At 33.7% G+C, this 57671-nt stretch carries 46 protein-coding genes (2 of these 46 running past the window's edge); 21 read left to right on the top strand and 25 right to left on the bottom strand.

What is annotated here, in order from left to right; genetic code table 11:
• The 6 genes from ABD940_RS19915 to ABD940_RS19890 all read right to left on the bottom strand — a co-directional run.
• Nucleotides 1-272, bottom strand: partial view of a BT4734/BF3469 family protein gene (locus ABD940_RS19915; RefSeq protein WP_345207798.1) — the 5' portion only. The gene continues 1042 nt to the left of window position 1, outside the view; 272 of the gene's 1314 nt are visible here — the first part of the coding sequence; its start codon is at nucleotides 270-272; its stop codon lies off the left edge, out of view.
• A gap of 214 nt (nucleotides 273-486) precedes the next feature.
• Entirely contained in the window at nucleotides 487-1173 is a 687-nt protein-coding gene (locus tag ABD940_RS19910) for a hypothetical protein (protein ID WP_345207796.1), read from the bottom strand.
• 120 nt (nucleotides 1174-1293) lie between these two features.
• Complete coding sequence (locus tag ABD940_RS19905; RefSeq protein ID WP_345207794.1) at nucleotides 1294-1563, bottom strand: helix-turn-helix domain-containing protein; 270 nt, start codon at nucleotides 1561-1563, stop codon at nucleotides 1294-1296.
• 80 nt (nucleotides 1564-1643) lie between these two features.
• Nucleotides 1644-2648: a hypothetical protein gene (locus tag ABD940_RS19900; protein WP_345207792.1), complete on the bottom strand. Its 1005-nt coding sequence runs from the start codon at nucleotides 2646-2648 to the stop codon at nucleotides 1644-1646.
• Nucleotides 2649-2659: 11 nt separating this feature from the next.
• Nucleotides 2660-3952, bottom strand: a complete 1293-nt coding sequence (locus ABD940_RS19895; RefSeq protein WP_345207790.1) for a phage integrase SAM-like domain-containing protein — start codon at nucleotides 3950-3952, stop codon at nucleotides 2660-2662.
• Nucleotides 3953-4100: 148 nt separating this feature from the next.
• Nucleotides 4101-4646, bottom strand: coding sequence for a thermonuclease family protein (locus tag ABD940_RS19890; protein ID WP_345207788.1), 546 nt, complete (start codon nucleotides 4644-4646; stop codon nucleotides 4101-4103).
• Between the two features lie 380 nt (nucleotides 4647-5026).
• Between ABD940_RS19890 and ABD940_RS19885 the strand changes: the two genes are divergently transcribed.
• Genes ABD940_RS19885 through pyk form a run of 5 tightly spaced genes read left to right on the top strand, consistent with a single transcriptional unit; the run spans nucleotide 5027 to nucleotide 9204 of the window.
• A complete protein-coding gene (locus ABD940_RS19885; protein WP_002976354.1) occupies nucleotides 5027-5266 on the top strand; it encodes an acyl carrier protein in 240 nt (79 codons plus the stop codon).
• A gap of 33 nt (nucleotides 5267-5299) precedes the next feature.
• Nucleotides 5300-6544, top strand: a complete 1245-nt coding sequence (gene fabF, locus ABD940_RS19880) for a beta-ketoacyl-ACP synthase II (RefSeq protein ID WP_345207787.1) — start codon at nucleotides 5300-5302, stop codon at nucleotides 6542-6544.
• A 9-nt stretch (nucleotides 6545-6553) separates the two neighbouring features.
• Complete coding sequence (gene rnc / locus ABD940_RS19875) at nucleotides 6554-7315, top strand: ribonuclease III (RefSeq protein WP_345207786.1); 762 nt, start codon at nucleotides 6554-6556, stop codon at nucleotides 7313-7315.
• The gene (locus ABD940_RS19870; protein ID WP_345207785.1) at nucleotides 7293-7766 is read left to right on the top strand and encodes an IPExxxVDY family protein; all 474 of its coding nucleotides are present in this window, start codon (nucleotides 7293-7295) and stop codon (nucleotides 7764-7766) included. The genes rnc and ABD940_RS19870 overlap by 23 nt, the downstream gene beginning before the upstream one ends.
• Complete coding sequence (gene pyk, locus ABD940_RS19865; protein ID WP_345207783.1) at nucleotides 7759-9204, top strand: pyruvate kinase; 1446 nt, start codon at nucleotides 7759-7761, stop codon at nucleotides 9202-9204. The genes ABD940_RS19870 and pyk overlap by 8 nt, the downstream gene beginning before the upstream one ends.
• Nucleotides 9205-9285: 81 nt before the next feature.
• On the opposite strand, the gene ABD940_RS19860 is transcribed toward pyk, so the two are convergent.
• The 4 genes from ABD940_RS19860 to hutI form a co-directional block, all read right to left on the bottom strand.
• Nucleotides 9286-10578: an aldehyde dehydrogenase family protein gene (locus tag ABD940_RS19860; RefSeq protein ID WP_345207781.1), complete on the bottom strand. Its 1293-nt coding sequence runs from the start codon at nucleotides 10576-10578 to the stop codon at nucleotides 9286-9288.
• Between the two features lie 152 nt (nucleotides 10579-10730).
• Nucleotides 10731-12002, bottom strand: coding sequence for a tetratricopeptide repeat protein (locus ABD940_RS19855; protein WP_345207779.1), 1272 nt, complete (start codon nucleotides 12000-12002; stop codon nucleotides 10731-10733).
• A 34-nt stretch (nucleotides 12003-12036) separates the two neighbouring features.
• Nucleotides 12037-12957: a formimidoylglutamase gene (hutG, locus tag ABD940_RS19850; RefSeq protein ID WP_345207894.1), complete on the bottom strand. Its 921-nt coding sequence runs from the start codon at nucleotides 12955-12957 to the stop codon at nucleotides 12037-12039.
• Nucleotides 12958-13029: 72 nt separating this feature from the next.
• Nucleotides 13030-14253, bottom strand: a complete 1224-nt coding sequence (gene hutI / locus ABD940_RS19845; RefSeq protein ID WP_345207777.1) for an imidazolonepropionase — start codon at nucleotides 14251-14253, stop codon at nucleotides 13030-13032.
• A 157-nt stretch (nucleotides 14254-14410) separates the two neighbouring features.
• On the opposite strand from hutI, the gene ruvB reads away from it, so the two are divergent.
• The 4 genes from ruvB to coaE are packed head-to-tail and all read left to right on the top strand — an operon-like array spanning nucleotide 14411 to nucleotide 17586.
• Complete coding sequence (gene ruvB / locus ABD940_RS19840; protein WP_345207775.1) at nucleotides 14411-15433, top strand: Holliday junction branch migration DNA helicase RuvB; 1023 nt, start codon at nucleotides 14411-14413, stop codon at nucleotides 15431-15433.
• 2 nt (nucleotides 15434-15435) lie between these two features.
• Nucleotides 15436-16047, top strand: coding sequence for an FMN-binding negative transcriptional regulator (locus ABD940_RS19835; RefSeq protein WP_345207773.1), 612 nt, complete (start codon nucleotides 15436-15438; stop codon nucleotides 16045-16047).
• 25 nt (nucleotides 16048-16072) lie between these two features.
• A complete protein-coding gene (locus ABD940_RS19830; protein WP_345207771.1) occupies nucleotides 16073-16939 on the top strand; it encodes an MBL fold metallo-hydrolase in 867 nt (288 codons plus the stop codon).
• Nucleotides 16940-16947: 8 nt separating this feature from the next.
• Complete coding sequence (coaE, locus tag ABD940_RS19825) at nucleotides 16948-17586, top strand: dephospho-CoA kinase (protein ID WP_345207769.1); 639 nt, start codon at nucleotides 16948-16950, stop codon at nucleotides 17584-17586.
• Between the two features lie 157 nt (nucleotides 17587-17743).
• On the opposite strand, the gene ABD940_RS19820 is transcribed toward coaE, so the two are convergent.
• The 4 genes from ABD940_RS19820 to ABD940_RS19805 all read right to left on the bottom strand — a co-directional run bounded on the left by ABD940_RS19820 (nucleotide 17744) and on the right by ABD940_RS19805 (nucleotide 31912).
• Nucleotides 17744-24190 (bottom strand): GEVED domain-containing protein, encoded by a 6447-nt coding sequence (locus tag ABD940_RS19820; protein ID WP_345207767.1) that lies wholly within the window; start codon nucleotides 24188-24190, stop codon nucleotides 17744-17746.
• A 313-nt stretch (nucleotides 24191-24503) separates the two neighbouring features.
• The gene (locus tag ABD940_RS19815) at nucleotides 24504-27491 is read right to left on the bottom strand and encodes a reprolysin-like metallopeptidase (protein WP_345207765.1); all 2988 of its coding nucleotides are present in this window, start codon (nucleotides 27489-27491) and stop codon (nucleotides 24504-24506) included.
• Between the two features lie 173 nt (nucleotides 27492-27664).
• Nucleotides 27665-29695: a M43 family zinc metalloprotease gene (locus ABD940_RS19810; protein ID WP_345207763.1), complete on the bottom strand. Its 2031-nt coding sequence runs from the start codon at nucleotides 29693-29695 to the stop codon at nucleotides 27665-27667.
• A gap of 210 nt (nucleotides 29696-29905) precedes the next feature.
• The gene (locus ABD940_RS19805; RefSeq protein ID WP_345207761.1) at nucleotides 29906-31912 is read right to left on the bottom strand and encodes a M43 family zinc metalloprotease; all 2007 of its coding nucleotides are present in this window, start codon (nucleotides 31910-31912) and stop codon (nucleotides 29906-29908) included.
• Between the two features lie 99 nt (nucleotides 31913-32011).
• Here ABD940_RS19805 and ABD940_RS19800 point away from each other — a divergent pair, with 99 nt between their 5' ends.
• A complete protein-coding gene (locus tag ABD940_RS19800; protein ID WP_345207759.1) occupies nucleotides 32012-32497 on the top strand; it encodes a hypothetical protein in 486 nt (161 codons plus the stop codon).
• Here the strand turns inward: ABD940_RS19800 and ABD940_RS19795 are convergent.
• The 9 genes from ABD940_RS19795 to lpxB all read right to left on the bottom strand — a co-directional run bounded on the left by ABD940_RS19795 (nucleotide 32494) and on the right by lpxB (nucleotide 43507).
• Nucleotides 32494-33159: a DUF6048 family protein gene (locus ABD940_RS19795; protein WP_345207757.1), complete on the bottom strand. Its 666-nt coding sequence runs from the start codon at nucleotides 33157-33159 to the stop codon at nucleotides 32494-32496. The two genes, ABD940_RS19800 and ABD940_RS19795, sit on opposite strands and share 4 nt — an antisense overlap.
• Complete coding sequence (locus tag ABD940_RS19790) at nucleotides 33125-33607, bottom strand: DUF6452 family protein (protein ID WP_345207755.1); 483 nt, start codon at nucleotides 33605-33607, stop codon at nucleotides 33125-33127. The genes ABD940_RS19795 and ABD940_RS19790 overlap by 35 nt, the downstream gene beginning before the upstream one ends.
• A gap of 33 nt (nucleotides 33608-33640) precedes the next feature.
• Nucleotides 33641-35053 (bottom strand): 23S rRNA (uracil(1939)-C(5))-methyltransferase RlmD, encoded by a 1413-nt coding sequence (rlmD, locus tag ABD940_RS19785; protein ID WP_345207753.1) that lies wholly within the window; start codon nucleotides 35051-35053, stop codon nucleotides 33641-33643.
• 108 nt (nucleotides 35054-35161) lie between these two features.
• Nucleotides 35162-36724, bottom strand: a complete 1563-nt coding sequence (locus tag ABD940_RS19780) for a TlpA family protein disulfide reductase (RefSeq protein ID WP_345207751.1) — start codon at nucleotides 36722-36724, stop codon at nucleotides 35162-35164.
• A 135-nt stretch (nucleotides 36725-36859) separates the two neighbouring features.
• Nucleotides 36860-37627 carry a succinate dehydrogenase/fumarate reductase iron-sulfur subunit gene (locus ABD940_RS19775; protein WP_039365171.1) on the bottom strand — a complete coding sequence of 256 codons (768 nt, stop codon included), beginning with the start codon at nucleotides 37625-37627 and terminating at the stop codon, nucleotides 36860-36862.
• A 24-nt stretch (nucleotides 37628-37651) separates the two neighbouring features.
• Nucleotides 37652-39664 (bottom strand): fumarate reductase/succinate dehydrogenase flavoprotein subunit, encoded by a 2013-nt coding sequence (locus ABD940_RS19770; RefSeq protein WP_345207748.1) that lies wholly within the window; start codon nucleotides 39662-39664, stop codon nucleotides 37652-37654.
• 15 nt (nucleotides 39665-39679) lie between these two features.
• Nucleotides 39680-40342, bottom strand: coding sequence for a succinate dehydrogenase cytochrome b subunit (locus ABD940_RS19765; RefSeq protein ID WP_345207745.1), 663 nt, complete (start codon nucleotides 40340-40342; stop codon nucleotides 39680-39682).
• A 143-nt stretch (nucleotides 40343-40485) separates the two neighbouring features.
• Nucleotides 40486-42255 (bottom strand): ComEC/Rec2 family competence protein, encoded by a 1770-nt coding sequence (locus ABD940_RS19760; RefSeq protein WP_345207743.1) that lies wholly within the window; start codon nucleotides 42253-42255, stop codon nucleotides 40486-40488.
• Nucleotides 42256-42403: 148 nt separating this feature from the next.
• Complete coding sequence (gene lpxB, locus ABD940_RS19755; RefSeq protein ID WP_345207742.1) at nucleotides 42404-43507, bottom strand: lipid-A-disaccharide synthase; 1104 nt, start codon at nucleotides 43505-43507, stop codon at nucleotides 42404-42406.
• Between the two features lie 78 nt (nucleotides 43508-43585).
• Here lpxB and ABD940_RS19750 point away from each other — a divergent pair, with 78 nt between their 5' ends.
• Together ABD940_RS19750 and ABD940_RS19745 are read left to right on the top strand one after the other, a co-directional pair.
• Nucleotides 43586-44095: a DUF2480 family protein gene (locus ABD940_RS19750; RefSeq protein ID WP_345207740.1), complete on the top strand. Its 510-nt coding sequence runs from the start codon at nucleotides 43586-43588 to the stop codon at nucleotides 44093-44095.
• A gap of 126 nt (nucleotides 44096-44221) precedes the next feature.
• Nucleotides 44222-44878 carry a DUF937 domain-containing protein gene (locus ABD940_RS19745; RefSeq protein ID WP_345207738.1) on the top strand — a complete coding sequence of 219 codons (657 nt, stop codon included), beginning with the start codon at nucleotides 44222-44224 and terminating at the stop codon, nucleotides 44876-44878.
• 63 nt (nucleotides 44879-44941) lie between these two features.
• Here the strand turns inward: ABD940_RS19745 and ABD940_RS19740 are convergent, their stop codons facing one another.
• Nucleotides 44942-45061 carry a 30S ribosomal protein THX gene (locus ABD940_RS19740; RefSeq protein ID WP_345207736.1) on the bottom strand — a complete coding sequence of 40 codons (120 nt, stop codon included), beginning with the start codon at nucleotides 45059-45061 and terminating at the stop codon, nucleotides 44942-44944.
• An 84-nt stretch (nucleotides 45062-45145) separates the two neighbouring features.
• Nucleotides 45146-46540: an MATE family efflux transporter gene (locus ABD940_RS19735; RefSeq protein WP_345207732.1), complete on the bottom strand. Its 1395-nt coding sequence runs from the start codon at nucleotides 46538-46540 to the stop codon at nucleotides 45146-45148.
• A 207-nt stretch (nucleotides 46541-46747) separates the two neighbouring features.
• On the opposite strand from ABD940_RS19735, the gene ABD940_RS19730 reads away from it, so the two are divergent.
• The 9 genes from ABD940_RS19730 to ABD940_RS19690 all read left to right on the top strand — a co-directional run.
• A complete protein-coding gene (locus ABD940_RS19730) occupies nucleotides 46748-47344 on the top strand; it encodes a DUF2975 domain-containing protein (protein WP_345207730.1) in 597 nt (198 codons plus the stop codon).
• Between the two features lie 3 nt (nucleotides 47345-47347).
• Nucleotides 47348-47554 carry a helix-turn-helix domain-containing protein gene (locus ABD940_RS19725; RefSeq protein ID WP_039365153.1) on the top strand — a complete coding sequence of 69 codons (207 nt, stop codon included), beginning with the start codon at nucleotides 47348-47350 and terminating at the stop codon, nucleotides 47552-47554.
• 132 nt (nucleotides 47555-47686) lie between these two features.
• A complete protein-coding gene (locus ABD940_RS19720; protein ID WP_345207728.1) occupies nucleotides 47687-49864 on the top strand; it encodes a S41 family peptidase in 2178 nt (725 codons plus the stop codon).
• Nucleotides 49865-50069: 205 nt separating this feature from the next.
• Nucleotides 50070-51299, top strand: coding sequence for a right-handed parallel beta-helix repeat-containing protein (locus ABD940_RS19715; RefSeq protein ID WP_345207726.1), 1230 nt, complete (start codon nucleotides 50070-50072; stop codon nucleotides 51297-51299).
• A 16-nt stretch (nucleotides 51300-51315) separates the two neighbouring features.
• Entirely contained in the window at nucleotides 51316-52095 is a 780-nt protein-coding gene (locus ABD940_RS19710; protein ID WP_345207724.1) for a T9SS type A sorting domain-containing protein, read from the top strand.
• Between the two features lie 171 nt (nucleotides 52096-52266).
• The gene (gene aspS, locus ABD940_RS19705; protein WP_345207722.1) at nucleotides 52267-54021 is read left to right on the top strand and encodes an aspartate--tRNA ligase; all 1755 of its coding nucleotides are present in this window, start codon (nucleotides 52267-52269) and stop codon (nucleotides 54019-54021) included.
• A 34-nt stretch (nucleotides 54022-54055) separates the two neighbouring features.
• On the top strand, nucleotides 54056-56221 hold the full coding sequence (locus ABD940_RS19700; protein WP_345207720.1) for a hypothetical protein: 2166 nt from the start codon (nucleotides 54056-54058) through the stop codon (nucleotides 56219-56221).
• Nucleotides 56222-56339: 118 nt separating this feature from the next.
• Nucleotides 56340-57125 (top strand): non-homologous end joining protein Ku, encoded by a 786-nt coding sequence (gene ku, locus ABD940_RS19695; RefSeq protein ID WP_345207718.1) that lies wholly within the window; start codon nucleotides 56340-56342, stop codon nucleotides 57123-57125.
• Nucleotides 57125-57671, top strand: the 5' portion of a protein-coding gene (locus tag ABD940_RS19690) for a DNA polymerase ligase N-terminal domain-containing protein (protein ID WP_345207716.1). Its footprint extends 56 nt past the window's final position; 547 of the gene's 603 nt are visible here — the first part of the coding sequence; it begins with the start codon at nucleotides 57125-57127; its stop codon lies beyond the right edge, outside the window. Before ku ends, ABD940_RS19690 begins: the two co-directional genes overlap by 1 nt.

Genomic DNA, 57671 nt, shown 5'->3' with positions numbered 1-57671 from the left:
TTATCAACATCAATATACAAGTATCCTGTTGGTTTATCTAGATTCTTTCCTTTAATATAATTGTTTGAGTACTGGAAATTAATAGCTATTGCAGACAGCTTATACTTTTTTATGTTTTGATATTCTTCACAACCTCTTTTTAAAGATCGGGCATCTCGAACTAATTTTACATGTTCTGAGGGTGGAGTTCGGATAAATTCGATTACTTCTCCGATATTATTAAATGAATCTGTAATGGTTCTGTTAGCACAATGATTTATTTTATTAATCATAATTTTTAGTTTTAAAAAAAGGCATAGCAAAAGCCATAACAGTAGTTTTCACTATGCCTTTGAGGGGGTTTATTGCTGTAAAATGTTTTAGTTGATTTTTCGGGCGTTTATAAGGCTTTTACAGCAGCGCATGTAGTGTTGTGCAGCATTATAAGAAAAAGATCTTTCTTATCCAGCCTTATACCAATGTATAGTGTAGCTTTTAATTATGAGATTAAAATATTATAATAACTTCCTCCTCAGTTTTACCCATATAAGCTATGATCTTACTTTTTTCAATCTCTAGCTCATGAACTAATGTCTTTTGCCCGTAATATTGATTATTTCTTACCTTAAATTGTTCAGCAATATTTTTGTCTAAAGTCCAGCTAAATCTAAATTTGCCACTTTTAAGTTCTTTTTCATTCATACCCCTATAAACTGTAATTTTATCAGGTAAAGCTTCAAAAAAAGTCCAATCTTCTTCATTCATTAAGTATTTTTTTCCATCTCTCTTAGAAGAAAATAACAATAACAAAATTTCATGAGGTAAATTAGGATCATAAGATTGCATAAGATAGGCACAAGCTAAATTATCCCAATATTCCCTATCAGAAAATAGATGTTGAAATTCCGCAAACCAATATATTTTTTGAGATGTCGGAGAAAAGGCTTTTATAAAATTATAGTCTAGCTTACCTGTTAAATGCATTTCCTTGATCTCTCTTAAATATTGAGGTGCTTTAATTTCAAGCAAGATCTTATTAGAAAAAGATGTTCTAATGTCTTTAAACATTTCATCTGTATACTTAGAGAAAGGAAAATCAGTAGTCTTTTTAAGTCTATTCCACTCTTTAAGTAGTTTTGCATATTCATTTTTAACGGATTCTTTAGTTGTTTGATTGATTGAATTTGTTTTCATTTTTCTAAAATTTTAAATTTAGTATAGAAGTAGTACCCCATAGTATTTTACTACGGCAAATGCTGTTGATAATTAATTGTTAAATGGGAGTTTGTAATCAGAAAAACTGATTGATCGAATTTAGTATGTTAGTTGTGCCATGACATCAGATTTCGAGTAATAAACCCGTTTTCCGATTTTTTTAGCTTTAAGCACTCCTTGATTATTCCAATGGAATAAAGTTGTTAGGCTGACATTTAAAAGCTTTGAAGTCTCTTCACGAGTATAAAACTCTTTTTCCTCTGATTGTGCAGGGATTACTTTTTCTAACTCTTCTCTAACTAGTTTTTGAATAAATTGACCAAAAGATTCTATATCTATTTGCATCAATTGAATAGCTGAATTTGTCATAATATTTTTGTTTTATTATTATGATGCAAATTTAGCTTGGCTGATTTTCCGATTTTCGGAACTTTTTTCCGATAAAAAATTTAAAGATTAAAAATATTATTAAAGTTATTTTCCCTCTGTTCAGAAGATGACTTTGAAAGGCTTCTAAATCCTGCATTTTTTACAAACTCTTCATAGTCTTTATCAGTAATAAAATTATTATCTCTTAACCAATCAATATATTTGAAATGGGTATAGTTATGAATAATTTCATGATGCTTCATTTTCTGGAAAATAAAAGAATAATCGATAAACCTATTTATTATATGCTTTATCGCATATTTGATAAATTGTTTATAGGTAGACTTTTCTTTGAATATATCCTTCCATTCGATATTATCTTCGTGTTTTTTCTCTTTGAACTTTTTCTTATTTTTCTTTTCGCTCTTTAGGATAAATTTATGTTCTTCTTTGTACTTTTTATAAAAAGCTGAATTCTTATCTATGTATTTTTTATATTTTTCAATAGTTGAGGCAATAGCTTTATTAAATAATAAAGACATCTTTTTCATATTCTCAATATCAATGAAAAAAGTAACAGGATCTTTAAAAACACTATTAACCATTTCATAAGTTCCATAATTTTGCTTAAAAAGTGTCATAGAATTATAATACTGTGCTAGTATTTTATTATTAATAAGATCTTTTATATTATCAGGATCAGTTTTAGAATTGTCTAGAACATAATCCTCTAAATCCTGTTCAATCAAACTCAATACTTTTTTGAAGTCTGTCAGTAAAATTTCGGAATAGTTATTTTTTTTATCAATAAAATCAACATAATTAATGATCCTTACTTCTTTTGCATCTGCTTTTCCATTAAAAATATTAAACGTAAGGACGTATAAAAAGCCACTTTTTTGAAATGCATCACTTATTTCCTTTGTAATAGGAGCATAATGTTCAATAATCTTAATTTTCTCAATTACATTTTCTTTTTCATCATAAATGATTACATTTTTTCCAAGCATAAATTTCTCTAACGTATGCCTGTTATATATATTGATTATTGCTAGATTATTCTGTATTTGATCTATTTTCTGCATAAGGTTTTTAATTAATATCCCAAACTATTAAATATCTTAGCTGTTGATTTTGCTTTTTCAACCTCCGTCTTATTAATGTACGCCAACAACTGCTTTTCAGTTGTATGTCCTGTAAAATTAAGCAAATAAGTAGTAGGAATTTTCTCATAAAAGTTAGAGGCAAAACTTTTTCTTCCTATATGAGATGTAACGAGTTTATGTTTAGGAAAATCACCAAAAACTTTACGAGTAATATTCTTACCATCTTTTTCTATAGTCTCAGTTCTACCGTTATATACCATCTCATCTATTTCAGTAATCTCACACACTTCTTTGATATAAAGATTTAGTTTTACATCTGATATTTTTCGAGGAAACTCTCCGTTTCGTTTTGCTAAAACATCTTGAACCTTTTTTAATAAAGGAATTTGCATTTTAGCATTAGTCTTTTGTTGTGTAAATTCAATGTATTTCTGTCCTTCAGTATCTTCCACAATCATCGAAGAGGTAAATCTCATATAATCACTTACTCTTTGCCCTGTAAAACAGGAAATTAATAACCAATCTCTCGCATTATCCAAATAATCATGTGGCATTTCTTTTTGTGCAATCTTATCTAGCTCTTCAAAAGTTAGATAAATTGATTTGGGAATATGCTTTGTTGCTTTTTCGACTTCAAATTTCCATAATTCCGCATGTTTGTGAACTTCAATATCAAAAGATCCAGCAACCTTACAAATCATTTTTAAAAATTTAAGATTACGATATGTAGTAGAAATTTTATAATTCTCCTTATTACAATAATCTTCAAAATCAAATCTAAAAGAGTTATCCAAATCTTTAAACTTTAATCCCCTAAATGTTTTCTTTCTTATTTTTCTATCCACTATATATCTTATCATTAATTGCTTAACAACATTAGCTTTCTTAATAGTCGATTCAGTAACACTATCTTTTTTTAAAGATATATAAGTATCAATAAAAGTAACAACATCATCCGAATAGTTATTATCTTCGGCTTTTAAAACTGTAGGTTCTATAATTGATTTCAGCCATTCTTTTAAATCGATTTCTGGATTATCTTCCGTATAACTTGAAATAATATTAGCTTCTAATTGTGAAAGACGAGTGTTTATAGTTTCAGCATCATCTTTATGCATTTTTTTAGACGGCATTTTACCCCTTCCCTCTTTCCATTCTTTTGGTTTACAGCTCAAATACGGAACAGGAACACGTATATCAATATCCTTATCTCTAAACTTTGCCCAAATTGTACTTTCTTTATCTGCTACTTTTCCTCTAATAAAAAAACTTACTGATGCCATAATTAAAATGATTAAAAATTAAAGTTGTACCCAAAGTTGTACCCAAAAAATTCAAATATAGTTTAATTTCAATAAATTCAACTTAATTAAACAATCTTAAAAAGCCTTTGTACAAAGCATTTACAAATTAATCAAGATTTTGATAGATTTAAAAATCTAGTCCCTCCAACTCCACAAAAAAATCACTGAAGTTTTCAGTGATTTTTTTATTTTGATTAATAATATTCTTTTTCCTCCTATTTTTCCTAAAATCCCAAGGTGAAACCGCATTTTTATCAACCCACAAGCCAAGTTTCTTTTCTTTCGCCTTATTTTGAATTTTTTGCAATTCTGTATCTTTCGAAGCTTTGAAATACCACCACCCAAAACCAGCTTTTATTATTTCTTTAGACAAATATTTATCATTACCATAGAAAATTTTCGCTATCGTTCTTCCGTATCTATCTTTATTTACTTTATAAAAAGTCACATTTTTCCCAAAAACCTGTGAACTTGTAAACTTTTTTGCATTTTTTCCGAAAGGCTGACTGTTTTCAGGACAATCAACTTCTGCAAGTCTCAATGTTTCCTGAGTTTTGTCTGATAATAAAACAACAACTGTATCACCATCTTTTATTTTAATGATTTTTCCTTTGACTTGTGAGAAAATTAAAGCGGAAACAAAAAGAAATACGATGTAAATGAGTTTTTTCATTAACTTTTTAAATCAAATTTTGACTAAAATATAAAAATCCTTTTATAATAAGGAGTAAACAATACCCTAAGAATTTTCAAAGATAATTACTCTTGAGATTAAATAAAAACCTAATATGCCATTTTATTTATAGCTTATTTACTATCAATTTATTTCAATTCAGATTCTTATCATATATAATATTAAGGATACTACAGATTTTATTTTAATAAACTGAAACTACAACATGAAATGTTAAAATATAAACACCTGAAAACTAAAACACTAAACAACCATATAACAAAATACGCATCTGTAAGCCACAAAAAAGACTAAAAAAATGTTTTATCGTAAAGAATTTTATATATTTGCACCATCTAACAATTAAAAAAAAATTTACTATGTCAGACATTGCATCAAGAGTAAAAGCTATCATCGCTGATAAGCTTGACGTTGAAGAAACAGAAGTAACTCCAGAGGCTAGCTTCACAAACGATTTAGGAGCAGACTCATTGGATACAGTTGAACTTATTATGGAATTTGAAAAAGAATTCAATATTCAAATCCCTGATGATCAAGCTGAAAAAATTACTACTGTAGGTCACGCTATCGCTTATATCGAAGAAGTAGTAAATAAATAATATTCTTCAACAAAAAGAAATTAAACAAAGTTTATGGAATTAAAAAGAGTAGTTGTAACCGGTTTTGGAGCAATAACACCGATTGGAAATAATGCAAAAGAATACTGGGAAAATCTTGTGAAAGGTGAGAGCGGTGCCGCTCCTATTACTCTTTTTGATGCCACAAACTTTAAAACAAAATTCGCTTGCGAAGTCAAAAATTTCAATCCATTAGACCATTTCGATAAGAAAGAGGCTAAAAAAATGGATAGAAATACGCAACTTGGGCTTGTTGCTGCAAGAGAAGCAGTATCACATTCAAGGATTATTGAAGACGGTGTAGATAAAAACAGAGTCGGAGTAATTTGGGGTTCTGGAATTGGAGGTTTAGAGACTTTCGAAACTGAAGTTTTAGGATGGGCAAACACGGATATTCCGAGATTCAACCCTTTCTTCATTCCCAAAATGATTGCAGATATCACTCCTGGACATATTTCTATAGAATATGGTTTCCACGGACCAAATTATACGACAGTTTCCGCATGTGCGTCTTCAGCAAATGCTTTAATTGATTCCAAAATGCTAATCCAGCTAGGAAAAGCAGATGTTATTGTGTGCGGAGGCTCTGAAGCAGCCGTTACAGCAAGTGGTGTCGGTGGATTCAATGCAATGATGGCACTTTCTACGAGAAATGATGATCCAAAAACAGCTTCAAGACCTTTCGATAAAGACAGAGATGGATTTGTATTAGGTGAAGGAGCAGGATCTATTATTCTTGAAGAATATGAGCACGCTGTAAAACGTGGTGCTACAATTTACGCAGAATTAAAAGGCGGAGGTCTTAGTGCAGATGCACATCATATGACAGCGCCGCATCCTGAAGGTTTAGGAGCCTATCTGGTAATGAAAAATTGTTTGGAAGACGCAGAATTAACTGCTGATGAAGTAGATCACATCAATATGCATGGTACATCTACTCCATTAGGAGATATTGCAGAATCTAATGCAATTTCAAAATTATTAGGAGAGCATGCTTTCGACATTCAGATTAATTCTACAAAATCAATGACTGGTCACCTTCTTGGAGCTGCAGGAGTTATTGAAGCTATTGCTGCGTTAGGAACTATTATTCATGGTATTGTTCCTCCTACCATCAACCATTTTACTGATGACGAAAATATCGACAGCAGACTGAACTTTACGTTCAACGAAGCTGCGAAGAAAGATGTAAAAGTAGCCATGAGTAATACTTTTGGGTTTGGTGGGCATAATGCTTGCGTTCTATTTAAGAAAATCTAAATTTACTGAATGGAGTTAAAGAAATATTTTTCTAAATTCCTTCTCAAAAAAAGAAAAAGAAAATTAACGGAGAGAGATTCTTTTCTCAGTACTGAACTCAACAAGATGCTTGGTGCTGAGGTGCAAAATGTTGCTCTTTACCGTGAGGCTTTTTCTTTAAAAAATTCTTCTAAAAACAAAGACAGTAATTATGAAAGACTTGAGTTTTTAGGAGATTCTGTTTTGGGTACAATTATTTCTTGTCATTTGTTCCATACTTATCCTAAAGCTAATGAAGGATATTTAACACAAATGAAATCTAAGATTGTAAATAGGAAGAATCTTAACAAATTAGGAGAAGACTTAAAACTTACAGACCTTTTGCTAAAGCAGAATTCTGTAGCTTTAGGTGAAAATATCTCCGGAAATTTGTTTGAAGCTTTGATCGGAGCCGTTTATCTGGACTTCCAATATGATACCTGTAAAAGGATTATTTTGGAAAGATTGCTGACGCCAAGCGAAATCAATAAGCTTGAGAATAAAATTGTAAGCTACAAAGGTCTTTTGCTCGAATGGAGCCAAAAGAAAAAACTGAATATAAAGTACGAAACTTGCGAAGAGATTCAAGTGAATAAATCGATTGTTTTCCGCTGTCATGTATGGCTAGGAGAAGAAAAAATCGCGAACGCTACGGAAACTTCCAAGAAAAAAGCAGAAGAAAAAGCTGCACAACGAGCGTTTTATATTTTAAATAAAAAAGAAAATATACTTGGAAATCCAAAAACTTTATGATCTTGATGATATAGAATTTGAAGATATTACCATAGGATTGGTAAGATTAGCAAAAAATGTACCCGATCATGAGTTTTTCTATAAAGTAAATCAAATTAATGACCTTAAGTTTAAACGAATAAGCGACTTTATTCTTCATGGTTCTTATTATGATTATCATTTTCCAAGATTCGAGGCTTACCATAAGTTTACGAAAACTTGCTTTACTTTCATTTCAAACAGATCTTCTGAAAGTAAACAAAAAAAATTACAGACTGAACTCTTCTCAGAAGAAGAATACATTAAATTTTTATTAAATAATCAGGTAGAAGTGCAATATATTTTGCATAGTTCGGAACAGTTTCCTGATTTTTCCGTAATTTTGCTCCCTGAAAATCTTGTGTTTCCAATTCAAGATTACACACTAAGTTCTGAAGAAGAACTTTATCAAATTATCCAGTATTATGAATAAGTATTTAAAGAAGACAAAAATTATCGCAACACTTGGACCGGCTTCATCGTCGAAGGAAGTAATGTTAGGGTTAATGAGAGCAGGTGTTGATGTTTTTAGAATAAATTTCTCACACGCAGATTACGACTTGGTTCGTTCAAATATTGAAATCATCAGAGAGCTTAATAAAGAATATGGCTTTTCTGTTGGTATTTTAGGAGACTTACAAGGTCCGAAACTAAGAGTAGGTGTTGTAAAAGAAGGTTCTTATCTTAATCCTGGAGACATTCTTACTTTCACGAATGAAAAAATGGAAGGAGATTCTACAAAAGTTTTCATGACTTACCAACAGTTTCCACAAGATGTAAAAGTTGGTGAAAGAATCCTTATTGATGATGGTAAATTAGTTTTGGAAGTAACTGAGACTAACTTGATAGACACCGTAAAAGCAAAAACAATTCAAGGGGGGCCTCTTAGCTCTAAAAAGGGAGTAAACCTTCCGAATACTAACGTTTCTCTTCCTGCATTAACGGAAAAAGATATTCAGGATGCCAACTTCATGCTTGATCAGGAAGTTGACTGGATCGCACTTTCGTTCGTTCGTCACGCTCAGGATATTATTGATTTGAAAGAGTTAATTTCAAAACATCCAAACGGAAAAATGAAAACTCCGATTATCGCGAAAATTGAAAAACCTGAAGGCGTAAAAAATATCGAAGAAATTCTATTGGAATGTGACGGTTTGATGGTTGCTCGTGGAGATCTAGGTGTTGAAGTTCCGATGGAAGAAGTTCCTGCGATTCAAAAAACTTTGGTTGAAAAAGCAAGATTTTATTCCAAGCCTGTAATTATCGCTACTCAGATGATGGAAACGATGATCAACAGCTTAACGCCAACAAGAGCTGAAGTAAATGACGTTGCCAACTCTGTATTGGACGGAGCGGATGCAGTAATGCTTTCAGGTGAAACTTCTGTAGGAAGATATCCTATACAAGTGGTTGAAAATATGGCTAAGATTGTGAAAAACATCGAAATGACCAATTTTTATCAACACAAAAACGAGCCGATTGAAAAAGATTTCAACTGTATCGATGAGAGATTCATCACAAACAGAGTTTGTCTTGCTGCTGTAAGAATTGCAAAAACGACAAATGTTACTGCAATCGTTACATTGACAAGTTCAGGATATACAGCGTTCCAATTGGCGGCTCATAGACCTAATTCTCATATTATCGTTTATAGTGGAAACAAGAGAGTTATCACAATGCTAAACCTACTTTGGGGAGTTCACGCATACTATTATGATATGAAGAAATCCACAGATGAAACGATTATTCAGGTAAATATGTTGACGCATAACTATGGTTATATTGAGGCAGGAGATTTTGTAATCAACATCAATGCTACTCCATCTTATGAAGGCGGAAAAACAAATACATTAAGATTGACGAACGTTTAATTAACGAGTCATTTGTATATAAAAACAAAAACTCCCGAAAATGTCGGGAGTTTTTTATGTTTAAACTATTATTTTTTAAAATTAATTTCCAACAATAGTTCTTGCTGTTACAAATTCTTTTAAAGCTAATAAAGAAAGCTCTGTTCCGTAACCTGAAGCCTTTGATCCCCCGAAAGGAAAGCGCGGATCAGAACTTGTCATTCTGTTGATATTTACCGTTCCTGATTCTAAGTTTTCAATAAAAAATAATTGACGTTCTTTATCTACAGTCCAAACAGAATTTGAAAGTCCAAAAGGAATATTATTTGCCATTTGCAAAGCCTCTTCATCATTTTTAGCGATCATCACCATTCCAAGAGGTCCGAAAAGTTCTTCCTGTAAAATAGGATTTCCCTCTTGAACTCGAATTAATCCCGGTTTGAATTCATTATCAGAGATTCTTTCTAAAGGAATGATAATTTCAGCTCCATTTTCCAGAGCTTTTTGAAATTGTTTTTCCAAATCATCCGCTAAATCAGGTCTTGCCATTCCGGCAATTTTGGTTTCCTTATCCATTGGATCTCCAACAACATATTTTTTATATTCTTCAATGAATTTCGGAAGAAAAGCATCTTCTATTTTTTCATCAATGATAAATCTTTTTGCAGCGGTACAGGTTTGTCCACAGTTCTGAAGTCTCGATTTCACTCCAGCTTTTACAGCCTCATCCAAATCTGCATCATCAAAAATAATAAAGGCATCGCTTCCGCCCAATTCCAATAAAGATTTTTTGATATTTAAACCTGCAATTGAAGCCACTTCTCCTCCTGCTTTTCCACTACCTGTTAAACTCACTCCTTTCACTACATTATGCTCAAGAATTTCTTTTACAGCTTGATGTCCAACCTCAAGATTCTGGAAGATACCTTCAGGAAAACCAGCCTCCAGAAGAACTTCTACAATACCATTTCCACTTCCGAAACAGATTGATGCATGTTTTAAAACAACTGTATTTCCAGCTAAAATTGCAGGAACAGCAAATCTTAACACCTGCCAAAAAGGGAAATTCCAAGGCATTACTCCTAAAATCACACCTTTTGGAACATAATGAACTTCGGAGTAAGAAAATTCAGAATCAATTTTTTCAGGTTTTAAAATATTTTCTGCATCTGCATAATAATTCATCATTAAAGCACACTTTTCAACCTCAGCAATCGATTCCGAAATTGGCTTATTCATTTCTGTCGTAATGATCGTTCCAAATTTCTCAGAATTGTTTTTTAAGATTTCAGCTGCTTTAGCAATGAGTTTTTGTCTGTCTTCGAATGGTACTTTTCTCCATTCTGAAAATGCCTTATCTGCTTTGATAAGTTTATTTTCAATTGATTGTTCCATAATGTAATTTCAGTTTTAAATTCAAAAAAATTGAATTTATTAATGCTTTTTTATAAAGCATTTTTAGATCTACAAAATTAGTTCCTTTATATGAAATAAAATAATGATTTTTTCTATTAGAAGAATATAGGTTTATTTAATTCTGCAGTATTTTAATTAAATTTATCCATTGCTATCTTCTCTCGTTTATCAACTGCAATTTTCAAAAATTTATCCGCATTTTCTTCATCTCCTATTTCAGATAGCAACTCGGAAAAATGATATTCTAAAAAATCAATTGGTCTTTTTTGGTGATCAAATGCCTGATCATAGTATTCTTTAGCTTTTAGTAATTCTCCTTTTTTATGAAAATATAATCCTAAATTTCTATAATGATAGCCTTTATCGTTATTAAGAGTCTTTTCAGCCTTTTCTAAATAAACTAAGCCCTCGTCTAATAGATTTCGTAAGATTAAACTATAACCAAGGTTATCGTTTGCGAAACCAAAATCAGGACGATATTCAATTGCTTTTTTAAAATGAACTGAGCTTTCCTCAATAAAGCCAATTTTAAGTTTTAAATAACCTGTATTATTATATGCTGTGGAAATTGTTTGATGATCATTACTTAGCGTAATAACTTTATTCAATAGTTCTATAGCTAAGATAAAATTATCTTTTTTACTTTTTTCAAGAGACTTTTTTAGGAAATATTTTGCTTCGGCTTCGTTTACATCAGCAATCATACTAGAATGTACTAAACTTGCAACTTCATTGATTTTCGATTCAAAATCTTTTGGCAATTCTTTCATCCAACTTATATCTAAGCTCGGAAATATTTTCTGATATAAGGCAAATCCATAAATAATATTTTCGACTAACATAGATGAGGAAAAATTCCATTTTTTTTGCCAAAATGATGTTGAACTTTTTCCCGTATCTATTCTTTTTTGAGTAAGTATAACTCCAAAACCGAAATATATTCCTGCTAAAAAAAGAAAATTCTCCGAATATTTATTTTGATCATGTGGAATTTTAGCATCTGATAATTTAATTCTCAAAAAATCATTAATTAAGCAAAAAATCAAACGATTAGGCATTTCTTTAGTGGAGTTTGAAATATATATGCAATATTCATTATCAGACACTTTATCTAGTTCTGTTTCCTGAAATTTTCCTCGAATTGCTAAAGGGAAACTGTTACTGTCTCTTAGGTCATAAATTATTTCATACTTAATAATCTTATTTCCAAAGTCGAAAATCGTTATTAGATCTTTTATAATATTTTCAATTTCGATTTCTTTTGAGTTAAAAGTATTCGGAAAGAAATGCTGATTCAGCAAAATTTGTTCTCCTTTATTCCAAGGAAATCCACATGCTTTAATAAGAACCAAAAAATTTGCTTCAACCCATTGTTTTTGACTATCGGAAATTTTATATTTCATGTTAAGTAAGTGCTCAATTAATATTTTAAAATAATTAAATCATAAACCATTCATTCATAAGCGTTGCCGCTAATCTTGCGGTTCTATCCTGAATATCATAAGTTGGGTTAACTTCTGCCACATCAAGAGCCAACAATTTTTCACTCTTTAAAATATGTCTGTAAAAATGCATAAATGTAGCATCTGTAAAAATTCCGTTATAAGCTGAAGCCGAAACTCCGGGAGCGATGGAAGCATTAAAAACGTCCATGCAAATCGTCAAATAAATGTAATCAACACTCTCCAACAAATCATTGATTCTCTGATAAATTGATGAAAGATTTTCAAAAAATAATTCATCGGCAAGAATATATTTCATCCCATATTGATGGGCTGTATCAAATAATTTCAATGTATTGGAATTTCTCTGAATTCCGATATGCAAAGAATTAATCTCTCCTTCCTGAGCAATCTGCCAAAACCCGGTTCCGGAGCTGGCTCCTACTCCATTTTCAGGCTGTCTGTTATCGAAATGGGCATCAATATTAATAATTCCAATTTTCTGTTCAGGAAAAGCTGTTTTTACGCCTAAATAATGCGCATAAGTCACTTCATGTCCTCCTCCTAAAACCATAGACTTTCCTCCTTTCAATAAAACTTTGGAAACATTTTTGGCAAGATTATTCTGAGTGTTTTCAAGATTTTCATCATCACAGGTAATGTTTCCAAAATCAAGCAATGAAAAATCTGGAAGAATTACAGGAAAATTAGCCATATTTTTTCGGATAATATCCGGAGCATCTTTTGCGCCTTGTCTCCCTTTATTTCTCTTAACCCCTTCGTCTACAGCAAATCCATGTAAAACGAAATCTTTAGGTGAAATCGAATCATAATTATTCTCTTCTCGCACTCTCTGAAATATTCTATGGTAAAGAAGTTCTTCACCATCTAATCTTCCCTGCCAAATATTGTTCATCATTAATAATTTTAATTTGTGTGTGTATTTTTAATGCTGAAAGCATCTAAAGTTAGTTTGCAATATAAAGCATTAAATCCTAACCCCATCAATATAAACATTCTCTGCTTTCAAGCTTCCCTGATTATAAAGAACATTCTGAAAATTATCAGTTTTATAAGTTACGAAATCTGCCTTTAAGCCTTCTCCTAATTTTCCTCTGTCTTCCAAATTTAGCGCAAAAGCCGAACGGAAAGTCATTCCCGCTAAAACTTCTGCGGTTGTCAGCTTTTCAAATGTAGCTAAAATAGAAGCTTGAGTAATTAAATTTCCCATTGGTGCAGAGCCCGGATTCCAGTCACTTGCAATGGCTACGATTGCTCCTGCGTCTAATAATTTTCTTGCAGGCGTGAACTTTTCTCCCAAACCTAAACTTGCTCCTGGTAAAGCTGTTGCAACGGTATCTGATTTTGCCAAAAATTCAATATCCTCATCGATTGTCGCTTCCAGATGATCCGCAGATTTTGCACCGACTTCTACTGCAATCCTTGAACTTCCCGGCGTAAACTGATCTGCATGAACCGTAATTTCAAAACCTAAATCTTTAGTTTTAAGTAAAAACACTTTACTTTCTTCCGGTTGAAATGCAGATTTTTCAATAAAAATATCAACACGTTTTGCCAAATTCTCTTCTTTTACTTTTGGTAAAATTTCGGTTAAAATATATTGCAAATATTCTTCGTTGCTTCCCTCAAAATCTCTTGGCTTCAAATGTGCGGAAAGACAAGTCGGAACTAAAGTCGCCTTTGTTTGTTCCTGTGCTTTTTTAATGATTCGAAGCATTTTCAATTCGTTTTCCACGTCTAAACCGTAACCGCTTTTTACTTCGATTGTCGTGATTCCAAGAGAGATTAAAAAATCGATTCTTTCTAATAAAGTTCTTAATAATTCTTCTTCAGAAGCATTTCTTGTATGTTGAACGGAACTCCAGATTCCTCCTCCACTTTCGGCAATTTCAAGATAGGTTTTTCCGGCATTCCGCATTGCAAAATCATTCGCACGGTTTCCACCAAAGCAAATATGTGTATGGGAATCTACGAACGCCGGAAGAACGATTTGTTCGCCTTCGATCGTTTCAATTTCTATATTTTCATTTTCAGATTTCAAAGATTCAAAGTTTCCAATTTGTTGGATTTTATTATCACTGATTAAAATTGCTCCGTCAGTAACAATTTCAATTTGTTCATCAGAAATTTTTCCTCTTAACGGAAGATTGGCAAGTGTTACAACCTGCTTGAAAGGTCCTATAAGTTTCATTATGTATCGTAAAGACTGTAAAGCCCGGTTTAATTAAATTTTTCTCTCTCAAAAATACTTAAAATATCTCTTCTGCTCAAATCTTAATTTTTACTCAATCTCTGACTTTAAACCTTAACCTAAATTCCTTATCTTTACAGTAAATGAAATTGAATTAATGCCTGATTTTTTACATCCAGACAAAGACAATTATTCCCATGACGAGCTCATGCAGGAAGAACAGATTCGTCCCCAGAGCTTTAAAGATTTTGCAGGACAGAGGAAAACTTTAGAAAATCTTGAAGTTTTTGTAACTGCTGCCAAAAAACGTGGCGGAGCGCTTGATCATGTTCTGTTGCACGGTCCTCCCGGTTTGGGAAAAACAACTTTAGCGAATATCATTGCGAATGAATTAGGAGTAAACTGTAAAATTACTTCGGGTCCCGTTTTGGATAAACCCGGAAGTTTAGCCGGTTTATTAACAAATCTGGAAGAAAATGATGTACTTTTCATTGATGAAATTCACCGTTTATCGCCTGTTGTTGAAGAATATCTGTATTCTGCAATGGAAGATTATAAAATTGATATCATGCTGGAAACCGGTCCGAATGCGAGAAGTGTTCAGATTGGCTTGAATCCTTTTACATTAGTAGGAGCAACAACAAGAAGCGGAATGTTAACAAAACCTATGTTAGCAAGATTTGGAATCCAAAGCAGACTGGAATATTATACCATTGAACTTTTATCAATGATCATTATTCGAAGTGCTAGAGTTTTAGGCGTGAAAATTTATGAGGATGCAGCGATTGAAATTGCAAGAAGAAGCCGTGGAACTCCAAGAATTGCTAATGCTCTTTTGAGAAGGGTCCGAGATTTTGCAGAGATAAAAGGTAATGGAGAAATTGAAATCAACATTACAAAATATGCCTTGAATTCATTAAATGTTGATGAATTTGGTTTGGATGAAATGGACAACAAAATCATGCGTGTCATGATTGAAAACTTCAAAGGAAAACCTGTCGGAATTTCGGCGTTGGCAACATCTATTGCAGAAAACCCTGAAACATTGGAAGAAGTTTATGAACCATTTTTGATTCAGGAAGGATTTATTATCAGAACTCCGCGAGGTAGAGAGGTTACAGATAAAGCCTACAAACATTTGAATATTGCCATACCTAGAAATCCCGGAGAATTGTTTTAATTATGTTTATTCCTAAATTATATAAAAGTGAGGATTACAATTTGATGAAAGAAATCATCAGAGAAAACTCTTTTGCTTTATTAATTTCTTCTGTGGATAAAATTCGTGCGACACACTCAATGATGATGTTGAATGAAGATGATCCGAAAAACATTTATATTGAAAGTCATATTTCCAAAGCCAATCCACAAGCGAAAATCCTGAAAAATGGAGATGAAGTTCTTTGTGATTTCTTGGGAGCTCACACTTATATTTCGAGTAGTTGGTACGATCACATCAATGTTTCAACGTGGAATTATGAAGCGGTGCAGATTTATGGGAAAATTGAATTGATGAATCAGGAAGAATTGTATAATCATTTAGATAAATTAACTTCCAAATACGAAAAATTTCAGCAATGTCCGATGATGGTGAAAGAGATGGGAAAGAAATTTGTGGAAAAAGAGATGAAAGGAGCTTTTGGATTGAAAATTATTCCTACTGAGATTTTTATTAAACAAAAACTTTCTCAAAACAGAAAAGAAAATGATTTCCAAAATATCATCTCAAATCTCGAAAAAGGCGACGAAAACGGAAAACGGATTGCTGAGAAAATGAAACTATTAAACAAATAATACATTATAAAAAACTTAATATTATATGAAATTATATCCAATACAATGTGGAAAATTTAAACTGGATGGCGGTGCCATGTTTGGAGTCGTCCCAAAGAGTTTGTGGGAAAAAACCAATCCTGCAGACGAAAAAAATCTAATCGAACTGGGAACACGTTCCCTTCTTGTGGAAGACGGAAAAAAATTAATCTTAATTGATTGTGGTCTTGGTAACAAACAGGACAACAAATTCTTCGGGCATTATTCGCTTTGGGGTGATGATAATTTAGACAAAAATTTAAAAAAATATGGTTTTGTAAGAGAAGATATCACCGATGTTTTCCTGACTCACCTTCATTTCGACCACTGCGGAGGAGCTATCGAATGGAATGATGACAAAACAGGCTACAGACCGGCTTTCAAAAACGCACAGTTCTGGACGAACGAAAACCATTGGCAATGGGCAACTGAGCCTAATGCAAGAGAAAAAGCAAGTTTCTTAAAGGAAAACATTATGCCCATTCAGGAAAGCGGACAACTGAATTTTTTACCAATTCCTAAAAACGGAAATTACGGTTTTGCACCGGATCTGAAAATGGATGTCATTTTTGTTGATGGTCATACGGAAAAACAGATGCTTCCTGTTCTTCAATATCAAGATAAAACAATTGTTTTTGCAGCCGATCTGATTCCTACTGCAGGACATATTCCTCATGTATATGTGATGGGTTATGACACTCGTCCGCTTTTAACTTTAGAAGAAAAGGGCAAATTTCTGAAACAGTGTGTGGATAATGAATATTTATTATTCTTTGAACATGATGCTCACAACGAATTAGCAAGTCTTAAAATGACAGAAAAAGGCGTAAGACTGGATGAGACTTTTAGTTTTAATGATGTTTTTGGTTATTAATTTTTAGTATGGAAGAATTATTAAACTCAGAGACTCAGAAAGCAGAACCTGATCCGTTATCTGCACCCAAAATCATTGGTTTAACAGGAGGAATCGGCTCAGGAAAAACCACGGTTGCAAAATTCATTGAAGAGTTCGGTTTTCCTGTTTATTATTCGGATGACAGAGCAAAAGATATTGTGAATGATAACGATGATTTAAAGGCAAAAATTAAACAACTTTTAGGCGATGAAGCTTATGATCAGAACGGGCTTTACAACAGAAAATTTGTAGCTGAAAAAGTTTTTAATGATAAAGATTTACTTCAAAGTTTAAATGAAATTATTCACCCCGCTGTTCGAATTGATTTTGAAGATTGGGTAAAGAAACAAACGAAGTATTTGGTTTTTAAGGAAACAGCTTTATTGTTTGAATTAAAACTGAATAAAGAATGCTACAAATCTCTTCTGGTAACCGCCGAAGATAACATCAGAGCTAAAAGAGTGATGGACAGAGACGGAAAAACCTACCGGGAAGTAGAAGCTGTCATGGAAAAGCAAATGCCCGAAAAAGACAAGATAAAACTGGCAGACTGCATTATCTATAACAATACAAATTTAGAAGATTTAAAGGATCAAACCGAAAAGATAATCTTCGATATAGAATAAAATTTAAACTCGTTGGATTTTCCAGCGAGTTTTTTTGTGGTTTTTATTCTTTTCTTGCTGATTTTATAAATTATGCTGTTGTCTTTTAATTACTTTTAAAACAAAAAATAGACTCTCATTTCTGAGAGCCTATTTGATTTAATTAAATGATTAAATATTATTCTTTGATAAATTTCTTCTGAACAGAAATTGCATCTCCATCCATAATGTCTATTACATAGACTCCGTTTATCAAGGCATGTACATCAATCTTATTATTCAAGATAATTCCGTTTGAAACCAATTGTCCTGCAGAACTGTAGATCTTATAACTAGCTTTTTTGCTGATATTTTTCACATACAATACTGTACTAACCGGGTTAGGATAAATTAAAATATCCGTTTGGTTGATCGGGTTAGGTACAGGAGTTTTAGAAATTCTTACAGTGTAATCTTCAACCTCACCATTCGGGAAGTTAGTACAGTTTACAGGAATAGCATCTTTTGACATTGCAACTCTCATTACTACATATTTGTAATCTGTTAAGCTAACAAAAGCATCTGAAGGTACTGTGAATGTTCCAGTTACAGTCGCATCTGCATTGGATGAAGCAACAAGAATCCTTTCATTGATATCAAAGTATCCGTTTCTGTTGAAATCGATCCAGACAGCAACTCCTGCCTGAGTATTACCTGTAAGTTTTTTATCGATTGTGATCTTATTATTAACAGATCCTTGAATCAATTCTATAAACTTAGCAGGAACACCTGTATAATCTGTATAATTTGAAGCCAAAGATGGATTCGTCATTTCAGGTTTACCATTTGGAGTAACGGTAACTTTTGAAATATATTCAGAAGTTCCTGTAGTAGAATGCATCTGGCAATAAACTACTGTTGGAGTTGTGAAGAAATAAGGTAATGTATACGTACCAGGAACTCCGTTACATACATTTGCTACCTGCATTTCATACTGAGTTAATTCCAACAAGCCTGTTAATGTAATAGTATTCGTATTAGAAGTAACAGTCGTCCAGCTCGGAATACCTACTTTTCTATATCTTAAAATATAAGTTGCTCCCGGGAAAGATGTCCAAACCACTACCGCAGTTGTCGGAGTAAGGTTTGTAATGGTTAATCCCGGAGGAGGTAATTCACAAGTTCTTTCTGTAGTGAATACTTTAGGATTAGACCAAGTATTAACCGTAGTTTCTCCGTTACAAATATTTGCAACCTGCACTTCATATGTAGTATATGGAGTTAAACCTGTAAGTGTATAAGTATTCAATGGAGCAGTTGTAACATTTACAGTAATCCAAGTTGTAGTTCCTACAACTCTATATCTTATTACATATGTTGCACTTGGCACAACCGGAGCCCAAGTTACCACTGCAGAGTTTGTCGTTACAGTACCAATTGTAACATTCGGAGGTGTAGGATCACATCTCGTCGTGAACGTTTGAGTAGGTGTAAATGTTCCAGGAGCAGTTCCACAACTTGCAGCAATTTGTACTTCATAAGTTGTTGCTGGAGTTAATCCTGTTAAAGCCAATGGTGGATTTCCAGTTAATGTTGATGCTGTAACTTGCGTCCATGCTGTAGTACCGGCAACTCTATATCTGATAATAAATGTAAGACCACCTGTAGGTACTGTCCAAGTAATATTAGCAGATGTATGAGTAATTGTATTGAATGCTATGTTAGTCGGTGCCGTTGTAGAACAAGGTCTTAATTTCACCGCATAATCTTCAACTTCTCCGTTTACAGCATTCTGACACATTACAGGAGCACTTGTACGTTTTAGAACAACTCTCATTGTAGTTGTTAAAGGTCCGTTGTATGCTGTCGCAGGTACATTAAACAATGCCGTTACAGGAGTGGTTGTACTTGCTGCAGAAGCCATAATCTGCTCTGAAGTTTCAAATACACCATTTCTATTAAAGTCGATCCAAGCTGACACAGCATCACTCTGTGAACCTGCTTTTGCTACTGAAATCTGGTTGCCTGTAGAACCTATTTCTAAGTTAACCAATGTAGCCGGAGTTGTATAACTAATATAGTTCGTTTGAACTGATGTATTACTCATTGGAGGAATACCCGGATTCACTGAAGTCATAGTAACATTTGAAATGAAATCAGTCGTTCCTGTACCCGTCATCGTACAATAAGTAATAGGCGTAGTCGTAAACGTTGTAGATGTAGACCAAGGTCCTTGAGTTCCACCACAAATTGTTGCAACCTGTACTTCATAAGCTGTTTGCTCTGTAAGACCTGTAATGTTGAATGTATTACCAGTAACAACTGTAGAAGTAATCCATGGTCCAACTGGGTTAGTAGTTCTCCATCTTACTAAATAAGTAGCTCCTGTAGAAGAGATCCAAGATACTGTAGCTGTAGTAGCAGCAACGTTTGACATTGTGATACCTGTAGGAGCAGCAGTAGTACAAGGCTGAATATCTACAAACTTCACTTGATAATCTTCAACTTCTCCATCACTTGTAAGAGGTGAACAAGCATCTGTAGGAGTCAGGAAGTATACAATAACACGCATTTTCACTTTATTCGTACCAGAGTAAGCTCCGGCAGGAACAGGGAAAGTAGCAGTAACCGGCGTTGTAGAAGAATATCCTAAGTTCATGATTCTCTCACCACCTGCAACAGTTGTTGGATTATTATTAAATACTCCATCGCCGTTAAAATCGATCCAAGCATATGTAGAATATGTACTTGATAAGATTGTTCTTCCTACAGAAAGTACGTTGTTAGTAGAATTACGAGCTAATGTGATAATTTTCGTAGCATCATTAGAGTAATCCGTATAAGTACTAGGACCAGAGTTGTTAGACATCATTGGTGTATTAGTACCTGTCACAGTAATATTATTAATGTAACCGTTACTAACACTTGTTGTAGTTGGTGTACAATAAGTAATTGCAGGAGTAGTAAAGTTTACAGAACTAGACCAAGCTCCAGTAACACCACCGCAAATAGTTGCTACCTGCACTTCATAAGTAGTAGATGCATTTAAATTAATAATAGTATAAGGGTTAGTTGCCGGAGCAATAACTGTCCAAGCACCTGTACCTGTTCTATATCTTAATGTATAAGTAGCACCTGTCGCATTGATCCAAGAAACTAAAGCTGTAGAAGCTGTCACGTTCGTAACAACAACTGGAGACGGCGGAGCTGTAGTACAAGGCGCAAGATCAATAATCTTAACCGCATAATCTTCAATCTCACCATTCGCAACTGTAGCACAAGGATCAGTAATTGTATTTGTAGAGAAAATAACTCTCATTCTAAGCGTCAACGGACCATTGTAAGAAGTTGTAGGAACCGTAAACGTTGCAGTGATCGGCGTAGTTGTACTCGCTGTAGTACTTACTACTCTTTCACCTGTTTCAAAAATACCATTTCTGTTAAAGTCGATCCAAGCACCGACTGCCAATGAACTCTGGGTAGTCGTTAACCAAGATTTAGACGTTGAAATAGAGTTATTTGCAGAGCCACGAACTAGTGTAACTAATTTAGCAGGATCTGCAGAATAGTTAGTATAAGAATTAGCTCCCGTATCGTTACTCATAACATATGAGTTTGTAGGAGCAACCGTTACGTTTGAAATATATCCATTTGTATTATTACTTGAAGTAATATTACAATAAGTAACTGCTGGAGTTGTAAATGTATAAGGAGCAGTATATGTTCCTGTAGTTCCAGAACAAACATAAGCTACCTGAACTTGATATTGTGTTTGTTCAATTAAATTAGCAATAGTATAAGCATTGGTTGTTAAAGGAACTGTAGTCCAAGTTGGAGAACCAAGAGGTCTATACTGTAATACATAAGTAGCACCTGTAGCCGGATCCCACGTTACATAAGCAGAAGTTGCTGTAATATTAGTAACAGAAAGATTTAATGGCGCATTACTTGTACAAGGAATAGGCTGAATTAATTTAACAGCATAATCCTCAACTTCGCCGTATGTATAACTTGTACACATTACAGGAGAAGAACTAAATTGCAAAGCAACTCTCATTTTTGTAGTCGCAGGACCATTGTAAGCAGTTGCAGGAACGTTGAAGGTAGCAGTAACAGGAGTTGTAGTACTAGCTGCAGAATTCATTACCTGTTCCGTTGCTTCGAATACTCCGTTTCTGTTAAAATCAATCCAAACACCTACAGCTTCACTGAATACTGTTCCTGTCCAAGCTTTATTAACTGAAACGACATTCCCTGTAGAACCAATTACTAAATTTACTAAAGCACTTGCTGTAGTAGAATAATCAGTATAAGTAGCACCTGCAGAGTTATTACTCATTACAGAAGCTCCTACCGGAGTTACCGTAACATTAGAAATATACTCTTCAGTAGGATTACTAGAAGCCATTGTACAGTAAGTAAGACCTAAAGTCGTAAAGTTCGTAGATGCAGAGAAAGGTCCCTGAACACCTGAACAAACTGTAGATACCTGTACTTCATATTGGATACCGTCATTCAATCCTGAAAGATTAATCGTATTTGCTGTTACAGGAACAGTAATCCAAGTTGTACTTCCTACCGGACGATACTGAACCACATAAGTTGAATTCGCTGTAGCTGTCCAAGTAACTGTAGCAGTACTCTGCGTAATTGCTGAAACAACAATACCAGTTGGAGCAGCACCTGTACATGCAGTTAATGAAGTTATCGTTGCACTACCAATCGCGTAGAATACGTTTCCGATTGAGCTAACTCTGATTTTAACAGTTCCTCCAACAGTAAGTCCTGTTAGATTTAATGCTTCAGTTCCATCATTAGCTGTAGAAGCAGAAGCTACTGTCCAGGTTACACCGTTGTCAATAGTATAATCAATCTTTACGTTTGCAACACTATAAGGAGCAGCTGTAGTATTTACAACATCCCAGGTTACATTGGTAGGACCATTATTATAAGCAGTAGTAGTGGTAACTTTAAAAGGACCATCATTTCCTACTACTATTTGCTGATTTGCAAATTGAGTTTGTTGTTGAGTCGCTACCGAATTATTATCTCTTACTGTTACTCTGAAGTTTGTAGTTCTTGCAATAGTAGAAACAGATTCCCAACCATTATTAGAATTATTTAAAACTCCAGCTAATACTGACGATAATTTAGGGAAATATCTTGTAGGGCTCGTTGTTGGATTAAATGATCTAAACGATGCTCCTGTAGAAGTTGTTCCTAAATTATTTTTATTAATGGTAACACTTGCATTATCTACTTCCTCCCAACAAAATGTCATTGGATCATTTTCAGGATCTGTTGCAGAAGCCGTTAAAACAAATGCTGTACCTTTAGGAATATTAAAGGTTGATAATGCAGCAATTACAGGTGGATTGTTGGTAATCGTAGTCTCAACATCACAAGTTTTACTTGTTAAATTATTTTGAACCTGAGTGATACTTACCGCATGGAAATAAGGATCTGAATGCGCCTGAACATCAGTATTCGCACCAGTGATACCTGCATAACCCATAATTGTTGAACCAGAACCCGGCTCAACGTTTACTCCTGCACTTTCCAAACCATGAGAGAAAGTATGATTTCCTCCTAATTGGTGACCCATTTCGTGAGCAACATAGTCAATATCAAAATTATCTCCTTGCGGAATACCATCGGCAGGAGAAGTGAATCCCGAACCCTTACCTTTTGGTACTGCAGTAGTAGGATCTATACAAACACAGCCAATACAGCCCGCATTACCACCACCACCGGAAGCACCAAACAAGTGACCGATATCGTAGTTAGTATTACCGACGTTTGCTGTAAGCGTTTGTTGTAATTCTGTATTCCAAGCTCCTGCAACACCAGCTGCAGCCGCTGAATAAGGGTCAGTAGCCGGATTTGTATAAATAACACCCGGATAGTTTTGTAAATTTAAGTGTAATGCAAAATCTTTTTCAAATACACCATTTACTCTTGTTAATGAAGCATTGATTGCTGTCAAAGCGTTTGCAACAGTCCCCCCAAAATATTGAGTGTATTCTCCTGTTACAGACATTGCCAATCTCATCGTTCTATACTTTTTGTCAGAAGACTTTGCAAAATTGGTTGTTTGATTAGCAAATGATTTTCCTTCTTTATAAAGATTCGCTATCTCTTGCTTAGATAGCCTATCTTCATTCATAGAACAAAGGAAGCCTTCATTACTTTTATCAGTTTTTGGATGCACACCATAAACTGTTTTGTTTTTGTCAGCTGGTTCTATGAATTCGTACTTGCCATCTTTGATGATCATCGATTGGAAATCATTTGGCGCCAAACTGAATCTCAGATATTTACCGGGATCATCAACCCCGACTCCTACATAAGATCCTAATTGATACTGATCTGCCAGTTCCTTCACTACCACGGGGAAGCTGTAAACGGCAAATTTTTCAATTTTTCCTTCTAAAGTTGGCAAAGAAATCGTGACGGGTTTTGCATTTTTTCCCGTCTCCTGCGCTTTCGCCAATTGAGACTTTAGTAAAGAAATGTCTAGAGAGTAATAGTTCTTAATATCAGAACCCGCTCTGGATTTTTCTCCCCTGAATGTTGTGGGACTCCATTGTGCACTGGTAATCGCAAACAGAAAGAGGAAAAAGAAAGAAGTAAATTTTTTCTTCATAACTTTCTCAATATATTATATTAATTACACAAATCTAATCATTTTTTATTATTAATTTCAAAATATATCTATTTTTTTAATACAAACTTCACAACAATTCAAATTAAGTATTCAAAATCAGGGAATCAAAAATTAATATATATCAACCTTATCATCTGAAGTTTTTTTAACTATTTTAAAGTAAATACATCTATTTTCTACTATCTCCAAAGCTTTATGATTTTTTTTCATTTATATAAATCTTTAATAAAATACAAAAAAATCCTCAGGTAAACCTGAGGATTTTTTTGTATCATTAAAAATATGTTTTTAATTATTTCTTGATGAATTTAGAAGTGAATGACTCTCTTCCTTTATCTTCAATTGTAATTACATAAACACCTTTGATTAGCTCAGAAACATTAATCTGTCCGTTACTAATATTTCCTTGTTTTACCAATTGACCAGTTGCCCCGTAAACTTTGTAAGTAGCTTTCTCAGAAACTTTAGTAATATTTAAAATATCTGATACTGGGTTTGGATATAGTTGGATATCGTTTTTAGGACCAGTCACATCATGAGTTGCCAATGCTGTTGCTGTAACAACAACGTTATAGTCTTCAACTTCACCATCGTTAAAGTTGTTACCGCACACATATGTTACAGGAGCTGATAATCCTGCATTTGAAGATGAGGCATAACCTAGGAAAACTCTCATTCTTAGAGTTTGTCCTTCCACAACTCCTGTAGTTGGAACTGTAAATGTTCCGGAAAATGAAGAAACATTTGCTACAGGGAAATTCAATACTCTCTCAGTTGCATCAAATACACCATCTCTGTTATAATCTATAAATACTGCTGCAAAATCATAAGCTGTAATATTACTATTAATAACCATAGGATAAGCAGTTCCTTTTACAAGGTTTACCTGAAGAGCAGGGTTCGTTGTAAAGTTTGTATAAGTAGCTCCAGTTGAAGTGTTATTGATATTCGCTACTTGTACTTTAGAAATATAAAGATTCGCAGCTGTAGTAGAAGCAGCAGTACAATAAGCAATTGCTGTAGTTGAGAAGTTAGTTGAAGTAGAGTAAGCTCCAGGAGTTCCTGAACAAACAGCAGCTACCTGAACCTCATAATTTGTAGCATCAGTCAGCGTAGACAATGTTACAGTAGGATTCGTAGAAGTTGTTTGTTGCCAAGCTGTTGCTCCTACAACTCTATAACGAATAATATAAGTAGCATTTAGAACAGGTGTCCAGCTTACTGTAGCACTATTAGAAGTAAGGTTACTTGTTGTAACTCCCGTCACAGCAGATCCGTCACAAGGAGCAAAAGCCGCTACATTGATTCTACCAATAGCATAGAATACGTTACCAATAGAAGAAATTCTCAATTTAATAACTTGTCCATTCAATGTTGACGGAAAAGTGAAGTTCTCAGCACCATCATTAGGAGTCGAAGCTGATAATACTGTCCAAGTAGTTCCATTATTCGTAGTGTAATCAATCTTAACGTTTGTAACATTGTAAGGAGCTGCTGTAGTATTAACTACATCCCAATTGATTGCTGTTGGAACACTAATGTTTGCATATTGAGTAGTCACTTTAAAAGGACCATCATTTCCAACAACGATTTGCTGAACATCATAATCTGCCTGCTGTTGAGTCGCATCAGGATTATTATCTCTTACAGTAATAGCAAAATTTGTTGTTCTTGCCACCTGAGAAACAGATTCCCATGTATTATTACTATTATCTAAATATCCGTTTAATACAGATTCTAATTTAGGGAAGTAACGTGTAGGACTTGTAGTAGGATTAAAAGATCTGAAGCTAGCACCGGTAGCTGTTGTTCCAATATTTGTTTTGTTAATAATAACACTTGCATTATCTACCTCTTCCCATGTATAAGTCAGCGGATCATTTTCAGCATCTGTTGCAGAAGCTGTTAAAACAAAAGCTGTTCCTTTAGGAATATTATAAGTAGGTAAAGCAGCTATTACAGGTGGGTTATTATTAATAGTAGTTTCTATATCACATGTTTTAGCAATCAAATTAGAATTTACCTGATCGAGACTTATCACGTGGAAGTAAGGATCAGAATGTGGCTGAACATCCGTAGTTGTACCAGTAATACCGGCATAACCCATAATTGTAGATCCTGAACCTGGCTCCATATTTGTACCTGAACTTTCTAGAGAGTGTGCAAATGTATGATTAGCTCCTAATTGGTGCCCCATTTCGTGAGCAACATAATCAATATCAAAATTATCTCCTGAAGGTGGATTAGCTGCTGTAGGATTAACGCTACCTGTAGCCGGAGAAGTGATACCTGATCCTTTACCATATCCTACAGTTGCATCATAAGTTGTGCCAACCGGGCTCATACAAACGCAACCAATACAACCTGCGTTTCCACCACCACCGGAAGCTCCGAATAAGTGACCGATATCGTAATTAGCCTGACCTACGTTAGCCGCCAATACATCTCTAAGAGAAGTATTCCAAGAAGCTGGAGGTGAAGCAGCATTTGTAACTGTTGCGTAAGGATCAGTTGCAGCATTAGTATAAATAAGTGCCGGATAACTTAATACATTTAAATGTAATGCAAAGTCTTTTTCAAATACTCCATTTACCCTCGTTATAGTTGCATTTATTTGAGTCAATGCTCCTGCTGTTCCTCCAAAGAAGTTAGTATATTCAGCTGTTGTTGACATTGCCAACCTCATTGTTCTATACTTCTTATCGTAGCTTTTGTTGAAGTTTGTCGTCTGATTTGCAAAAGACGAACCTGTTTTCAATAATGCATCGATTTGTTTTACTGCAGCCGGATCTTCTCCTGTAGTACATAAGAATCCATTTTCATTCTTTTGAGACTTAGGATGAACCCCATAAACTGTTTTAGCAGCATTAGCCGGTTCAATAAACTCATACTCTCCTCCTTTAATAATCATTGACTGAAAATCATTTGGAGCAAGTGAGAATCTTAAAAATTTTGAAGGATCATCAATTCCCACCCCTACGTAAGATCCTAGCTGATATTGATCCGCAAGATCCTTCGCAAAAACAGGAAAACTGTATACTGCAAATTTTTCAACTTTACCGTCTAGTGTAGGTAAAGAAATTTCAACTGCTTTCGCACCTTTTCCCGTTTCCTGAGCATTTGCCAGCTGAGATCTTAATGCTGAAATATCCAATGAATAGTAGGCTTTCATGTTAGCCTCTTTTCTCACTTTCTCTCCTTTATATGTTGTTTGTGACCACTGCGCACTTACAGTACCCAACACAAAAAGAGAAAAGAAAGAAGTAAAAAGTTTCTTCATAGCTTTTCAAATTAAATTTACTTGCCAAATATAGCTATTTTAAGCTATTAATATCATATCCACATTATATTTAACTTAAAAAAAGTATTTTTTAATCATATTTTAATAATAAATAAATAATCCTCAGGTAATTCTGAGGATTATTTATTTATTAAAATTAAATTAATTTAGTATTATTTTTTGATGAATTTAGATGTAAATACTTCTTTTCCTTTCTCATCAATGGTAATTACATAGCCTCCTTTAACGAGCTCAGAAACACTAATTTTCCCATTACTAATATTTCCTTGCTTCACTAACTGACCAGTTGCACCGTAGATTTTAAAAGTCGCCTTATCAGAAACTCTAGTAATATTTAAAATATCTGATACTGGGTTTGGATATAACTGAATATTATTTTTTGGGTTATCAACATCATTAGTTGCCAAAACCTGAGCTTTTAAAGTTCTGCTTTGCGTAGAACTAAAATGAGAGCCTGTTAATAATGTAGTCCCTGATTGTGTTTTAATATTATAATATCCTCCATAAGGATAAAAACCATCACCATATGAATCATTAATAGTAAATGTATAACATTCATTTGGATTTAATGACCAGTTTTGAGTGATCAAAGCAGGCAAGTTTGGATCAGCATCAGTATATCCACCACCGCTGTAAACAGTAGTTCCTGTACTATTTGTCAATGCCCATGAAGTCTCACTTCCATATTGATCCAATTGAAGATTGAATACAACATTTAAATCAGCTCTTACTGGAGCTCCCAAATAATTAACAGTAACATTACTATTTGATGTTCTTTGATCAGTTGCTCCATTTACAGAAGTTACATTGATATTCATCTGACCTCCCAATGCTGTTGAGCTCATCGGAAGTGTTACAATAGCATATTTATCCTGAGCTAAACTTCCGCTCCAGTTATATGTCTGTGCGACTCCATTAAGAGTGTAAGTAATCACAGCAGATGTCATTGTGCTCGTTCCTCTATTGTAAAGAGATACTTTCGGAGATTGAGTTGTGCTTGAACAGTTAACAGTCGAACATTCTCTTTCCAATTTCACTTCTGCATCATTTGCAAATAATGGAATTGCAATATCTTTTGTTGATGTTTTAAGCTCTACTCTTCTTGGAGAATTGTTCATAACAGCCGTAATTCTCGCTTTTTGATTAACTGTGAATACATTCATACATGTATCTGTAGTATAATCCATATAATTCTGAATCATGTCATTACCTGGATCTGAAGGACAGGAATCAATAGTTACACAATTATAGTTTGCTGCTGCTGCTGCTGGTGTATCAAGACAATAATCATTATTGCTGTCCGTTGCATTTACAACACAAGAAGAGGTATCCCCCCAAATATGTCTTAAACCTAGGAAGTGACCAACTTCATGAGTCATTGTTCTTCCTTTATCGTAAGGAGCTGAAAGTAAAAATGTATTATTAACGTTATAATCACTGCTTCCAAAAGTAGCATAATTAGCAACCACACCGTCAGAATAAGCCTCACCCCCAATTGTATTCAATCCTCCTAAAGTTGAATTTGATGGAAACTGCGCATATCCTAATAAAGTAGAACTTGTAAATTTCACACTCCACATATTCATGTACTGAGTAGGATCCCAAATTGTTTCCGGTTTTACAAAACTGTTTATTTCCGCTTGAGACCATGAAGCCTGACAAAGATTAATTCTGTCAATTCCATTTGTAGGGTTGCCATTTGGGTCTACTTTTGCCAATGCAAACTGAATTTGAGTATCTGCACCAACAGCATTTGTATTATAACCCGGAGTTCCCATTATTCTACGGAAATCATTATTCATTACCGTTATCTGAGACATTACCTGTTCATCAACAATATTTGGAGCAACTCCCAGATTTTGCCCGTTGTGAATAACGTGTACAACTACCGGAATTGTAATAATATTTCCATTCTGTGATTTGTTTGTTTTTGCCTGCTCTACGAACGGAGCCAACCAAGCTTCAAACTGCTCGACAGTCATTCTGCCAGGAAATGTTCTTTGTAAAAACTCTTCGTATTCAGTTGTTGAACACCTGTCAAAACCATGTGCCTTCGCAAGCTCAATTTGAGGTTTACCAATTACAAACTCAGCTTTCTTTTTAGTCAAATTTTGAGCACTGATTTCAGCAACAAAAAAAGAAGACAGCAAGACAACAGCCTTAAAAGTAGTAGATTTTCGCATGTATAATGTTTTAATACTTACAAATATAAATTATTTAAATAAATCTACCAATTCCGCAAAAATAAAATAAAATTTTCATTAAAAAACAACATAATTGAAAGCAAAAAAACTAACATTAATTAAAAAATCATAATTCGAAAACTGATACTATTTAAATAAAAAAGCTCTGAGTCTAGACTCAGAGCTTCATATATTATAAAAATAAGAAACCTATTTTTTAATAAACTTAATATTCTCAGAAATATTACCGTCTTTAATTGTAATAATATAAGTTCCTTTTACTAACTCAGCAACTCTTACTTGATTATTATCAATATTTCCAGCTTTTACTAATTGACCAACAGCATTATAGATTTCAAATTTAGCTTTACTTGAAACTTTAGTAATATTTAAAATGTCACTTGCTGGATTTGGATAAACAGCAAATGTGTCCTTTTTCACTTCGTTTGTTGCCAAAACTAAAGATGGAATCACTTTAAATACTCTCTGTTGTGTAGTTGTATAATCATTTCCTGAAATGACAACTGTACCTGTTGAGTTCAATATTCTGTAAGATCCTCCTTCTACATAAATACCATCACCATAAGTATCATTAATAGTAAAAGTATAGCAATCGTTTACAGGAAGAGTCCAACTTTGAGAAATTAAAGCAGGCCAAGTTGTAGTTGCATTAGGATATCCACCTCCACTATATAACGTAGAACCTGCACTATTTTTCAAATTCCAAGAAACTTCCGATCCATAAGGATCTAGCTGCAATTGGAAAGTAAAATTAGTACTAGCAACAGGAACAGAGTTCCCAATAATTACTGTAGATGCATTATTGCCAGCTCTTTGATCTGCACCTCCATTTACAGAAGTAACCTGAGCGGTAATACTTCCCTGAGAAGCTCCTGTAGGAATACTGATCATAGCGTATTTATCTTGAGCTAAACTTCCTGTCCAGTTCATCGTCTGAGTAGCTCCTCCATTTGTAGAATAAGAAATTACAGCCGAAGTTAAAGTACTTGTTCCTCTATTATACAACATATATTGAACAGTCACATTTGATACAGTTCCACATGATGTTTGGCTACAACTTCTCTCTCCTTTTAATTCTGCATCGTTTGCGAATAAAGGAATTGCTTGCTCAGCTGTAGAAGTTTTCAACTCCATTCTTCTAGGAGAGTTATTCATGACAGCTGTAATTCGATCTTTTTGATTAATCGTAAAGATATTCATACAAGTATCATTTGTATAATCCATATAGTTCTGAACCATTTCAAAAACTGAAGGGTCATCACAACTTGGTATGCTTGTATCACAAGTATAATTATCCTCATGAGCTGTAGGTGTATCTGCACAATAGTCTGTACCACAAGTAGCATCACCCCAAATATGTCTTAATCCTAAAAAATGACCAACTTCATGAGTCATTGTTCTACCCTTATCATAAGGAGCGTTCAAAAAGAAACCCGTACCATAATCACTGCTTCCGAATGTAGAATAATTAGCTACAACACCATCAGTATTTGCATAACCTCCATTAGCATCTAAACCTGGTAAACCAGAACTTGAAGGAAATTGAGCATAACCTAGTAAACTAGAATCAGCAAAATTCACACTCCACATATTCATATATTTTGTAGGATCCCAAATTGTAAGTGGTTTTACATAATCGTCAATAGCTGTAGTTGCCCAAGAAGTCTGGCAAAGATTTACACGATCTATACCGTCTGTAGGATTTCCATTAGGGTCTACTTTAGCTAATGCAAACTGAATCATAGTATCTGCACCTACAGGATTTGAATTAAATCCTGGAGTTGATGCCATTTTTCTATAATCATTATTCATTACTGTAATTTGGGATTTAACCTGATTATCAGTAATGTTTGGAGCCGAGCCCAATGCTTGTCCACTGTGAATAACGTGAACTACGACAGGAATTGTAATAATACCTCCGTTTTGAGATTTATTATTTTTAGCATCAGCGATTAAAGGAGCTAACCATGCTTCAAACTGAGCATCAGTCATTCTTTTAGGATTATTTTTCTGCAACATTGCTTCATACTCAGTAGAAGCACACCTGATAACCCCATTCATTTTCTTTAGATCCTCAATCGTATACGTTTTGCCAAAAACAACTTTATCCTGTCCGTGTTTTTTTTGAGCAAAGGCGGAACAGCATAATAATACGAAAAATAAAAGAGGTATTCTAAAAGTAATTTTACTACTCATATAAGGTATTTTTTATAATTAATTACAAATATATAATTTTTTGGCACATTTTTTAGTAATTAATGCAGTAAAACAAACATTTTCCAAGAATTAATCAAAATGAAGGCAAACTTACAAATATTATTATTATTTAGTTTAGTTATTATTAACTGTAATTCTCAACAAAAAACAGATATTCATAGAAATATATCAACCGTAAATCAAAAAGTGCAGAAAATCGAAAAAATAGAATTAAAAGAACAAACAAGAGGTACAAACAGAATAATTACCTTTGAACCTACATTTTTTAACATTTTTTTAAACGGAAATGATACAAAAACAGAATTATCGACTGCTGATTGGGAAAATATTTCAAATCAGGCAGGCTTAATTGACCTATCAAAAATTTCATCATACAAATCTCCAACAACAGGACGATTTTCTGATAGAGCATTATCTTCTACTATCATTATTACATCAGCTGGGAAAATTTATGAATCATCATCTTTTGACGCAGGAATCCCCCCAAAAGAATTGGAGGGATTATATCAATTATTAAAAAGTAAGTCTGGAATAATTAAAAGACCAAAACCTAAATTTCTTTAAAACTTATACGCAATATTCCATGCAAAGCCCATATTGAATTTTGAAGAACTTCTTCCGAATCCAGGAACGATCATGGGCTGAATTTCATCTTGTTTTGTTGTGAAAACCAGATATTTTGGCTGAAGATTTACATCAATATAAAAATTAGATTCAAACAATTGAACTCTACCTCCAATTGTGCCTTCAAGCCAATAAGTAGACTGAGTAGATGATGGAAAAGCAATAGAAGAACTGCTTCCACCATAACCACGAACCGGAACAGCCATATATTCCTGTGTATAAAATGACCCTCCGACTTTTCCTCCTGCATAGAATCCATTGAATTGATTTTCAGGATCTTTTGCCAACATATAAAATGCTCCCAGTTTTATAAAAGGTCCGGTTGCTTTTGCATCATAGCTGTTTTTCTGATAAATATTAGACTCAAAACCAGCTTCAACAACACCATGAACATTATTTTTTATTCTTGATGAAATAAATCCCTGATACAATTTTCTATCCGAAAAAAAAGAAACACCTGAATTGAGAACATCAACACCAACCATAAAATTAGGTTCATATTTCCATTTTTCCTTTTTTACTTCCTTATCTTTTTTCTCCTGAGCAAAACTCAAAAGACCGATTAAGCTAAAAAAGAAGGTAAAGATTAGTCTTGTCTTCATTCTCTATAAAATTTTGCCCGGCTTGTAAACTTTTCACCGGAAACGTTGTTGTTAAGTCTAATACTGAGTTCAGATTTTCATAATTCAATTTTATTCCGCATCCCGGCGAAACATACGTTGATCTTGTGGTATAGTTTACTCTTACCTTAGACTCTACTCCTTTGTTTGTTATTCTGAAATAAATATCTGTATAAGGAGAATCATCAACTCTTAAAGGAATTACCCTTGAAGTGATCTTCGCCTGACCTCCCAACTGTACTTTCCCAGAACCATAATCCACTGCAACATACAGAGAATCTACCGTTTTTTCTTTTCCGGTTTCGGCTGTTAAGAAAGAAAATTTCATTCTTGGAGTTCCTTCTCCACTTTCACAAATATCATCATCGCCACCGCATGAAAACAGTAAACTGATAAAACAGACAGCTATTAGGAATTTAAAATATTTCATATTAAGATTTGATCGTGTTCAAATTTAAATAAATTATTTCTTAATCAACAACGCAATATTTTCTACGTGGTGTGTTTGTGGGAACATATCAACCGGTAAGATTTTTACCACTTCATAATGATCTTTCATTAAAGCTAAATCTCTCGCCTGAGTTGCAGAATTACAGCTTACATACACAACTCTCTGCGGAGCCAGTTTTAAGATTTGTTCTACAACTTTCTGATGCATTCCGTCTCTTGGAGGATCGGTGATCAAAACATCAGCTTTTGGATGATTTTCCAAAAATTCATCATTAAAGACATTTTTCATATCTCCACAATAGAACGTCGTATTTGTCAAACCATTCAAAGCAGCATGTTCTACCGCCGCATCTATAGCTTCCTGAACAGATTCGATACCAATAACGTGTTTTGCGTTTCTTGCAACGTATTGAGCAATCGTTCCTGTTCCGGTATATAAATCGTAAACCACTTCATCACCTTTTAAATCGGCAAATTCAAGAGTTTTTCTGTATAATTCTAATGCTTGTTTGTAATTTGTCTGAAAGAATGATTTTGGACCGATCTTAAACTTTAAGCCATCCATTTCTTCCATTAAAAAACCTTCTCCGAAATAAACATTAACATTTAAATCGTAGATTGAATCATTCGGTTTTGGATTAATAGCATAAACCAATGTCTTAATTTGCGGGAATTTTTCCAATAAAAATTCAAAAAGCTTTTCTCTGTTTTCCTTTTCCTCTCTGTAAAGCTGGAAAAGCACCATCCATTCACCTTTAGAATTCTGTCTCATCATTAAAGTTCTTAAAAAACCTTCCTGATTTTTGACATCAAAAAAATCTAATCCATTATCAACCGCATAATTCTTTACTGTTAAACGGATTGCGTTGGAAGGATCTTCCTGAAGAAAACATTCCTTAAGATCAAGAATTTTGCTCCACATTCCCGGAATATGGAAACCTAAAGCATCTTTACTTCCAAAATTTTCTTCTGAACTTATCTCATACTGAGTCAGCCAACGAGCATTCGAGAAAGAAAATTCCATTTTATTTCTATAAAAATATTGTTCCTCAGAACCTAAAATAGGAACTGTTTCAAAGTTTTCAATTCCGCCGATTCTTTTAATATTATTATAAACCTCTTCCTGTTTGAAATCCAACTGCTTTTCATAGCTCATGTTTTGCCATTTGCAACCACCACAAACTCCAAAGTGAATACATTTCGGTTCTACTCTGTAGGGTGATTTTACAAGAATTTCTGCAGCCTCACCTTCGAAATATTTTGACTTTGCTTTTTTAACCTTTACATTCACAACATCTCCCGGAATCGCTCCCGAAACCAATACTGTTTTTCCTTCCTCGGTTCTACCGATTGCCACACCTTTTGCTCCCGCATTCAAGAGCTTTATATTTTCAAGAATTAAATTTTTCTTATTCTTTCTACTCATTCTAAAATTTTCTATTTTCCTAATTGAAACCATTAAGTTTCAGTTTGCAAAAATACAATAAAAAAAACCTTATCCGAAGACAAGGTTTTTATCTATAATTAATTTAAATTATTTTGTAGGCGCCGGAGCAGGTTGTTGATTTGCCTGTTGCTGAGCTGCAGCTTGTTGTTGAGCCGCTACTACTGCAGGATCCATACCCATTCCCTGTTGTAATTGTACATTAGGATTTACCTTTGGAGCCGAAAGACCTGTTTGTTTGTCTAAAACAACTACCAATTCAGGATCTCCTAAGTTGAAGAATGGCTTGCTTGCAATTTTACCATCTTTATCTACAACGATAAAACAAGGTAATTTGAAACCGTAAACTCCATATTTCTTAGCAATATCAGAGTTTAATCCTCCATCACCATAAACATTAGTTCCAGTGATTCCTTTTAGTAAAGAACTGCTTGTTTTTACAAACTGATCTTTAGTATCATCAACGTTTACAAAAACGAAGTTCATTTTAGACTTATAGAAATTTACAACTTCTTTCAATACAGGAATTGTAGACTCTCCGATATAAGGATTCCAAGAAGCATAGAATGATAACAAATAAGGTTTTCCTTTATTTTCAGAAAGGTTATAAGCTTTTCCGTCTGCCTTTACTAATGATCCTTCAGGAGCCATTTCTCCAATTTTGAATCCGTTGATAGCAAACTGGATCTTCTTCAAATCTTCTTTAATCGTAGCATCTTTAATATCTTCATCGATGATCTTTTTGATTTTCTCAACAGTTTTCTCAGGAGAACCCGGGTGAATATCTGACTGAGCCATTACAAAAGCCAATAAATAATCTTTGGCTGTTTGTGAAAGATCTTTTTGATTTTTCTTTAAATATTCAGCGAATAATTCTGAAGTAGTAATATCTTTTTTTCCTGTGCTGTTTGCCTGAGCAAATTTTTGGAAATCCGGACTCATTTTACCAAGAAGATATTGTCTGTAGTAAGGATTCTCCTTTACCATAACATCTTTATTCTCCTGAAGTTTATTTTCAAAATCTGTGAAAGCTTTAGTCACTTTAAAAGATGGGTTACCCATTTGCTTGTGACTCAATTCATATTGATTTAAAATTGTAAGTAGAGTACTTGCAAGATCATTTTTCTTCCATTTAACGATTTCGCTGTCAGGACTGAATTTTTTACTGTTTTCTTCGATGTTCTTATTAACGTCGCCTTGAACTTTTTCAATTCCTTTCAAGAAAGTTTTTTCGTCTTTCATGATAAGCTCATTCATATTAACAGTCTGAGCATACGTTGAAAGATATTTTTGAGTTGCCTGAAAGAAGTCGTTGTTATTCTTAGCATCTCCAGTGATCACATATTCAGAAGGGAAAGTCATTCCGTTACCTGAAATCTCAAGTTTCTGACCACCTTTCAAATAAATTAAATTTTGTTTTCCACCATAAGACATCACATACATTCCACTTTTAGGAGCATCGAAGCTTCCTGAGAAAGTTCCGTCTTTATTTACACCAATATTAATTAAAGGTAAAGTGGCAACACCTGAAGCCTCAATAAATTCGATTCTCTCTAACGGAGAACCACCAGTGATTTTTCCTTTTACTTCTACTTTTTTAGAGCAAGACATCGCAAAAACCGCGATGATAAACAATAAAAGATATTTTTTCATTTTGAATTTTATAATTACGCAAAAATAAGTTTTTCAATAAACTAAAAGCAATTAAATATTACTTTTATGAAAGATTTAACTAAAAAAATCGCCATCCAATGAGGAGACGATTTTTTTGTGGTATCTCAATTAATTTTATCCTCTATCAGCAAGAGCCGCCATATATTCTCTGTTCATTCTAGCGATGTTTTCAAGAGAAATTCCTTTCGGACATTCTACTTCACATGCACCTGTATTTGAACAGTTTCCGAATCCTTCTTCGTCCATAGCTTTCACCATGTTCAGAACTCTTCTCTTCGCTTCTACTCTACCTTGAGGTAAAAGAGCGTACTGAGAAACTTTAGCTCCAACGAATAACATTGCAGAACCGTTTTTACATGTAGCAACACAAGCTCCACATCCGATACAAGCCGCAGCATCCATCGCTTTGTCTGCATCTTCTTTAGGAACCGGAATTGCATTGGCATCCAAAGTATTACCTGAAGTATTCACCGAAATGAAACCACCCGCAGCCATTACTCTGTCGAATGCGCTTCTGTCTACCATTAAATCTTTAATAACAGGGAAAGCAGCACTTCTCCAAGGTTCAATAACGATTGTTTCACCGTCTTTGAACATTCTCATGTGAAGCTGACAAGTCGTAATACCTGTATCAGGACCGTGTGCTCTACCATTGATGTAAAGAGAACACATACCACAGATTCCTTCACGACAGTCGTGGTCGAAAGCGATAGGTTCTTTTCCTTCGTTAATGATATTTTCGTTCAGAATATCCAACATTTCTAAGAAAGAAGAATCTGTAGAAACATCTGATATTTTGTAGGTCTCAAACTGACCTTTAGTTTTGCTATTTTTTTGTCTCCAAATTTTTAGGGTAAGATGAAGGCCTTTTTTTGCACTCATAATTATTTATTTATAGGTTGGAGATTATTTGTAACTTCTTGCTTTAACTTCAATGTTTTCGTAGATCAAGTCTTCTTTGTGCAGAACTTCTGTTGTAATATCATCAGTTTGATATTCCCAAGCTCCAACATATTTAAAGTTAACATCATCTCTTTCTGCTTCACCTTCCGGAGTAGCATGATCTTCTCTGAAGTGTCCTCCACAAGATTCGTTTCTATGTAAAGCATCGATAGCCATCAATTGACCAAGCTCGATAAAGTCTGCAACTCTGAATGCTTTTTCAAGCTCAGTGTTCATTCCATCAGCATCACCAGGAACCTTTACATCTGCCCAGAATTCTTTTTTAACCTGAGCGATTTCAGCGATAGCTTCTTTCAAACCTTCAGGAGTTCTTCCCATTCCTACCTTATTCCACATGATGTGTCCTAATTTTTTGTGGAAATGATCTACTGAGTGAGTTCCTTTATTATTTAAGAAGAAATCTACTTTATCTTTAATTTCTTTTTCAGCTTTGTCAAAATCTGCAGAATTCGTAGGAATCGCTCCAGTTCTGATATCCGCTGAAAGGTAATCTGCAATAGTATAAGGAAGTACGAAATATCCGTCTGCCAAACCTTGCATCAAAGCAGAAGCTCCCAATCTGTTTGCTCCGTGATCTGAGAAGTTAGCTTCTCCAACAACGAAACATCCAGGAATTGTAGATTGTAAGTTATAATCAACCCAAACACCACCCATTGTATAGTGAACTGCAGGATAGATCTTCATTGGCGTTTTATAAGGATCATCAGCTGTAATCTTTTCGTACATTACGAATAAGTTACCATATTTTTCTTCGATCCAAGCTTTTCCTAAATCATAGATCTGTTGATCTGTAGGATTGTGAATATGTTTTTCGATAGCGGCTTCTTTACCTTTTTTGATGATCTCTGTAGAGAAATCTAAGTAAACACCTTCTTTTGTATCATTATTTTCGATTCCGAAACCAGCATCACATCTTTCCTTACCAGCTCTTGACGCAACGTCTCTAGGCACTAAGTTTCCGAATGCAGGATATCTTCTTTCTAAATAATAATCTCTATCTTCTTCTTTAATATTTTCAGGTCTAAGTTTTCCTTCTCTGATGGCTACAGAATCTTCAATTTTCTTAGGAACCCAGATTCTCCCTGAGTTTCTAAGAGATTCAGACATCAAAGTCAGTTTAGACTGTTGCGTTCCGTGAACCGGAATACAAGTTGGGTGAATCTGTACATAACAAGGGTTTGCGAAATACGCTCCTTTTTTGTGGATTTTCCAAGCTGCAGAAACGTTTGATCCCATTGCGTTTGTAGAAAGGAAATATACGTTTCCGTAACCTCCAGAAGCAATTACAACAGCGTGAGCAGAATGTCTTTCGATTTCACCTGTTACTAAGTTTCTTGCAATGATCCCTCTTGCTTTTCCGTCTACGATTACCAACTCCATCATTTCGTGACGGTTGTACATTTTAATTCTTCCTTTACCAATTTGACGGCTCATTGAAGAATATGCACCTAATAATAATTGTTGTCCGGTTTGTCCTTTAGCATAAAAAGTTCTTTTTACCTGAACTCCACCAAATGAACGGTTATCTAACTGACCGCCGTAATCTCTACCGAAAGGAACTCCCTGAGAAACGCACTGGTCGATAATATTTGCAGAAACTTCAGCCAATCTGTAAACGTTTGCCTCTCTTGCTCTATAGTCACCACCTTTAATAGTATCATAGAACAATCTGTACGTAGAGTCACCGTCTCCTTGATAGTTTTTAGCTGCGTTGATCCCCCCTTGAGCTGCAATAGAGTGCGCTCTTCTTGGAGAATCTTGGTAGCAGAATGCTTTTACATTATATCCTTGCTCAGCCAGAGTAGCTGCAGCAGAACCACCTGCCAAACCTGTACCTACAACAATAATATCAATCTTATCTCTGTTGTTTGGTGCAACAAGGTTCATATGGTCTTTATGATTTTTCCACTTATCCTTTAAAGGACCTGCTGGAATTTTAGAATCTAATTTACTCATATTAGTATATTGATATTATTGAGTTACAAAGTGAAAAATTGCGATAAAAATAAAACCTGCAGGAATAAGGATTGAATACCATTTTCCGAAAGCTTTAATTACTGGAGTGTATTTCGGATGTCTTGCCCCGATAGACTGGAAAGAAGACTGGAAACCGTGTGCCAAGTGTAATCCCAATAAAACAAAAGCAATTACATATAAAGCCACTCTCCAGATGTCTGCAAACTTCTCGTGAAGTTCCGGCCAGAAACGTTGTGAATCAGGAGCAATTCCTTGTACATACTTGTAATCAATTTCATGCCACCAGAAATCATAGAAATGAAGTGCCAGAAAAGCTAAAACAACAGCTCCGGAAATAATCATATTTCTGGACATCCATGATGAGTTCACAGAAGGATTGTTTGATGCGTACTTTACAGGACGCGCTTTGTTATTCTTAATTTCCAGTACAAATCCCATAATGAAATGGAAAAAAACCGCAAAACCAAGAATAGGCTGCATTAAGAACTGCACAAAAGGATTATAGCCCATGAAATCTGATGCTGTATTGAAGCCATCACGATTCAGGACTGATAACAAATTGGTCGTCAAATGCAGTATAAGAAAGATCAGCAAAAATAAAGCTGATAATGCCATAGCATATTTTCTACCTATCGTAGAACTCGTTAAACCTGCCATATAAGTTTAAATTTGAATTTCCACAAAATTAAGAAATGTTAACTATATCAAAAAGTGAGAAATCTCACAATTAGTCAGTTTGTAATCTTTCTAAATAAGATTTGAAATCTCGTAAATAAAGGAAAAACAGAAAAGCTTAACAATTAATTTATGTCATAAATTTTGCCGTTGTAAACAACTTTTTGTACAGCATCTGGCAAAGTTTTTATCTCAAATTTATCCATCCTTCTCGAGGAACAGTAAGGATTAACAATAAACTGTATAATTTTCTGTCTATCTGAATTTTCTTTAATCCAAAAGCAAACTTCTTTTCCTTTTTTTATTGATAAAACTTTATTTTTAGAAAAATCATAAAGTAAAACTTCAGATTGTTGGTTTTCATAAAAATTAAAGCTGATTCTTAAAATGAAAAATGCAAAAACAGCTATCATTAACCTAGAAAAATTTCTATAGTTAAATTTTAAAATAGTAAACCTCATCAAATAAACAATAAGGAACAATGAAAAAACTTCCGCCAGATTCATTGAGATATTTTCAAAAAACAATGTATCAAAGTCCGCAAACCAATGAATAATCTTTAATAAAAGCTGAATAATGAAATCGTAAACGATATTTATGAATCCAAAATCAAGACGAAGAGCAATCAAAGCTGTCATTAAAAACGAGAAAACGATAATCACCTCCGAAAATGGAACGATGAAAAAATTAGCAATAATTGAAATAAAAGAAAACTGGTGAAAATAATACAAAACCAAAGGAAGTGTAGTCAATTGTGCCGAAATGGAAATCGAAACTGTATTAAAGATCAATTTTTTAAACCAATTATTCTGTCTTGGGAAATAATTTAAAATCGGCTGATTCAACCAAAAAATCCCTAAAACGGCAAGAAAGCTTAGCTGAAATCCTACGTCAAAAATCTGTTGTGTATCAAAAATTAAAATAATAAAAGCCGACAACGACAAAGAATGCAATAAATCCGGTTTTCTTTGAAGTAAAACGTAGATAAAATAAATGCTCAACATCAAACTTGAACGAACGACAGAACTTCCAAATCCAATAAAAACTGTAAACAGCCAAATAAAAATTAAGCTTGAAATAATGGCATATTTTCTAAATTTTAAAGGTAAAACTTTAATTAATAAAAAATAAAACAATCCGAAGATCACAACGATATGTGTTCCTGAAATTGCCAGAAAATGCACCAATCCAGATCTGTTAAAATCCAGAACGGTTTGAGCATCAATCTCGGTTCGGTCTGCAAGAATAATTCCTTTTAAAAATTCTTTTGATTGTGGTGAGATTTCCGTTTTGCCAATATTTTGCAGAACATCAAGCCTTTTCTGAGAAAATTTCTCATTAAAATTCAGATCATTTCTCTCAGCAACAGCAATTTCATCATTCACATAACATTGATATTCAATATTTTTCCTCTGAAGGTATTTTGCATAATCAAACTGAAAATTATACTGCGGAGATTTTGGTTTTGAAATATAAATTTGCGTTTTATAATAATGATTGAAATCTAGCTCTTTTTCACTTTTTGGAACATATAAAACAATGTTGAAACTTTCGCTTCTTACATTTGCTGTTGCTTCATATTTTCTATATTTCTCATTAGAATTCAGCTTTTTAGAGATTTTAAAAACAATAGTTTCATTTTTAGAAATCAAATTATTTTGAGAAGAAAAAGTATTGAAAAAATGCAGGACAATTCCGGCTCCGAAAAACATTAAACCCAGCAAATATGTTTTTGCCCGATGTAAAAAATATGATTTGGAAAATGTTGAAATTAAAATAATCAGACAAATTCCTACAATCGCGTAAATAAAATTTTCATCTAAAGAAAAAAAATCTTGAAAGAAAATTCCAAGGATAAAGCAGATCACGAGAATAAGAAGCGATTGTTTATTCAATTTCAAAATTTGTGTGATCCAAAAATATTTATTCGGATAAAAATTCGCAAATCAAAATTTTAAAATTTTTCAAAACGCGCGCAATTCTTCGTAGAAAAGAAAAATCGTAGAAAATTTTTCTACGATTCTTTATAAATTGTTTAAATTTTTACACCTTCAAAATCACCTCAGCCGCATTATCACTCGCACCTTTTCCTCCCAGTTTTTCTCTCAGCGCTTCGTAATCTTTCAAAACCTGAGATCTTTTTTCGCCTTCCAGAACCTTTTTCAGTTCTTCGACGAGGTTTTTGGTATTTAAGTCATTTTGAATTAGTTCCTTTACAACTTCTCTATCCATAATTAAATTTACCAGAGAAATATATTTGATATTTTTAACTAATCTTTTTGCAATCGCATAAGAGACTTTACTTCCGCGATAACAGACCACTTCGGGAACATTTAATAGAGCCGTTTCCAAAGTTGCAGTTCCGGAAGTCACTAAGGCAGCTTTTGAACATCTTAGCAAATCATAAGTCTTATTCGAAACAAAATGCACATTTTCATCTACATAACTCTGATAAAACTCTTTCGGAAGACTTGGTGCTCCTGCAATAACGAATTGATATTCTTTAAAATAAGGTCTTACGGAAAGCATCATTTCCAACATTTTTTCCACTTCCTGTTTTCTGGAGCCGGGTAATAAAGCGATGATTTCTTTTTCGTTTAAACCATTTTCTTTTTTAAAATTTTCAATATTAATATCTTGAAGTGTCGAAATCGCGTCCAATAACGGATGTCCCACAAAATGCGAATGAACACCATGTTTTTTATAGAAATCTTCTTCAAACGGAAGAATCACCATCATTTCATCAACATATTTTTTGATGATCTCTACCCTTCCCTCTTTCCAAGCCCAAAGTTGTGGAGAAATATAATAAACCACTTTTATTCCTAATTCTTTGGCGAATTTTGCGATCCTTAAATTGAATCCCGGATAATCAACTAGAACTAAAACATCGGGTATGTTCTTTTTGATATCTTCTTTGCAGAATTTAATATTATTCAGAATCGTTCGCAGGTTCATGGCTACTTCCAAAAAGCCCATAAAAGCCAGATCTCTGTAATGTTTTACTAAAGTTCCGCCTTGTGCTTTCATCAGATCTCCACCCCAAAATCTGAATTCTGCGTTTGGGTCTTTCTGTTTTAAAGCTTTCATTAAATTACTTCCATGCAAGTCTCCGGAAGCCTCTCCTGCGATAATGTAATATTTCATTTCTATAATTAGAATAGAGAACAAATAAGACGTTGTACGATCTTAATTTGTAAATTTGTTCAAAGATAATGATAAAAAATGTCAGAAGAATTTGAAATCCGAAATAAAGTTGCAGAAAGCGGTCTTATCAATTTTGATATCGCAGACCTTGTTCCGAAAGGGGTAAGAAAAGGTATTGATCTTAAAGATTTTCTTTTCATGGAAATGATCTTAAAGGAAAAAGATTTCCGCGAAAAAGTTGCAGCAATTGATACTGAAGAATACCGTGACGCTTATGTTTATGTTTATAACTCTGCGGATGCAATTGTTCCACTGTGGGCATATTTTCTAATCACAGCCAAGCTTACTGCAGTAACTAAAAAGATAGTTTTTGGAAACCGTGAAGACCTGGAAGTTCTTTTAATGCATAATGCTGTTCAAAGACATGATTTTGAAGAGATGAGAGGAAAAAGAGTCTTGGTGAAAGGCTGTTCAGACAAAGAAATTCCTGAAAATGCTTATATTGAACTGGTAGAACAATTGCAACCTCTTGTAAAGTCGCTAATGTTTGGCGAAGCTTGTTCAAATGTTCCGATTTTAAAAAATTAAACAATTGTAAATCAATTAATTATATAAAATATAAGAAATTAATTTCAATTTTTAATTAAAAAAAATCTTTGGGGAATATTTTTTGATAACTTTGATCTACTTTAAACAATAAAATAAACACAAACTATGAGTTTAATCGACCTACTTACAGGTAGCACGAGCAACCAGGTTGCTGAACAGGCTGAGAACAAGTTCGGAATCAGCAAAACGCAAATTATTGCTTTATTGGCAGTAGCTGCACCGCTTATCATTTCTTACCTTAGAAACAAGTCTCAGGATTCCAACGAAGCTGAAGCTTTGAACAATGCTTTGGATAAAGATCACGACGGAAGTATTCTCGATGATGTTTCTCAGGCAGATGCAAGACAGGCAGAAGGCGGCTCTATCCTAAGTCATATTTTTGGTGGTGAAAAACAAAACGTAGAAAACCAGTTGTCTCAGAACACAGGAATCTCTATTGACAAGATCGGACCGATTTTATCAATGTTGGCTCCGGTAATTATGGGATATATCGGACGAGAAAAACAACAGAATAATGTTGGAGCAGGAGGTTTAGGAGATCTTTTGGGAGGAATTCTTGGGAATGCTTCTAATCAGGCTCAAGCTCAGCAATCAAGCCCATTGAATGACATTTTAGGAAGTGTTCTTGGTGGCGGACAATCGCAATCTTCGGGAAATCCTTTGAATGATATTCTGGGAAGCGTTCTTGGAGGAGGTAATCAACAGCAACAACAAGGCGGTGGCGGATTAGGTGGTCTCCTTGGAGGATTGTTTGGAAAATAAAATAATTTAATTTGTAATAACAAAAAAGACCGGAGAAATTGATCTTCGGTCTTTTTTATTTGCTTAATTTTTTGCTTTTTCTTCGGAAGCTGCCACTGATTTCGAAGCTTTTTTAGGTCTTCTTTTTCCGTAACTTCCATTGTTGATTTTTCCTCTTCTTGATTTTTTGTCTCCTTTTCCCATAGTAATAAATTTTAGTTGATTATTACGAATTTAGAAAATACAGCTTTAAAATCAAAGATTTAGGTTGTTAAAATTTTTATAAAACTAAACTTTCACTGTTTTCCATTTTCCTCTTTTAAATAAAATAAAGGCAACAACTGTAATTAAAGTTTCTGCTACCGGAATCGAAATAAAAACTCCTTTCGGTCCCATTCCAAAATGTTTTGAAAGAAAATATGCCAACGGAATCTGAAACAACCAAAATCCGCAAAGATTTACCCAAGTCGGAGTCCATGTATCTCCCGCTCCGTTAAAAGCATTGATCATCACCATTCCTATTCCATAGAAAACAAATCCTACAGCCATTATGTGTAAGGCATTGGTTGCAATATTTTTAATTTCAGTTTCATTCGTGAAAAACCCGACCAGAAAATCACCCAGAAAAAAGAAAATTATACTTACTGTCACCATAAAAATCACATTATATTTTACAGTTTTCATAACGGATTGTTCAGCTCTAAGCATTTCATTCGCTCCCATATTTTGTCCGACTAATGTTGATGCAGCATTGCTCAATCCCCAAGCGGGAAGCATAAAGAACATCATTAATCGTAAAGCGGTTTGATAACCTGCAGAAGCATCTTCATGACCTGTAGTTGCAACTAATTGTGCTAAAAAAATCCAGCTACAAGAAGCAATGACAAACTGAAAAATTCCGGGAGTTGCAATTTTTACAACAGATTTTATAATTTCAAAATTTGGTTTAAAATATTTTGTCTGAATTTTAATCTGCGTATCTGCAATCAAAAGATAATACAACTGATACATTACTCCTATACTTCTTCCGATTGTTGTGGCAAGAGCCGCTCCTGTCAATCCCATAGCAGGAATCGGTCCGAAACCTTTAATTAAAACCGGACAAAGGATAATATTTGCAATATTGGCGATCCAAAGAGATTTCATAGCAACTGCAGCATTTCCCGCTCCTCTGAAAATTCCGTTGATCAAAAATAAAAGCATAATGATCACACTACTTCCCATCATGATTCTTGTGAAGTCTTTTCCGTAAGCTGCAGCTTCAGGTTTTGAACCCATCAGAATTAAAATTTCTTCGGCGTAAATCACTCCGAATAAACTTAAAATAAAAGTCACAGCAAAAGAAACCAATAAAACCTGCGCTGCACTTCTGGAAGCCTGTTCAGGATTTTTCTCCCCGATTCTTCTTGCGACCATCGCCGTTGCAGCCATACTCATCCCGATTGCAATAGAATACATTACTGAAAGCACAGATTCTGTTAAACCGACTGTCTGTATCGCAAATCCGCTTTCTTTAAGATGCCCGACAAAGTACAGATCAACCAAAGCAAATACAGATTCCATTGCCATTTCCAGCATCATTGGAATTGCCAAAAGAAGAACTGCACTTCTTATGGATGCTTTAGTATAATCGACTTCTTCGCCGCTTAAAGCTTTTTTTATAAAGGCAAAATACTTCGTCATAATCCTGTCATTTAAGTTTCCAACAAAAATATAGATTCAAAAATGATTATAACTTGGCATAGGGAAAGTTTTATGAAAAAAGATTTTGAACACCTTTCTCAAGACATTTTTTATGAACTTCAAAAAAAGAAGTAATAAAATTTTAATAATTATTTATCGTAAAACAATAATTATTTATACATTTGCAATAATAAAAATAACAAACTCATGAAAATTATCGGAAAAAATTCTCTTTCACAGTATATCAGTTATCTGCTTTTATTTCTGGCTGTTCTTTTTGTTGTTCAACTTATTTATATCATGATCGGGTTTACTGTTTCTTTTTATAATTTTAAAACAGGAAATAATATTCTCTCAGATTTTTTTATCATCGGAACAGACGTTGGTTGGTCTAGAAATCAATGGACTATACCTTTAGATAATATGATAAAATTTAAATTTTTCGTCCCTTTCACTGATCTGAATGTTCTTACAGGAATGTTTAACCTGGGAAATGTTCTCAATCATATTTTCGGATTCATATTTATAACATTGTTTTTTTATATCAGTTATAAATTTTTAAGAGAAATCAGTAAAGAAAACGTATTCAATGCCGATGCTTTACTTTGGCTGAAAAGATTCGGATGGCTTAATATTCTTTATACTGCAATTACATTGGCTACAATTCCTTTTGCCACAAAGAATATATTTGCAGCAACATATTCCGTTATAATATTCTTATTTTTCGGAGCCTTAATATTATTCATCGTCGAATTCTTCAAAAAAGGACTGGAACTTCAGGAACAAGTAGATTTAACAATTTAAATTATGCCAATAATAATCAACGTAGACGTCATGTTGGCGAAAAGGAAAATGCAGTCACAGGAACTTGCCGAAAAAATAGGCATTACACAAGCCAATCTTTCCATTCTTAAGACCGGAAAAGCAAAAGCGGTGAAACTTTCAACATTGGAAGCTATCTGCAAAGCTTTGGATTGTCAACCCGGAGATATCTTGGAATACGTAAAAGATTAAGATTCTTTAAGATTTTTACTTAAAATAATTTGTTAAAATTCTTACCAAAGCTTATAAATTATCTTAAAACCAAAATCATATACCATAAACAACATATCTAACTCATTAGATTTGGAAAAAATTTAATCACTCATGAAAAATTATTTCATTATCCCATTAGCATTTTTGGGCATGACTTCTTTTGCTCAAAACAGAATCGAAAATCTTAATTTCGAAAGTACTGAAAACAACTTTCCAAAAATCTGGAAAATCATCGGAGACAGCTCTGCAAAAGTATTTGCTGACACCAAAGAAAAACAGGAAGGAACAACATCAATCCTTATTGACGCTCCAGAAAAAGGCTTTAAAGGCTTAATGTACACATTACCCCAAAATTATGCCGGTAAAAAAATTACACTTTCCGGCTACATTAAAACTGAAAATGTTTCCAATGGTTTTGCAGGACTTTGGCTGAGAATTGATCCCGAAATCGGCTTTGACAATATGAATAAGCAAGGATTAAAAGGAACAAACGACTGGAAAAAGTACGAAGTAACCCTTGAAATGTCACCGGGAAAAACAGATAAAATTGTTTTCGGAGCATTATTAACCGGAAAAGGAAAAGTGTGGATCGACAATCTGAAAATCACTGTTGACGGAAAAGATATTGAAAATGCTAAAATCTTTGAACAGAAAATAAACAAAGTAAATTCGGATAAAGAATTTGATAACGGTTCAAAAATTTCCAACATCAACCTTGATAAAAATAATGTAGAAAACCTTAAAAAACTAGGCTTAATCTGGGGTTATCTTAAATATTATCATCCAAGTGTTGCGGAAGGAAATTACAATTGGGATTATGAATTTTTTAGAATTTATCCAAAAATTGCCGGAGTTTCTGCGAATCAGAGAGATAAAATTCTATCGGATTGGATTAAAAACTTAGGGAAATTTCAAATTGTAAAAAATTCCGAGCCAAAAGATGTAAAAATAAAGCCTGACCTTGAATGGATAACAAATTCAGGATTTTCACAAGAATTAATGGATCAGCTTTTAAAACTTAAAGACGCTAAAAGACCGAAAGTAAATTATTATGTAGATTTCTTCAGTGGTGTCGGAAATCCTGATTTTAAGAATGAAAATGCTTACAAAAACATGAGTTATCCGGATGAAGGTTTCCGTCTGTTGTCATTATACAGATATTGGAATATCATTCAGTATTATTTTCCTTATAAAAACCTCATCGATGAAGACTGGAAAGGAGTTCTAACTGAATTTATTCCAAAATTTTTAAATGCAAAAGACGAAACGGAATACACTCTTGCTTCATTAGAAATCATCGCAAGAATTCATGATACACACGCTGGAGTTTGGGGAAACAATAAAGCTCTTACAAAATATTTTGGCGAAAGATATTCTCCGGTAAAATTAACTTTTGCCGAAAATAAAGCGGTTGTTAATGATTTTTACAATGATGATTTAGGGAAGGAAAGCGGTCTTCAAAAAGGAGATGTCATCACAGAAATCAATGGTGAAAGCATCGATAATATTGTAAAAAACAGATTAAAATATACTCCGGCTTCAAACTATCCGACTCAGTTAAGAAATATTGCTTCTAATCTTTTAAACAGCAACTCTGAAACGATAAATATTAAGTTTTCAAGAAACGGAAAAGAAGAAAGTAAAACGATAAAAACATATACATTTCCTCAGCTTAATTATAAAAAAGAAGCAAAAGATTTCTTCAAAATGCTTGATAATAATGTAGCTTATGTTTACATGGGAAGCGTTGATTCTAAAAAACTTGATGAAACTTTTAATCAAATTAAAAATACAAAAGGACTTGTCATAGATTTCAGAAGCTATCCCTCAGATTTTGTGACCATTAAAATGGGAAGATTATTAAAACCCAACTTAACTGAATTTGTAAAATTTACAAACACTGATAGCAGTCAACCAGGACTTTTCACCTTTACTCCAACCCAAAAAATTCCGGGAGAAGGAAAAAGTTCTTATCAGGGGAAAATTGCAATTTTAATAAACGAAACCACTCAAAGCAGCGCAGAATATCATACAATGGCTTTTAGAACGGCTCCAAATGCAAAAGTTTTTGGCTCAACAACTGCAGGAGCAGACGGAAATGTTTCGGATATAAAACTTCCGGGAAATATTTCAACTATGATCAGCGGAATCGGAGTTTATTATCCCGACGGAAAAGAAACCCAGAGAATAGGAATTGTTCCTGATGTAGAAGTAAAACCAACTGTTGACGGAATTAAAAATAATAAAGATGAAGTATTGGAGAAGGCAGTTGAGTGGATTAAAAACTAATTGTCAAAAATTATAAATCATCACTGGTAATTGTTAATAATAAAATTATTTATTTTAAACCTACCACTTATATTGTCTTTCAAACACTTACCCAATAATAGCAACAACATCTCTGTTGTTGCTATTATGTTTACAATAAATTAATTTTTGTTATAAAAAACATTTATGTATTTTCGCCGACTAATTAAAAAAATAAACTTAATCCATGAAAACAAATTATTTCCTTTGTGCATTGATGTGCATAATGAGTTTTGGAAAAATTAAAGCAGCCGACCTATATGTCCGTGATTTGGGAGCTGGAGGAGCTTATGCCACAATCTCTGAAGCAATAACTGCAGCTAATGATGGTGATCGTATTATCATCAGACCTAAAACAGGGAATATTCCTTACTTAGAGAATCTTACGATTAACAAATCTCTTACTTTTGCTTCTGAAATTAATTTTAATAAGTATTATGTTCAGGGGACTATTTCTATCGTTCCTGCGGTAAACAGAGTAGTTACAATCAACAACATGTATGCTTTTCAAAGTTCAATTGCTACATCAAGCGTAACCTTATCCGGCGGAAGAGCTACTGTAAATATAATTAATTGTACTGTAGATCAGAACATTGATTTAGACAATTCTAAAAATGTCACGGCCAATGTATCCCAAAGCAATTGTGCAAATTTATATTTTGTACATGGAAAAATTACAGCAAATACAATAGAAACTGTTAAATTAACTGACGATGCGGCACCTTTAGCTACAACCGATGTTCAAATTATTGCAAATTCTTTATATTATAATGGGGCATCTTTAAACTCCATAGCTATTACTACCACTAGCTACCCATTAAAAATATACAACAATGATTGTACTATTTATTATCTGAATTATACTACAATCTTACCAGTTCTTGAAATAAGCTCTATTAAAACTGGATCAACAAATCTTATCTTTAACAATCGTTTTTCTTCGAATCATAATGACCCAAGCTATGCTCGTCATACAATAAATATTTCAGCATCATCAACAGGCATTATCAATATCTCTAACAATATTATCAGAAGCCCGAACCCCAGTTATTACGAGATTAATGCCTCTTCTGCCCCAACTGTTATTGCAAACAATAACTTGTGCCCTGCAAATCCATTTAATTCTAGCGGAGTTGACATCTCAAATAACAACTTTTATGATAGTGCTTATTCAATAAATTTAAGCACAGGAACAGCAACTGGTGCCGTTGTTAATGCCGGATTGCCGGATGAAGAATATCAGGATTTGGATCTTACTAGAAACGATATAGGTCCTTTGGGGGGATCAAACTCATGGATGAATTATTGGCCAAATAATGCCGGAAATAAACCAAGAGTAATGTTCCTAAATACACCTAGAAGAGTTTACCAAGGAACTACTACTATCCAAGCTGAAGCAACGGGAATTTCTAAGTAATAAAAATATGATAACAATGAACAAAAAGATATTTATATGTGCTTTTTCGTTATTTGTATTTTTATTTCAAGCACAAGTAAAAATAAATAATGCGGAGTACTTTTGGGATACAGATCCAGGAGAAGGAAGTGCAAATCCACTAACAGCTTTGGATGGTAATTTTGATAATGCTATTGAAGATATTTTGCAAAATAACATTGCGATTCCAGCATCTGCCGGTTTTCATGTTCTTAATGTAAGAATAAAAGATAACCAAGGGGTATGGGGACCAACTTTTAAAAATGTAATTCATACCGGAACACCTTCTATCACAGGAGCGGTAAATCTTACCAATGCAGAATATTTTTGGGATGCAGATCCGGGAGAAGGAAATGCAACTGTTTTAACAGCGGTAGATGGCAGCTTTGATAATGCTGTTGAAAATATTTTACAAAACAACATCCCAATTGCTCAGCCAATAGGTTTTCATATCTTTAATGTAAGAGTAAAAGATAACCAAGGAGTTTGGGGCCCGGCTTTTAAAAATGCTGTTTATATTGAAAGTACTGTTTTAGGAACAAAAGAAGTTAAACTTACCAAGAGTATAGTTTGCTATCCAAATCCTGCAGATGATATTATAAACTTCAATGCAACCGGTAGAATGAATATTTATTCTTCTGAAGGAAGATTAATAATATCTAAAGACAATGTAGATGGAAGCAAAGGAGTAAATGTTTCATCACTTATCAAAGGAAACTACATTTTAACACTAGAAAATAAAGACGGAAGGTTCTCTTCTAAATTTATCAAAAAATAATCCTATTGAAATAAATTCAAATAGTTTTGTAAAAATTTCAATAAATAATATTTTAAAACTTCCTTCGGGAAGTTTTTTTGTTTCTAAAACCTTCAAAAATCTTATCTTTGCAAACGAAAATTAAAGACTCAAAACTTTGGGTCTTAAACATTGAACTTTAAACAAATAATTATGTTTCGATCGCACACAAACGGAGAATTATCTCTGAAAAATCTTAATGAAGAAGTTACACTGTCAGGATGGGTACAAACCATTCGTGATAAAGGATTTATGATTTGGATAGATCTTCGAGATCGTTACGGAATTACTCAGTTGGTTTTCGACCAAGACCGTTCTTCAGCAGAATTAATGGAAAATGCAAAAAAATTGGGTCGTGAATTTGTGATTCAGGTTACAGGAAAAGTAATCGAAAGAGTAAGCAAAAACCCTAATATTCCAACAGGAGAAATTGAAATTTTAGTTGAAAAATTAGAAGTTCTTAATGAATCTCAACTTCCGCCTTTCACGATTGAAGACGAAACGGACGGCGGTGAAGAATTAAGAATGAAATACCGTTATCTGGATATCAGAAGAGCTCCGGTAAGAGATAAATTGATCTTCCGTCACAAAATGGCGCAAAAGGTTAGAAATTATCTTTCTGATGAAGGATTTATCGAGGTTGAGACTCCGGTTTTAATCAAATCTACTCCAGAAGGAGCAAGAGACTTTGTTGTACCTAGCAGAATGAATCCGGGACAGTTTTACGCATTGCCACAGTCTCCGCAGACTTTCAAACAATTGTTGATGGTTGGTGGAATGGATAAATATTTTCAGATTGTGAAATGTTTCCGTGATGAGGATTTGAGAGCTGACAGACAGCCGGAATTTACACAAATCGATTGCGAAATGGCTTTTGTAGAACAGGAAGATGTGATGAATGTTTTTGAAGGAATGACGAAAACGTTGATTAAAGATATTACGGGTCAGGAATTCGGAACATTTCCAAGAATGACGTTCGCGGATGCGATGCAGAAATACGGAAATGATAAACCGGATATCCGTTTCGGAATGGAATTCATTGAATTGAATGAATTAGTTAAAGGAAAAGATTTCAAAATATTTGATGACGCAGAATTGGTTGTCGGAATCAATGTTGAAGGATGTGCAGATTATACGAGAAAACAAATCGACGAGCTTGTTGATTGGGTTAAAAGACCACAAATCGGGGCTTCAGGAATGGTTTGGGCTAAATTCCAGAATGATGGAGTAAAAACTTCTTCTGTGAATAAATTCTACAATGAGGAAGATTTAGCTAAAATCATCGAGAAATTCGGCGCAAAAGAAGGCGATTTAATGTTAATCCTTTCTGGAAACGAGCACAAAGTAAGAACCCAGCTTTCTGCTTTGAGAATGGAGCTTGGAAATCGTTTGGGATTAAGAAAAGGAGACGTTTTTGCTCCACTTTGGGTTGTTGACTTCCCGTTATTAGAATTTGACGAAGAAAGCGGACGTTACCACGCAATGCACCACCCTTTCACCTCTCCAAAACCGGAAGATATCCATTTATTGGAAACTGATCCTGGAAAAGCAAGAGCCAACGCTTACGATATGGTGTTGAACGGAAACGAAATCGGCGGTGGTTCGATCAGAATTTTCGATAAAGATTTACAATCAAGAATGTTTGATTTATTAGGATTCTCGAAAGAAGAAGCAGAAGCTCAGTTCGGATTCTTAATGAACGCGTTTAAATACGGAGCACCTCCTCACGGTGGTTTGGCTTTCGGATTTGACCGTTTGGTAGCTATTTTGGATGGAAACGAAGTGATCAGAGATTATATTGCATTCCCGAAAAATAATTCAGGACGAGATGTAATGATTGATGCGCCGGCTGCAATTGCTAACGAACAACTCGATGAATTGGAGCTGAAATTAAATTTAAAAGCATAAATTAGAAGCGGAGATTTTTCTCCGCTTTTTTATTATGAAAAAACTAATACCACTACTCTTTCTACTTTTCATCAATCTCTTTAATTGTCAATACGCAGAAGGACAATATTCCGAAAGTGAGATTTATAAATTAAAATTAAGAATTGAAAAAGGTGACAGCAAGGCTTTATATGAATTAATTCCTTACTTTGACAGTAAAAAAATTCTCTCTGAGAATCTGGGACACCATTATCTGGAAACAGAAGAATCTTATCTTGCAAAGCGAGCCGTTGAAGAAAATTTTATGTTTCCTGAAACTGCAATTAATCTCACAGAAATAAAAAGTGCTGAAAATTATTCTGATTTTTTAAACAAGAATAAAAATAAAATAAAATATTATCCAGAGTTAGAAACATTTTACATAACGCCAATTAATGCCAGAAAAGATTTCGTAGAATTTAGGGAATTGCCGATTGCAAAACTTCAGAAAATTACTAAGAGACGTTCGGAAATTTTAAATAAAGATTGGGTAAAAGCAAAGAGCATTGATTTTTTAATAAAACAAAATAATCCTGAATCTCTTGTAAAAATTTGCGAAGAATTATATCGTCGAAGAGATAAATTTAATGTCTACAACAGAAATGAAGAAGATTTTTTGGATCTTTTAAAAATTTTGTCGCATAAAGATATTAGTTCTGTAGGAAGAAATGATTACAGAGTCTGGGATACTGAAGATTTTAATTTTGATAATAATGCCATTTTAAATTTGCTCATTTATTTTTCAAAAAATTACAAAAACTTTGTTTGGGACAGTTCACTACATTATTTTATCAACAAATCTTTAAAAACTCAAAAAACAGATAATATTGCGAATCTTTTTGAAGATCTTTACAACGAGAACGATTCTATTGCTCTAAACACATTTATTAAACTTTCTCAAAGCGATATCAAAAGAGTAAATGAGATTTGTGCAGAAAAAAGCAGAAATTTTCTTGACAGAACAAATTCTTCACTCCCAATTTTCCCGTTCAGATTTCTAAGTGGATTATCTCAGCTTACATCTTATTATAAACAAAACAATATTGATTTTCAGGGAACAAAAGATCTTCATACACATATTGAAAAATTAAGCTCCGAAATCTCTTTTAAAGAAAGAAGAGAATATGAAAATTATTTAATAAATCATCTGACTTTACAAGACTTAGCTCCTTTGGAATATTGGTCTTTGATCTATGAAAAAAGACCTGAATTGTCTGAATCTGTTTCCCGAATCCTAGACATTTATTATACCGAAAACTGGGATAAAATTATCAACGATGAAAACCAATTGACATTGTACCTTAAAAAATCTTTATTATACAGCAGAATTGGTATCAATGGTAATCTTAATTATTATCTTTTCAAATTCACAGGAAACGGAAATGACGGAATAAAACTTTTAGATAAAATTACATCTAAAGATCCTGATATCACTTTTCAAATAGAAAAAGCAAAGAAAATGTGCCTGAAAAATTTTGATTATCCCGTAGATCCAAAAAAAACATTTGACGGAAATTTTAACAGCCAGAAAGTTGATCTAAACGCCGAAGTTGAAAAATTGAGGATTACAGCAAAAGATAATGATGATTTTGAATATGGTATTTTAAAACTTTTTTCAAAAATTGGTTATTCACAAATTCCGGAAGCTCTCCAGGTTTTAGAAAAATTGAATTTTAAGGAAAACGGATATAAAGACAAATATTCGCTTTTTGAAAGGGATTTTGGATTTTTTATGATCAAAAACTGGAAAGATAAAAAAATAAGAGACGAATTTTTATCCGTATATAAATCACACACCGAAAAGGAACTTTATAGATATTATCTTGATCTTGCAGGAATCGACTATAAAAATAAAGACGGGAATATAAATTATGATAAAATTTATGAAATTCTTAAATTCAATATCGTAACTCCTTTCACAGGTAGTGAAGAACTTGAAAATGAAGTTGGTTCTGTCATTAAGCTTTTAGAACTAGATCAAAATACAACATTAGGATATCCTGATAAACTTTGTAATTCTGCAGGAATGTATATTTGTCCACCATCAGACAGAGCTTGGGAATGGCGAAAATATTTAAAAGATAAAAAGTTGCTTAAAGAAAATCATTCCAAGATTGTTTCATTCAATTACGGTTATTACATTGATAAAGTTCTGATGTATAGAGAAATAAATTCAAAATAAAAACTCTTAAACATTTTGAAGCAAAACCTCAATTCAAGAAAATTTAATTATATACCACATTTAGCAAATTTTCATCGCTCGGCACAATCATTGTACATTTTACTCAAAATAAAGTACAATGAAAGCAATTTGGAACGGCGCCATTGGCTTTGGTTTAGTCAATATTCCGGTAAAGATTTATTCTGCCACGGAAACCAGTAAATTGGATTTGGATATGCTTGATAAGTCTGATTTTTCGAATATTAAATTCAAAAGAGTCAACGAAAAAACAGGCAAAGAAGTCAAATGGGAAAACATAGTGAAAGGTTATCTCATGGACGACAAATACATAGTTTTGGATGATGAAGATTATGCTGCAGCAAGCCCCGAAAAATCGAAAATATTGTCTATTGAACATTTTGTAAAAGAAGCGGAAGTCGACAGTGTTTATTTTGAAAATCCTTATTTTCTTGAGCCTCAGAAAAACGGAGAAAACGCTTACAGACTTTTGATAAAAGCTTTATCCGAAACAAAAATGGTCGGTGTCGGAACTTTCGTTCTTCGTGACAGTGAAGCAATCGGAATGATTCGCCCTTACAATGACGAAGTTTTGGTGCTAAACAGATTACGTTTTGCTCAGGAAATCAGAGATTATACAGATTTAAAAATTCCGGAGAAAAAAGCTCCGAAGCCTGCCGAATTGAAAATGGCAAAAAATCTTATTCAGCAGTTATCTGAAAAATTTGACCCGACTTTTTACAAAAATACCTATTCTGAAGAATTGCTTAAAATCATTAAGAAAAAAGCAAAAGGTAAAACCGTAAAACTTAAAAAGTCAGAACCCGCAAAACAGGGTAAAGTGATTGATTTGATGGCACAATTAAAAGCCAGTTTACAGACTACCAAATCCAAAAACGCATCATAATGGCTCTCAAAGATTACAACGAAAAACGGAAATTCGACGAAACAAGCGAACCGAAAGGAAAAACAAAAAAGAGTAAAGACCAACTTATTTTTGTGATTCAAAGACATGCTGCGTCACGACTTCACTATGATTTCAGACTTGAAATGGAAGGCGTTCTGAAAAGTTGGGCAGTTCCAAAAGGTCCTTCATTAGATCCAAAAGACAAACGTTTGGCTATGATGGTGGAAGATCATCCTTACGATTACAAAGATTTTGAGGGAAATATTCCGGAAGGAAACTATGGAGCGGGACAAGTGGAAGTGTGGGACAGCGGAACTTACGAACCTTTGGATCAAAACAGTAAACTTTCGAATGAAAAAGAATTGCTAAAGGAATTAAAATCAGGTTCATTAAAATTCATTTTGCACGGCAAAAAACTGAAAGGTGAATTTGCTTTGGTTAAAATGAAAAATGCCGAAAATAACGCATGGCTTCTTATTAAACATAAAGATGATTTTGCTGAAGAAAAGTATGATGCGGAAGAAAATACAGCCAAAAACTCTCAGG

This window comes from Chryseobacterium ginsengisoli (assembly GCF_039542325.1).
In the GTDB taxonomy this organism is placed as follows: Bacteria; Bacteroidota; Bacteroidia; order Flavobacteriales; family Weeksellaceae; genus Chryseobacterium; species Chryseobacterium ginsengisoli.
This window is presented reverse-complemented; position numbering and strand designations above follow the sequence as displayed.

Coding starts and splice junctions, on each gene's coding strand:
- hutI (WP_345207777.1), bottom strand. CDS start 14,253: ATGAAACTTATAGGACCTTTCAAGCAGGTTGTAACACTTGCCAATCTT.
- ABD940_RS19700 (WP_345207720.1), top strand. CDS start 54,056: ATGAAAAAACTAATACCACTACTCTTTCTACTTTTCATCAATCTCTTT.
- ABD940_RS19900 (WP_345207792.1), bottom strand. CDS start 2,648: ATGCAGAAAATAGATCAAATACAGAATAATCTAGCAATAATCAATATA.
- ABD940_RS19810 (WP_345207763.1), bottom strand. CDS start 29,695: ATGCGAAAATCTACTACTTTTAAGGCTGTTGTCTTGCTGTCTTCTTTT.
- ABD940_RS19780 (WP_345207751.1), bottom strand. CDS start 36,724: ATGAAAAAATATCTTTTATTGTTTATCATCGCGGTTTTTGCGATGTCT.
- ABD940_RS19795 (WP_345207757.1), bottom strand. CDS start 33,159: ATGAAGACAAGACTAATCTTTACCTTCTTTTTTAGCTTAATCGGTCTT.
- ABD940_RS19855 (WP_345207779.1), bottom strand. CDS start 12,002: ATGAAATATAAAATTTCCGATAGTCAAAAACAATGGGTTGAAGCAAAT.
- aspS (WP_345207722.1), top strand. CDS start 52,267: ATGTTTCGATCGCACACAAACGGAGAATTATCTCTGAAAAATCTTAAT.
- ABD940_RS19775 (WP_039365171.1), bottom strand. CDS start 37,627: ATGAGTGCAAAAAAAGGCCTTCATCTTACCCTAAAAATTTGGAGACAA.
- ABD940_RS19890 (WP_345207788.1), bottom strand. CDS start 4,646: ATGAAAAAACTCATTTACATCGTATTTCTTTTTGTTTCCGCTTTAATT.
- ABD940_RS19905 (WP_345207794.1), bottom strand. CDS start 1,563: ATGACAAATTCAGCTATTCAATTGATGCAAATAGATATAGAATCTTTT.
- ABD940_RS19805 (WP_345207761.1), bottom strand. CDS start 31,912: ATGAGTAGTAAAATTACTTTTAGAATACCTCTTTTATTTTTCGTATTA.
- ABD940_RS19800 (WP_345207759.1), top strand. CDS start 32,012: ATGAAGGCAAACTTACAAATATTATTATTATTTAGTTTAGTTATTATT.
- rlmD (WP_345207753.1), bottom strand. CDS start 35,053: ATGAGTAGAAAGAATAAGAAAAATTTAATTCTTGAAAATATAAAGCTC.
- ABD940_RS19735 (WP_345207732.1), bottom strand. CDS start 46,540: ATGACGAAGTATTTTGCCTTTATAAAAAAAGCTTTAAGCGGCGAAGAA.
- ABD940_RS19765 (WP_345207745.1), bottom strand. CDS start 40,342: ATGGCAGGTTTAACGAGTTCTACGATAGGTAGAAAATATGCTATGGCA.
- ABD940_RS19710 (WP_345207724.1), top strand. CDS start 51,316: ATGAACAAAAAGATATTTATATGTGCTTTTTCGTTATTTGTATTTTTA.
- ABD940_RS19910 (WP_345207796.1), bottom strand. CDS start 1,173: ATGAAAACAAATTCAATCAATCAAACAACTAAAGAATCCGTTAAAAAT.
- ABD940_RS19830 (WP_345207771.1), top strand. CDS start 16,073: ATGAAATTATATCCAATACAATGTGGAAAATTTAAACTGGATGGCGGT.
- ABD940_RS19750 (WP_345207740.1), top strand. CDS start 43,586: ATGTCAGAAGAATTTGAAATCCGAAATAAAGTTGCAGAAAGCGGTCTT.
- ku (WP_345207718.1), top strand. CDS start 56,340: ATGAAAGCAATTTGGAACGGCGCCATTGGCTTTGGTTTAGTCAATATT.
- hutG (WP_345207894.1), bottom strand. CDS start 12,957: ATGAACAATATTTGGCAGGGAAGATTAGATGGTGAAGAACTTCTTTAC.
- rnc (WP_345207786.1), top strand. CDS start 6,554: ATGGAGTTAAAGAAATATTTTTCTAAATTCCTTCTCAAAAAAAGAAAA.
- ABD940_RS19895 (WP_345207790.1), bottom strand. CDS start 3,952: ATGGCATCAGTAAGTTTTTTTATTAGAGGAAAAGTAGCAGATAAAGAA.
- coaE (WP_345207769.1), top strand. CDS start 16,948: ATGGAAGAATTATTAAACTCAGAGACTCAGAAAGCAGAACCTGATCCG.
- ABD940_RS19745 (WP_345207738.1), top strand. CDS start 44,222: ATGAGTTTAATCGACCTACTTACAGGTAGCACGAGCAACCAGGTTGCT.
- ABD940_RS19820 (WP_345207767.1), bottom strand. CDS start 24,190: ATGAAGAAAAAATTTACTTCTTTCTTTTTCCTCTTTCTGTTTGCGATT.
- ABD940_RS19790 (WP_345207755.1), bottom strand. CDS start 33,607: ATGAAATATTTTAAATTCCTAATAGCTGTCTGTTTTATCAGTTTACTG.
- ABD940_RS19740 (WP_345207736.1), bottom strand. CDS start 45,061: ATGGGAAAAGGAGACAAAAAATCAAGAAGAGGAAAAATCAACAATGGA.
- ABD940_RS19815 (WP_345207765.1), bottom strand. CDS start 27,491: ATGAAGAAACTTTTTACTTCTTTCTTTTCTCTTTTTGTGTTGGGTACT.
- ABD940_RS19770 (WP_345207748.1), bottom strand. CDS start 39,664: ATGAGTAAATTAGATTCTAAAATTCCAGCAGGTCCTTTAAAGGATAAG.
- ABD940_RS19720 (WP_345207728.1), top strand. CDS start 47,687: ATGAAAAATTATTTCATTATCCCATTAGCATTTTTGGGCATGACTTCT.
- lpxB (WP_345207742.1), bottom strand. CDS start 43,507: ATGAAATATTACATTATCGCAGGAGAGGCTTCCGGAGACTTGCATGGA.
- ABD940_RS19730 (WP_345207730.1), top strand. CDS start 46,748: ATGAAAATTATCGGAAAAAATTCTCTTTCACAGTATATCAGTTATCTG.
- fabF (WP_345207787.1), top strand. CDS start 5,300: ATGGAATTAAAAAGAGTAGTTGTAACCGGTTTTGGAGCAATAACACCG.
- ABD940_RS19715 (WP_345207726.1), top strand. CDS start 50,070: ATGAAAACAAATTATTTCCTTTGTGCATTGATGTGCATAATGAGTTTT.
- ABD940_RS19885 (WP_002976354.1), top strand. CDS start 5,027: ATGTCAGACATTGCATCAAGAGTAAAAGCTATCATCGCTGATAAGCTT.
- ABD940_RS19860 (WP_345207781.1), bottom strand. CDS start 10,578: ATGGAACAATCAATTGAAAATAAACTTATCAAAGCAGATAAGGCATTT.
- ABD940_RS19725 (WP_039365153.1), top strand. CDS start 47,348: ATGCCAATAATAATCAACGTAGACGTCATGTTGGCGAAAAGGAAAATG.
- ABD940_RS19835 (WP_345207773.1), top strand. CDS start 15,436: ATGTTTATTCCTAAATTATATAAAAGTGAGGATTACAATTTGATGAAA.
- pyk (WP_345207783.1), top strand. CDS start 7,759: ATGAATAAGTATTTAAAGAAGACAAAAATTATCGCAACACTTGGACCG.
- ruvB (WP_345207775.1), top strand. CDS start 14,411: ATGCCTGATTTTTTACATCCAGACAAAGACAATTATTCCCATGACGAG.